This window comes from Flavimaricola marinus (assembly GCF_900184895.1).
Classification (GTDB): domain Bacteria; phylum Pseudomonadota; class Alphaproteobacteria; order Rhodobacterales; family Rhodobacteraceae; genus Flavimaricola; species Flavimaricola marinus.
Map to the genome: position 1 here is coordinate 1,020,712 of NZ_FXZK01000001.1, position 57,671 is coordinate 1,078,382.

Here is a 57,671-nt window from a genome sequence, read left to right on the forward strand (position 1 = left end):
GATGTCAAACAGGGTCTGAGCGACGATATCGCCCTCGTCCACGCCACCTTCGATCAGATGCCACGTGACACCATGCTGACGTTCACCCGCGAGGATCGCCCAAACCGGGGCGTTGAGACCGGCATAGGCGGGCAATGGACCGTCGTGAAAGTTGATGGCGCCCTTCGCCGCGAGGGCAAGCACATCTTCGGGGATCAGGGTCAGGTTCGCCGCACTGATGATCCAGTCAAAGCGCAGCCCCGCCAACCGCTCTGCCAACCCCTTGCCCGGCGCGACGACCGAGAGGTCGGCCTCTTCGGCCCACCGGACCACATCGACATCGGCGCTCACGACGGCCGCCACGCTTTGGCCCGCCGCAATCAACATCTTGCCGCATTGGATCGTCAGCGCCTCATGGCCGATCAACAGGACGGAAAAGGACATCAGGACGCTCCTTCCAAAGCTCTGGCCTTTGAGGATTCCGGGTCCGGGCGCCGAAGACTGCGAAGCTCATGAGAAATCAGATCCCGCAGGAAATGCGGCGGGTCGGTCGGTGGCTTGCCACTCAGCTTGGCTCGAAGCCGATGCAAAGCGCCGCCCAGAACATGCGCAAACGTCGCGCAATGCGCATAGAACCGACCATGATTCTTGCGGAAATAGTACTGGCGGGATTCAAACCAATACGCGGGCACCCGGCCCCATGTCTTCATCCCGGTCGAGACCGATCCGATGTGTTCCACCCGGCTTTGCGGAACGAAATGCACCTCGAAGCCCGCCTTGGCGGCACGACGGCACAGGTCGGTTTCCTCGAAATACAAAAAGAACGTCTCGTCAAAGAGACCGATCTTGTCGAGCACATCCATGCGCATCATCATGCTGGCCCCGGCCAACCAATCGACGCGGCCCGCATGTTCCGGGGTGGGCAGCGGCACGGCCTTGGATTTAAGCAGGCGCGATATCGGGCCAAAGCGAACGGCCCCCTCGAATTCACTCGCGATCGACGGGAACCGGAAGGTGGTAAGATGAACGTCTTTCCGCGGGCCGTGGATCAGACTGCCCGCAAAGCCCGCCTGCGGGTGAGCGCGCAGATACATCTCCAGCACTTCGACGGCATCGGGTGCCGGGAAAGCGTCGGAATTCAGCACATAGACCAGATCGGGCCGGCTGCCGTCAGACAGCCCCGCCCGGATACCGACGTTATTGCCCGCGCCAAATCCGCCGTTGTGGCCGGATTGGATGACGCGAACATCGTCCCAGCCGGCCTTGGCCACATGGGCCGAGATCGCCTCGAAAGAACCGTCCTGACTGTCGTTGTCGACAACGATGATCTCGCCGTCCAGACGGCTCATCGCGGCGCGAACGGCCTCGACCGAGCGCAGGGTCATCTCGGCGGTGCGCCAGTTGAGAACGATGGTCAGAAGGCGAGGTTTCTTTGTCATTCGGCGGCCCTGTCACTGGCCCAATGATCGACCTGGGCGGAGCGTTCCGCGGCATCGATCACCCGCTTGATCCGCGCGGCCAGCACGCGGACGTTGGGCTCCAGCACCATTGAATCGTGATCGCCCGGCACCTCAAAGACCTCGATATTCGGCGCATGGCCTGTCCAGTCGTTGTCCGGCAAAACATAGGCCCGCTCGGATGACACCCAGCGGCCCGGCGCGACCTGCCATTTGCCGACCAAAGGCGGCCGGAACAAGGCTAGTGGACCGTCCCAGGGCTTGGTCTCATAACGGGCGATCGCCTCGTAAAAGGCGGCTTCGATGGCGGCATCATGGAACTGCGGCGCCTCATCCACAGGCTCGACGTCGCGCTTGCGGCGTTTCGAGATCTCCCACGAGGCGCGGTTCCACGCCCAGCGCAGCGGATAGGTCACGCCGCCGGCCGTCAGTTCCTGCCACTGCATCACCGCCCTGTCACGGCGGCTCAACGGCCGGCGTTGCGGCAAAGGCGTATCGAGCATCACAAGCGAGGCAACCTGCTCACCGGCAGCGGTCAGCTGCTGAGCGATCTCATAGGCGGTGATCCCGCCACCGGAAAACCCGCCAAGCATGTAGGGGCCGTGGGGTTGCACCTGCCGGATCTCGGCAATCATATCGCGGGCCGCCTCGACCAGATCGGTATGGGGTGCCGCATCGCCATAGAGGCCACGGGCCTGCAAGCCGTAGAACGGCCGATCCGTGCCCAACAGATGGGCCAGATGGCGCAGGTTCAGCACATTGCCGAACATCCCGGCCACCAAGAAGAACGGCGTCTTCGGCCCACCTTCGCCCGAATGCATCGGCACGAGGTGCGTAAATCGACGCTCCGTGGTCGCGGGCGCTGCTGCTGGTTCGGCGCCCTCCTCGGTGGGAATACCCCGCTCGGCCAGCAGGGCCGCACAGGTGCGGATCGTCGGAGCCTCGAACAGCACCGAGATCGGGAAATCGACGCCATATGCCTTCTTGATCATCGCAAACAGGCGCACCGCAATCAGGGAATGGCCGCCCAGATCAAAGAAGCTGTCCTCGACACCGACCTGACCGACGCCCAACAGATCCTGCCAGAACCCCGCCAACCGATGCTCGATATCGTTCGCAGGCGGGGCATAGTCGCTGTCGAGTTCGGGGCGATCAAAGCTCTGGCTCGCACCCTCGGCCCGGTCCGCCTCGCCCGCCTGCGCGGTGAGGCCCGCCAGATCCAGCGAGGAAACAACCACCTGCGACCGACCCAACGCCATCGCCCTCAAGAACGCCTCAGCGCCCTCTTCGGCGCGAATGCCCTGCGTCAGATTGTGGCGCAAACGCTCTTCGGCAGGCGAAAGCGGGCGTGGCACGTCCGCCCCGGCCACGGCCGGCGCGGGGGCGGCAAAGCTCAACGCGCCTTCCATCTTGCGAATGGTAAAGCCCGTGATCTCGACACATACGGTGCCGTCTGGTGCGGCGAGCGTCACATCAAAGGTGGCCGACTGGCCATCAGCGCGGTTGTCTGCGCCATTGCGGACCCAACTGACGATCTCGTCCGGCAGCGCGCCATAGACCTTCACAGACTGATACGACACCGGCACCCACAGGTGATCCGGCGCATATCCGGCGATCAGGTCCATCGCCCAACCAGTTGCCAGATCCATCAAGGCAGGATGCAGCACATAGCCATGATCGGCGCGGGCGGCATCGGACAGATGCAGCTTGGCAAGGCCCTCGCCGTCGCCAAACGCCGTCTCGGTCAACACCCGCCAGCGGGGGCCGAAATCCAGATGGGCCTCTTGCGGCAACACCAATGTGTCGCCAGCGTCCGCAACCACCGGGGCAGCGCACCGGGCGGCAATCGCCGCCACGTCCAGCGGGGGCGGCGCAGCAATCGGCAGCAGGCTCAGCGTCGCCTCCGCCGTCCGCTCCAGACCAAGGCCAGCCAGTCCCGCCTCGACCGCAAGATCATACCCCACATCAGTGCGGGGCAATGACAATCGCAAAGCGGTGGCGCCCTGATCATCCACCTTGAGAGGACGCAGGAAATACAGATTTCGGATCTCGAACGGTCCGTCTTCACCCTGCGCGGCCAGCGCCTGAGCGGTCAGTTCCAGATAGCCGGTGCCGGGCAGCAGCGCATCGCCCGCCTTGGTGCGGTGCTCGCCGACAAACCAATCATCCGTGGTGTATTCGGCCGTGAACAGACGGTTGCCCTCGGCGTCGAACGTCGCCTGATCCAACATCGGCACATCCGCTGGCAAGACCGGCGGCGGCGCTCCACCCGTGCGAGCGTCCATCGCGTCTGCGGCCATGCCGACGTCAGACCAGATGCCCCAGTTGATCGCCACGACCCGCGTCTTGCCACCCGACCGGGCTTTGGCAAAGGCGTTGAGATATTCGTTGGCCGCCACATAATCGACCTGCCCTGCCGGGGCCGTGACGGTCGAGGATGACGAGAACAGGGCCATCCACTCCAGACTGCCATCGGGGAAAAGAGCGTCCAGCACCTGCGTGCCGTGGATTTTCGGGGTGAAGACATCCTCCACACTCATTGGCAGCTTGGAAAGAATCGGCGCATCGTCGATCACGCCAGCCGCATGGATGACCGCGCAGATCGGGCCCAGAGCGGCCTCCGCCTCGGCCTTTGCCGTTCGCATGTCCTCGACGTTGCTTACATCGGCGGCCAGCGCGATCACCGTGCCACCGGCCGCCTCCAAACGCTCGATCGCCGCGATCCGGCGTGCGACGCGATCCGTTGGCGCAAGCCTGCGCTTGAGGCCGTCCCACTCGGCACGTGGCGGCAGCGGACTGCGGGCGAGCAAGGCGATCTTGGCATCAAAGCGGCGAATAAGCTCCTCGGCGATGGTCAGGCCAATGCCGCCAAAACCGCCGGTCAGCAACACAGCGCCACCCTTGGTCAGTGTCAGCGGCTGCTCAGACGAAAGCGGAACCGAGCGGAAATCGCGGAGCATCCGGCGATCGCCTCGAAGCGCGGCGACGCTATTGGCGGGATCGGCCAGCAATTCCTCCAGCACGGTCTGGCGCAGCGCATCGGCCAGCTCGACCTTGCCACGCTTTTGCACCGGCAACGCCAGATCCAGAACCGCACAGGTCACGCCTGGAAACTCGCGCGGGATGACGCGGGCCGGGCCCATCACCGTGGCCTTGTCAGGATAGCGTAGCGGCTCATCGCGGGTTTGCATCGCATCTGAAGTCAGCACTGTCAGATGCACGTGCTCATCGACACCCTCGCCCGCCAGAGCCTGCGCCAGGAACAGCAAGGACCAGAACCCCTGCTCCTGCGTCCGGTGAAAGAAGCTCGAACCGGGACGATGCCATTCGTCCGCCGTGACCAACCAGAAATGGCCAATCCGGGTCGGCGCCAGATCGCGGGCCACCAGATCGCGGATCAGCAGGTCATAGCTTTCACGACCACGCTCGGGCGCGATCAGATAGGCATCGTCCGACAGCCGGGCAAAGGCATCGCCCGCCTTCACCGTCAGCACTCGCTGGCCCGCCTCGCGCAATCTCGCGACTGCGGACGCGGCGACCCCGGCACTGTCGTCAAAGATCAGCCAGGTTTCGGCAGGCGCATCTGACAGATCGCCGGTCACGTCCACCGAACACGGCGCATAGGCAGGCGTCCAGACGGGGCGATAGCCCCAATCCTCCAACGCATCCGTGCGGGTCAGCCAAGTCTCGGCCGACTTCGCCTCTGGTGCGCGGGCCTCGATGAAATAGGGGCTGCGCTGGAACGGATAGGTCGGCAACGGCAGGCGGTGGCGCGTTGCCTCGCCCCAGATTTGATCCCAGTCAAAGCGGCCGCCCATCGCCCAGACCCGGCCAAGCATCGCCATGAAATAGGCGTCGTCGGCGACGGGATCCTTTGGGTGGCGCAGCGTGCTGATCACCTGGTTCGGGGTCAGCGCTCCGTGTTGCCCAGCCAAGGACGACAGCGCCTTGCCGGGGCCGACTTCGATGTAAATCCGAGCGGCTACCTCGGACAGCTTGGTCAGGCCACCCTCGAAATTCACCGTATTACGCAGATGGCCGACCCAGTAGTCCGGGTCCGTCGCCTCGGCATCGGTGATGAAATCGCCGGTGCGGTTCGACACGAAGGGGATTTGGGGTGGGCTCAATGAGATCGAGCGAAGGTAGGCGCCGAACGGCTCCAAGATCGGATCGAGCATCCGGCTATGCGCCGCAATATCAATTGGGATGCGCTGGCAATCAATCTCCTGAGCCTTGAGCGATGTCTCCAACCGGTCAAGCGCGGCCTGCGGGCCGGTGGCCACGCTCAGGCCCGGCGCGTTGATCCCGGCCAGGTCCAGCTCTTCGCCCAGATGCGGGCGCAGCGCCTCTGCCGACAGGGCGACAGACAGCATGCCACCCTTGGGTACCGTGTCGAACAGGCTGCCGCGCAAATGGACAAGGCCGATGCAATCCTCGAACGAGAAGACACCCGCCAGACAAGCGGCCGTATTTTCCCCCATCGAGTGACCGATCAGCGCGGCGGGCGTCACGCCCCAACTCATCCAGAGCTGGGCCAGCGCATATTCGGTGATCATGATCAGCGGAAGCTGCACGCTCGGCTGCTGCAATCGGGCGTCGGCCTGCTCGAGATCGGCAGCTTCGGGGAGCCACAGTGCGCGAATGTCGTAGTCGAGCTTCGGCTGCAAAATCTCCAAACCGCGATCCATCCAGTCGCGGAAAACCGGCTCGGTGTCGTACAGATCACGGGCCATGCCGGCATATTGCGCCCCGCCGCCCGGAAACATGAACACCACCTCTGGATCGTCGGCCACGACGGTGTGGGTAAAGACCCGGCGAGGATCATTCTCGTCCAAAAGATCGGCGGCCTCTGCCGGTGTCTCGGCGACAACGACGGTGCGACGCTCGAATGCGCGGCGGCCTGCCTGCAAGGTCCACGCCGCGTCCGCGAGGGGCTGATCCGGATGCGCGCGCAAGTGGGCGGCCAGATTGACCGCCTGCTCTTGCAAGGCGTGCTTCGACCGGCCCGACAGGGTGATCAACTGGAACGGCCAATCGCTCTCGTCCGAGGCACCGCGATCCGGCGCTTCCTCCAAAACCACATGGGCATTGGTGCCGCCCACGCCCAATGAATTCACCCCCGCGCGGCGCGGGTGATCGGCGCGGACCCAAGGCATCAAACGGTCATTCACCGCAAAGGGTGATCCATCAAAAGCAATGGCCGGGTTTGGCTTCTCATAGCCGAGCGACGGGGGCATCTCGCGGTGATGCAAGGCCAACGAGGTCTTGATCAGGCTCGCCACACCGGCAGCGGTATCGAGATGGCCGATGTTGGTCTTGACCGAGCCGATGCGGCAAAAGTCTGCCTTGTCCGTGGTGCGGCGGAACGCATCGGTCAGAGCGGCAACCTCGATCGGATCGCCCAGATAGGTGCCGGTGCCGTGGCACTCGACATAATCGATGGTATCGGCATTCACGCCCGCCACCGCCTGCGCTTCGGCAATCGCGGCGGCCTGACCGTCGACGCTGGGGGCCAGGTACCCGGCCTTGGCGGCACCGTCGTTGTTGATCGCGCTGCCCTTGATAACAGCCCAGATATGATCGCTATCGGCCACGGCATCCGCCATGCGGCGCAACACCACGACACCGACGCCAGAGCCAAACACCGTGCCCTCGGCGCGATGGTCAAAGGCATGGCAGGCACCGTCCGGCGACAGGATCTCGCCCTCCTTGAAGACATAGCCGCGAGCGTGGGGCAACTCGATCGTCACTCCGCCCGCCAGCGCCATGTTGCATTCGCCGTTGAGCAGGGATTGGGCGGCCATATGCGTGGCGACAAGCGACGTCGAACAGGCGGTCTGGACGTTGATCGACGGCCCCTTGAGGTCGAGGATATGGCTCAGGCGGGTGCTCAGGAAATCCTTGTCGTTGCCGGTATGACGCAGCAGAAACATCCCGGTCTGGTCCACCAGATCGGGATTGGAGCAGATGTTGAAATAGAAATAGCTGCCCATGCCACAGCCCGCATAGACGGCAATCGGTCCGTCAAAGGTCTCGGGAACATGGCCGGCGTTTTCCAGAGCCTCCCACGACGTCTCCAGAAACTGGCGATGCTGGGGATCCATGATCGCCGCCTCTTTGGGGGAAAACCCGAAGAACTCGGCGTCGAACTGCTCGAAATCGGTCAAGGTCGCGGCAAAGGGAACGTAATCCGGGCGGCTGGCCAGATGTGCAGGCTCACCGGCTGCGGTCAGCTCCTCCGGGGTCAGGCGCCGAATGGACGAAACGCCGTCACGCAGATTACGCCAATAGGCGTCAACCGATGGCGCCCCCGGCAAATGCGCCGCCATGCCCACGATGGCGATATCGCCCTCGTCGACTGGCTGAATCTGGCTCTCATCGGTCATGCCACCTACCCGAACACCCCATCTCAACGCCGAATACATGCCCAAAAAATGAGGTCTTTTTGAGGCGAATCGAGAGGTCTAAACTGAAATCATTGCCGTCAATGCCGCTATACTAGGCCAATTCACCCAAATAGCCACGCCCCCGACGACGACGGCAAGCGCCGCATAACTGGCGTCGTGGAGGGGATCCCAAGCCCCCTCGCGGCGGGCCAGCCAAACGACGACCGGGTAGGCGAGAACCAACGCCGCCCCCTGTCCGATGATCGCGCCGGGCAGTCCCCAAAGCATCAGACCGGCGATCATCCCCCCGACGATCAGCAAGGCGCGCGCGGCCGCGAGCACGAAGTAACGGCGGCTCGCGCCCGAGGCGAGGGCCGCTTGATCATATGTCAGGACGATGATCGCAGGCATCTGCATCACGGCCATCAGCACAACGACGCCGCCCGCCGCCTGATATCGAGGATCGTAAAGCACGCCGACAAGCCAGACCCCGACAAAGGCCAAGGCCATGCCAAACAGCATCAGCGCGGCCGTGGCGGCAAAACGCATCTTGCGAAGGTGACGGAAATTCTCGGGCGAGGCACTCGGCGGGCTCTCCCGATAAATCGGGATCAGGACGCGGCGCGTCACCATCCCGCCCAGCATCAGGGGAAACGCCGCGAGGAAATATCCGATGTTATAGATGCCGAAGCTATAGGTGCTCAGATAGCCGCCGATGATCACCTTGTCGGCCTGCCCGATGGCAAAACCACAAACCGTGCTCAGGAAGATCCACTTGCCGAAATGGATCAACTCGGACGCGGCCTCCTTTTCCCAGCGAAGGCGGTTGGTCTTGCCCGGCAAATAGACATTGAGCAGGACAAGCTGACCCAATGCCGACACAATCCCGCCAAGGACCAGGGCCCAGACCGACTGGTAGATCCACGCCAGAACGACGGCGACAAACAGGCTGATCAATTGGGTGGCCAGATCGATCAGCGTGATCCGACCGGCGCGCATATGGCGGTTCTGGGTCTCCAGCCGGGTCGGATAGAACCCATAGATAATCAGGGTCAGCGCCGTGGCAGGAAGCAGATAGATCAGGTCCGGCTCACCGAAATACAGCGACATCGGCCAGGTCAGGATACAGGCCACGATGAACAGCGCGAACCCTCGAATGATCTGGATCGTCCAAGCCGTATCGAGGAAATCATCCTCGTCACCCCGCTTGGATTGCATGATGGCCGGCCCGACGCCGACGTCCGAAAACATCACCAGCCCCATCATGAACACCGACACCATGGCCATCAGGCCGAAGGCTTCGGGGAACAGCAGGCGGGTCAGGATCAGGTTCGACGCAAGACGGATCACCTGTGCCATCACGAACCCGCCCGACGTGAAGGCCGAAGAGCGCAGCACACGCTGCGTCAAGCTGCCCCCGGTCATGAAGCTCCGGACAAAGCTGGTCATCGGCTTCGGCTCCAGTCGGCGCCCTGTCTGGCCATACGGACCCGTATTGCGACGGAGACATAGACCGCGAAACCCACTGGATCGCGCAACGCAAGGCGGATCGCCCCCGCCATCCCCATCCGGCCCTTGTCTTCGTGTGCTTGCAAATCAGGATACAGCCGGCTGATCTCGGCCACCCCGGCATCCTGCCTCCGGCGGACGGTCACAAGGCGGGCAAAGCCGTCGGCAATGGGCCAATCGTATCCGGCGCTGACCTGATGGCGCTCCTCCGGAGCGAACTGAAGACGCACGAAGATATCGTCCGAAATCACGTGTGGGAATTCCTCCCATCGCGCGCGACCGGCGGAATTGACCGCAAAGAAACCGCAACCCGGAACGCTGTTCTTCATGAAAGGGACCTGCGCCCATAGCCGGGCATAGGCCCGGCTGGCAAAGCCCGGCCCTCCCACGATCCTGACCTGGCCGCTCGCATAGGCCGGGCTGTCCGAGGCCAGGGCCTGCGCCACTTCGGCCAGCAACCCCTGCGACACCGTCACATCGGCATCCAGATAGGCACGCATCCCGCCCGGAGTGGCGATCAGATCGCCGGCGTTCAGCGCCTCGAGTTTGCCGCCCTCGGCCCTGTCGATCACTTCGAACCGCCAACCGCGCGTTTCGATCGCAGAGCGGGCCGCCTCGGCAACGGCAAAGGTATCGTCGACACAGCCATTGGCCACGACGATCACTTCCACCGGCAGTCCGGGTTCCTCCGACGCTGCAAGCGCCGCGAGACAGCCGCCAATCAGGGCCTCTTCGTTGCTGGCCGGGATGATGACGCTCAGCATCTCTGCCACAGTCGCTTGCCGGTCCTGATCGCGGCGGCCCGGTTTCGCTTTGACGGACCCGAACATTCCGCGCACCTTGGCGGCACCGGCCCGCAACGGGTGAAACGAGGAATTCGCAACTTGGCTGACAAGACGACACCGGAGACGATCAAACTCGGCTACCTCGTGCCGCAATTCCCCGGACAAACCCACATGTTTTTCTGGCGGGAGGTAAAGGAACTGGAACAGAGGGGCGCCACAGTCACGCTCTTCAGCACCCGACCGCCGCCCAAGGGGCTGATTTCGCATGACTGGTCGCAGGCCGCGATCGAGCGGACCGAATATCTCGGCCAGATAGCGCCGCTGGACGCGCTCGCCGCTCTGACCCGGCTGCCCTATGGCCGGATCCGGCACCATGCCCGGCAGGAACCGCGCGCGTTTCTGCGCGATCTGGCGCTCGCGGCGCCCGCGGCCCGGCGTTTGACCCGGTCCTGCAAGGCGCAAGGGATCGGACATGTCCATGTCCACTCCTGTGGCAGGGCCGCGCTGATTGCCGCCCTCGCCCGGCACATGGGCGGGCCAAGCTACTCCCTCACCCTGCACGGGCCACTGCACGACTACGGCCCCGGTCAGCGGTTCAAGTGGGAGGGAGCCGCCTTCGCCACCATCATCACCGACAAACTCATCGCCGAGATGCAGGCCGAGATGCCGGAGAGCCTGCCGGACCGGATCTTCCTGCAACCGATGGGGGTCGACGTTGACCGATTGCAGCGCGACACGCCCTACGTGGCCGCCCAGCCCGGAGAGCCGATCCGGCTGTTCTCCTGCGGCAGGCTGAACATCGTCAAGGGGCACCAGGATTTGATGGAGGCCGTGCGGCTGCTGCTCGACGCAGGCACCGCCGTCACGCTCGACATCGCCGGCGAGGACGACGCGGGCGGCAGCGGGTTCCGACAGGTGCTTGAACAGCGGATCCGCGACCTGGGGCTCACCGATCACGTCCGGCTGCTTGGCGCCATCGACGAGGCGGCGGTGCGCGATCAAATCCTGAATGCTCACGCCTTTGTCCTTGCCAGCTACGCCGAACCGCTCGGCGTCGCGCTGATGGAGGCGATGTCCTGCGAGACCCCCACCATCGGCACCAACGCCGGCGGGGTGGCCGAATTGATCACCGACGGGCAGGACGGCCTTCTTGTGCCGCCGCAGGATCCACCGGCGCTTGCCGCGGCGATTGGACGACTGGCCGGCGATCCCGGCCTCTGCACCCGGCTTGGAGCGGCCGGGCGCGCGCGGATCGTCGGCGGCTTTACTGCCGGACGAGGGGCTCAAACTCTGATTGATGCGATCACCGCTCATAACTGAGGCTCCGGAAGGTCGAGGGACAGGACGGTTGCAGGATCGGTCTCAAATTGCAGCTCTTCCACGGCGACCAGCCGAACATTGCCAAGCGGACCAAAGAGAACCAGCGCCGCCCCGTCCCACGCCAGTGAATAATCGGCATCCGCGCCGGGCAGCACGGCCCTGTCAACGCCTTCGCCGCCGTGAATACGGTCCGCCCCGCCGCGAGCAAGAAGCAGATCATCGCCAGGGCCACCGATCAGAATGTCGCTCTGCGGGGTGCCCTCGATCTGGTCAGCAGCCTCCGAGCCTTGGCGCAAGACGCCATGCAGGAACGCCGTCGGATCGCGATTTGCCTCAAGCGGCAACGAATTGAACGCCATCAACGTCTGCCATCGCGGGTTCATGTCGTCGAGATGGCGCAACGCCCCCCACGATCCCCAACGTGACGGCGCCGCCACATCGACAAAGGCGTTGAAGGCTTGTCCGCCCAGACTGCGCCACGCGGTCAGCAGGTCGGCGTAGATGGCGGCGATCTCGGGGCTATAGTTGAAAGCCGTATAGAACGCGGTGAGGTCAGGATCATCGACATGCGCGCCATGGCCCGTCACATGGGTGCCGCCCTCATACATGAGCAGTTCCAGCCCGTATCTTTCGGCCACCTCCGCATGATAGGGCCAAACCTCGTCGATCAACTGGCCCAGCGACCCGTCATAGAGCGCCTTAACGGTATTCTCGATCGCAGTGCCATTGGCCAGCCACGCCCGCAATCGGCCGGCGTTGGCCTCCTCGCCCATCTCAAACCCGAAATAGCCGGTCACCGCATAGGCATCGAAGGACTCCACCGGAGCGGGCAGACCCTCGGCCTGCGCGAGAGGGGCGGTCAGGAGCGCCTCCTCCAGCCCCGGCCATCCGGTGTGGGTGGAGACGACGCGGACCAATCGGTCCCGATCAGCGCCATATTCCTGCGCCCAAATCTGGGCGACCTCGGCGGCGCGCAGCCCGGCAAACTGCATCCAGCCATCCTGCTCTGCCGCATTGCCCCAACGGGCCTCGGCCTGCTCGCGGGCCCAGACACCCTGCGGAAAGATGAAGTTCCAGACCTCGTTCGACCACTCGGCATAGACATGCAGGCGCGGGTCCAGATGCGTATGCACATAGCCGGCAAAGGCCCGCACATAGGCGTCATCGGCCCTGTGCGGCAGGGTAAACCACGGATCGGCTCCGATCTGATTGGCAAGTTCGACCATCACTTCAACCGGCGCCCCGCGCCAGTGATAGGAGAAATCCCCCGGTTTCGGGCGGCCAGCCCAGGTCTCTTGGGTTGATCCATTGGTGAACATCCAGTCCATGAAGCGGACCATCCGGGCATCGCGAATGCGGGCGATCCAATCAGGATTGAACGTGGCGCCCACCTCATAGAGCGGGAGATGATCCTCCCGGATCACGACGATGTCGCGGATTGGGTCGCCGGGGTCCGTGGCGTTGATCCGCATCGACACAAGCCCGTCACCGGGAACATAGCTGAATGCCAGCTCATGCGATCCGATCCGCTCGATATCGCGGGCAATGCCGCCGACCTCGAAATCCCCCTCGCCGCGCCAACGGACGATGTATCGGCCGGCAATCGAGGTGAATTCCGCAGGCTGATCGGTCAGCACAAAGGCCTCCAACGCCTCGACACCATCCGGCAAGGCCAAGGGCCAGCCGTCGGGGCCGAGATAGCCGCCCGCCTCCAGCCGCGCGATATCCCACGCGCCCCACTGACCCGGCTCATGGCCGACCCACGGACGGGCGCTCTTCATCTGGTCGATGAAGGGCACTTGGGTCGACCAATCCGCGATCCCGCTCAGCCCCAGCGCCAGCGACGGATCGGCAAGACCAGTTTCGGGGACGATCAACTGCGCCTCGTCGGGGATCACCGCCCCGCCAAGCGCCGCCCAGATATCTGCCACGATCTGCGGATAACGCTCGCGGATCAGCGGCGACAGGGTGTCCGGCAGCGGCATGTCCAGCGGAGCAGGCTCGGCAAATAGCGCCGAATAGGTCACCAACCCGGCCAGAAAATACGTGTTGGCGGTGCCGTGCGGCGCGTCGTCGGAATAGACCTCCTCAGGGTCCAGATCGGCCAGAACGCCGGTCAGGATCTCGGCCAGAACCGAGGCGACCGGGATCAGGGTGACCGACAGATCCGGGCGCGCGGCCTGCAAATCGGCCACATAGCCCTCGTACCACACGTGATATTCGCCCGCATTATGCGCCTGATACCGGCGGTAGCCGCGATTGCTGGGGGGATAGCGGGTGATCGACCCCATGAAGGCCCAGCCCTCATAGATGTAGAATCGGGCGCCATCGGCTTGGTTCTCGGTCCAATCCAGCAGGCGCAGGGTGGCCGCCAAGGGGGTATCGTCGTTCGGATTGTCACCGTTATACGGCGCGTCCGGAGGATCCCCTTGAATGAAATTCGCCGGATTGATGATGATCGTGTCAAAGCCGACCCGGCGAAACCCGACGCGGTCGCTCAGACCGGTGCGCTCGACCTCGGCAAAGGACCAGTTCGGCTCCGGCGGGAGATCGCGGGCGAAGTTGCGCAGAAATCCCCAGCGGCCATCCAGTTGCAGGCCGTGGCCACCCGCGCGGGCCATCAGGGCCAGCCAATGGGGCATCGCGGTTTCATCGCTCTCGGTCAGGTGATGGATCAGGCTGTTGCCAAACACAAAGACACGCAGGTCTTTTTGGGCCGAGGCCATCCCCGGCAGCATCAACAGCACCACCAAGCACGCCCTAAACCACATCTCGCTCGGCTCCGTCTTGGGGGGCGGACACGATCGCGCTGAAATCGGGGCGCTGCGCGGCGCGGCCCAGCACCCAGTCGTAAACCTGCGCGACCTGTGCCGCCTTGGCCGACCATGTAAACCGCTCCATCACGCGGGCGTGGGCCGCATGCCCCATGCGCGACACTGAAGCAGGGTCGCGGGCCAAGCGGGACAAGGCCGCGCGAAATCCGGCGATGATCGCATCGCGGTCGCCCAGAGGAACGGTCACGCCCGTGTCGGCAGCGACCAATTCGCCCGGTCCAGCATAGTCCACGATCAACGGGACGAGGCCCATCGCCATGGCCTCCAGCACGACGCCGCCGCCGAATTCCCGCACCGACGGAAACGACAGCACGTCACATGCGCCCGCAACCGACTGCACCTGCGCATGATCGACCCAGCCATGCAGGGTCAGGCCCGGCACCCCTTCGGCCATCGACCGCAACGCGGGCATCATCGGCCCGTCACCGAGGATATCGAGCGTCATCGCGCCCGATTGCAGCAGCGGGCGGGCGGCCTCGATAAGCATGTCGGGGCCCTTGTAAGGCACCAGCCGGCCGATAAAGCAGGCACGCAACGGGCCATCCCCAGTGCGCGGTCGCATGGCGAACTTTGCGGGATCAATCGCGTTCTCGGGCAACCAGACAACGCGGTCCGCGCAGCTGGCCGGAAATTCCGAGGCGGTGTGGCGCGACCCGGCAAGGATCGCCGCCGTATTGGCCAGCATCGCCCCCCGCCCGGGGAGCAGCTTATAGGCACTCCGGATGTAGGACAGCCATTCCTTTTCCTGCCGACGGGCCGCTTCGAATTGCTTGGGCCAAGGGACGCCGCCATTCAGCGGGCCAAGCACGAAGGGCACCCCCGCCTTAGCGCATTTCTTGGCCAGCGAGCTCACGGTCGTCGGGCTGAGCGGGGTCACGCGGTGAACAATATCATAGGCCCCGGATTTGATATCCTTGCCAAATCGCTGCCAGACCAAGCGCTCGAAATAGGGGTAAGAGACCGCGTTGATCGCCTGCAACGTCGTCCAGCCCTTGCCATCGCCCATGCGCAACACCTTGCCCAGATGCCACAGCGGGCGGGCGATCGCCTCGCTGTCGATACAGGTGAAATCGCGACCCTCGGTCAGACCTGCCCGCAGAATGGCATCGCGATTGCGAACCTGCGTCACGAGGTGCACGTCGGCCACCTCGGTCAAGGCGCGCGCCAATGACCAGCCGACCAGCGGCACGCTCACCCACTCCGGATTGGCGGCCTCCGCAATGACCAGAACGCGTGGACGCGGCGCCGTCATAGCACTGCCCGCAAGGGTTCGGGGCGGGGCTTGCCCTGCGGCACGAACTGCTCGGCATAGCCCATCAGCGCCCCGGCCAAGAGCCACGTCAGCGGTGTGAGCGTCGCATTCGGAATGAGATCGATGCAGTTGATCGCCAGCAGCAGGGCCACCGGCCCGACAAAGGGCGACATCGCGGCCGGATCGCCCGCCATCGCCTTCTTCCACATCAGGAATATCGGTAGGGTAAGCAGGCCGAATTCGGCCAGAAAGCCAAGCCAGCCAAACACACCGATCACGATGATCCAGCGACCGTCGGTGATGGTCAGAATGCGGCCGCTGTTGCCGTCCAATATGTGATTGCGGCCCCAGATGCCCCAGCCGAAAACCGGTTTTCCATAGGCGCGTTCGACCAGAATATCCTCGTTGTCAAAGCGGACGCGAAGCGAGTTTGACCGCTCCGGATCAATCTGCGCGGCCAGATGCAGGATCTCCTCCGTGGGGACGACATCCACGCTCTTGAGCATCGGATAGGCCAAGGCGACAACGGCAAACAGCACCGCGACATGCATCAGCATCCGGCGCCCCGCGACCAGTAGCAGTGGCACGGCCCCGATCGCATAGAGCAATGACCCAAGCGATTTGCACAGGATCAGGACGGCCATCAAATAGAGGGCACAGATGGCATAGTAGGCCTTGTTGCGGCGCGGTTCCGCACGGGCAAGGGCCACGGCCGCGACGACGCTGGTCATCGCAAAGAACGCCACCCAAAGGCCGTGATACAGAAACACGATGGGGCGAAACCCGTCGCCACGGATCATCTGCTCAAAATTGTGCTGGAAATAGCCATAGATCCAGATGTTGAGCTGCGGGCTCAGACGAACCTCCAGCAGCATCGGCAACGAATAGATCATCCCGCCAAGGAAAAGCGCCAGCAGAATGTCGCGCTGATCCTGTTCAGATTTCAGAAACGCCCGCGCCAAAAGGAACGGCGCCACAAGCACGCTCTGCTGCACCATCAGGGCCACCGCTTCGCGCAGGCGCAGTCCGGGCAGACCGACCTGGCCATAGAAAACAGGCTCCGGATTGGTCAATACGGTGGCGAATGGGGAAAAAACGAACACCGCGAGCAATACCCTCAGAGCGGTCGATTCCGGGATGAACTGCACCTTGCCGCGATATAGCGCGAGGCTCAGGACAATGACCATCAGGCTGGGGATGGTCTCCTTGTTCAGCGGGGGCATCAGTGGAAAGTCGAATCCGGCCGGGGGCGGCGGCAGGAAAAGATACCCGATCAACAGGCACGCGATCAGGGCGCGGCCCGGCGGCAGCGCCCTGAACAGAAGGACAGAGGCAACCGGCCACAACACAAGGGCAAGAGAGGCAACGGCATTGGGCACGACGTGACTTTATGCGTCCTTTGGTGTCTATGGTTTGTCGATCTCGCTATAGAATGCGATCTTTCGCTAAACTTGGTAAATAGCCTAGCGATGCGGCAGAAAAATGGCCCCGCAAAGCGCAGGGCCATGAATTCGCAACAGCTTGAAGTGTGGCCTAGTGGCCGGTGCCCGAAAGCACGACCTTGACCGTCTGGGCAATCACCTTGAGATCGGTCCCCAAGGACATCGCCCGGTAATACCGCGAGTCATAGTCGGCCCGCTCGAAAAAGCTCGTCTCGTTGCGCTCGGAAACCTGCCAGAAGCCTGTGACGCCGGGCAGCATCTCGTAGTATTCATTTCCGGGATACATGCTTTTCTGGCAGATCATGATCGGGCGCGGACCAACGATCGACATCTCGCCTTTGAACACATTCCAAAGCTGCGGCAACTCGTCCAGAGAGGACTTCCGAAGGAAACGACCGATCGCTGTGGTGCGGGGATCGTTGACCAGCTTCTGATGGCAGTCCCACTCGATCCGGGCGACAGGGTTGGCTTCCAGATAGCTGTCCAGCGTCTCTTCGGCATTCACGACCATCGTGCGCAGCTTCCACATCCGGAAGGTGCGGCCGCCCTTGCCGAGACGGGGCTGAACGTAAAACGGGTTCCGGCCATCCAACGCCACGAGCAAAGCCAGCACCAGCACCGTCAGTGCAACAGGGACGGAAGCGACGACAACAATGAGCAAATCGAGGCCGCGCTTGAAAAAGCGGCGGTAAGCACCTCCAAGATGAACCGAGGCAGACACGGGCCGTGGCAGATGGGCACCGGTGTAAGAAGAACGATACTGATAACTCACTATTTTCCCTCCCCAGGGACTCCGCACAAACAACACACGGACTGAACACATCTACAGTTTCACTGTTCCAGCAACAGCGACGGTCAAATGACCTAACTCGTCAAGATGCCCACCCAACTCGCTCCCTTTCGGCAGATCGTCGGACCCCACGGACAAATCTCTTTGGTCCTGTCGCGACCGAAGCCGCTCTTCAAATCCTTCATCGTCGTCATCAAACAACTTATGCACCAACTAACCACTCAATTAGGATTTCAGTCAATTGCGACTCAAATCCCTACGGCTGGACAACACCGATTTTTGGGGCCTTTTCACAAGGTTAACAGTGCCTAAATAGGCCGACCCCCGAGACATTATAAGGGGGAAAACAGACCCGTTTTGCTCCTACTTCCCGGCACCTGAACAATCAAAACCACAGGTTGTAATTTCCGCCGGGATAACGACGATTGACCCCGAAATGGAAACAATGGGGGCACATTTTGGCGATTGGGGGCCTCGGGCGCCGAAATGCAGATCGACCTTCGCAGCAACCGAATTGACTAATTCTACCTTAGATTGTGCTATTCGGTCGGCAAACCGCTGCGCCGGCCACGCGAATATGGCAACAAGATGGCCCCCGAGTGTCGCGGTTGGGGGCGGCTCCGGGCGATTTCTTGTCGCAGTGATAAAAGTTTTAGGGATCGACCCCGATTCAGCGACAATCGTGGCGCGGAGCACAAATTGTCCGCAAAAGTGACCTCAAACCGGCGCAACCGATTCGGCCTGCAACAGGTCCGGGCGCGACCGATGCCGCAGGGTTCGCGCGTTCAGGCTCCGCCGTGCACGGCTCCGATATCGCCGGGGGCCACCGAGACGGTCTTGATCACCGTGTGCACCGGCACACCGGCGGCAAGGTTCAGCGCTCTGGCCGATCGGCGGGTGATCCGGGCCAGAAGCAGCTCTTCTCCGACCGCGATCTGCACCACCGCACCGGGGCCATCGCCTTGCCGTAGAGCGGTCACCACGCCGGACAGGATATTCAACGCCGAAATCCCCTCGGGGCGGTCCAGCGCGATCATCACGTCCTGCGCCTCGATACGCAGCCGCAGGCGCTGACCCACCGGTTCGGCCAGCGCCGGCACGAACAGGCGTCCGCCCGCGCAGGCCAGCTCGGTCAGGCCGTCGGGATCATGGGCAACCACGGTCGCGCTCAGCACCGCACCCGCTCCACGCACGCCCAGTTGCGGCACCAGTGCCGGGTCCGACAAAACCTCGGCAACCGGGCCACAGGCCCGAACCCCGCCCTCCTCGATCAGCACCAGCGTCGTTGCCAACTGCGCCACTTCGTCAAGAGCATGGCTGACGTAAAGGATCGGCACCTTCGTTTCATCACGCAGTCGGGCGAGATAGGGCAGAATCTCCGCCTTGCGCGGGCCGTCCAGCGCCGCCAAGGGCTCATCCATCAGCAGCATCGCGGGCCGCGCCATCAGCGCCCGGCCAATCGCCACTCGCTGCTTCTCGCCACCAGACAGGCGCGAGGGCCGGCGCTCCAGCAACGACGCAATACCCAACAGGTCTGCCACCTCGTCGACACTCGGGCCTGCACCCGCGTTGAACCGCAAGCCATATTCCAGATTGCCGCGCACCGTCAGATGCGGGAACAAGCGGCCTTCCTGAAATACATAGCCCACCCGTCGTTTGTGCGGCGGCAGCCAGATGCGGGCCGCCGCGTCCTGTAGGACACGGCCGTCGACCACAACGCGGCCTTCGTCCGGGCGCATCAGCCCGGCGACGGCATCGACCACTGTCGTCTTGCCCGCCCCGGATCGGCCAAACAGCGCCGTCACGCCTTGGGGCGCCTCAAAGGCAACGTCGAGGGAGAACTCGGCAAAGCGATGGCGCAGCGCGATCTCAAGCATCCGGTCGCCCCGCATTCTCGCCGCGCACCCGCGCCTGCACCCGGCGGGCCAGCACCTCGGAAGCTGCCAAAGCCCCCAGCGCGATGACCACCGACACGATCACCAGCCGCCACACCGACGCCTCGCCCCCCGGCACCTGCAAAAAGGCATAGATCGCCGAGGGCAGCGTCCGGGTCTCGCCGGGGATGTTCGAAACAAACGTGATCGTCGCCCCGAACTCCCCCATCGCCTTGGCAAAGGCGAGCACCGCCCCCGCCAAAACACCGGGCAGGATCAATGGCAAGGTGATGGTGACAAAGACCCACAGCTTCGACGCCCCCAAGGTCGCCGCCGCCTGCTCCAGCTTCGGGTCCACCGCCTCGATCGACAGACGGATCGCGCGCACCATCAGCGGAAAGGCCATCACCGCGGCCGCCAGCGCCGCACCGGTCCAGCGGAAGGCCAGAACGAGACCGAAAGTCTGCTCCAGAAACGCGCCCACCGGGCCGCGCCGCCCAAAGGTCAGCAGCAGCAGGTATCCGGTCACCACCGGCGGCAGGATCAGCGGCAGATGCACCAAGCCATTCAAAAGGGCGCGGCCGGGAAAGCGCCAGCGAGCCAGCGCATAGGCCGTCAGGATGCCGAACGGCAGGCTCAGCACCGTCGCCCAGAACGCCACCTTCAGCGAAAGCGCCACCGCCTGCCATTCCTCCGGGCCAAGCCAATCGGTCATTGCGGCAGCACCTCAAAGCCCTCGGCCTCGAAGATCTCCCGCGCAACGGGACCGTTCAGATACCGACGCAATACCGACGCGATATTCAAAGGGTTTTCGGCCAGTTCCGCGACCGGATACCGGATCGGCGGATGGCTTTCCGGCGGAAAGGTCCAGAGCACGGTCACGGCGTCCGACGCCACCGCATCGGTCGCATAAACGATACCAAGCGGAGCCTCGCCCAGCGCCACCAGCATCAGCGCCGCGCGGACGTTGTCCACCGGGGCCAGATGCGGCGCCAGCGCCTCCCACTGACCATAATATTGCAACGCCGCGCGGGCATACTGCCCCGCCGGGACGGCATCGGGAAGGCCAATGGACAATCGACCATCACCCCCGAGTAGTTCTTTTATATCAGGGGCTTGCGCTGGATCGATCGGAGCCAAACCGACACCGGCTCCGATCAATACCAACGTGTTGGAAAGCAGGTCTGCGCGGCTCCCCTCGCGGATCAGCCCTTCCTGCTCGAGCACATCCATCCATTCGGAATTGGCCGAAACAAACAGATGCGCCGGCGCGCCTTGCCGGATCTGCTGCGCCATCGTCGCGCTGCCGCCATAAGAGATGACAACGTCATGGCCGGTCTCCGCCTCGAATTCGGCCGCAACGGCATCGAGCGCGTTGGCGAGACTTGCAGCCGCAAAAACAACGACTTGCTCGGCCCTCAGAGGGGCGGCAAGCAGGCAGAGCAAGAGGGCAATCCGGATCATGGCTCCACCGTCCGCCCCCTTGCGTGCTTTGGCAAGCGCCTTAGACGATGGTCGCCTCTGTCGCGGCGCGCAATTCGTCCTCGGTGACGCCGTCGGCGCATTCGACGATCTTCAGACCGCCCTCGACAACATCGAGCACACCCAGATTGGTGATGATGCGATCCACCACTGCCTTGCCGGTCAGCGGCAGGGTGCAAGCCTTGAGAACCTTGCTGTCGCCGTGCTTGTTGGTGTGATCCATCACCACGATGACACGGCCGACACCGGCGACCAGATCCATGGCTCCGCCCATGCCCTTGACCAACTTGCCGGGGATCATCCAGTTGGCGAGATCGCCGTTCTCGGCGACTTCCATGGCACCCAGAATGGCCGCAGCGATCTTGCCGCCACGGATCATTCCGAATGATGTGGCGCTATCGAAATACGATGTGCGGGCCAGTTCGGTGATGGTCTGCTTGCCAGCGTTAATCAAATCAGGGTCTTCGTCGCCCTCATAGGGGAACGGGCCCATGCCCAACATGCCGTTCTCGGACTGCAGGGTGATGTCCTTGTCGCCCACATAGTTGGCGACCAGCGTCGGGATGCCGATGCCAAGGTTCACATACCAGCCGTCTTCCAGTTCTTCTGCTGCGCGGGCAGCCATCTGATTGCGATCCCAAGGCATTATGCAGACTCCTTCTTGCGGGTGGTGCGCTGTTCGATACGCTTTTCGTGGTCGCCCTGAATGATGCGGTGCACATAGATGCCGGGCAGGTGGATCGCGTCGGGGTCCAGCGATCCGCGCGGCACGATCTCTTCCACCTCGGCGATGCAAACCTTGCCACACATGGCGGCAGGCGGATTGAAATTGCGCGCGGTCTTGCGGAAGATCAGGTTGCCGGTGTCATCGGCCTTCCAAGCCTTTACAATGGCCAGATCGGCAAAGATGCCGTGCTCCATGATGTAGGTCTCGCCGTTGAAATCCTTGTGCTCCTTGCCCTCGGCGATGACGGTGCCGACGCCGGTCTTGGTATAGAAGCCGGGGATACCACAGCCACCGGCCCGCATCCGCTCGGCGAGCGTTCCCTGCGGATTGAACTCAAGCTCCAATTCGCCGGACAGATACTGGCGCATGAATTCGGCATTCTCGCCCACATAGGAAGAGATCATCTTCTTCACTTGCCGGGTCTGCAAAAGGATGCCGATGCCAAAGTCATCCACCCCCGCGTTGTTGCTGGCAAAGGTCAGATCCTTGGTGCCGGCCTCCTTGATCGCCTGCAACAGCAGTTCGGGAATGCCGCACAGGCCAAAGCCACCAGCGGCAATGAACATGCCGTCGAACAGCAGGCCATCAAGAGCCGTTGCCGCGTCGGGATAGATCTTCTTCATCGCTCATACCTTTCTCTACGGTGTCGCGCTAAACGCAACGCCCTCCCCTATGGAATGCCGCGACTCCAGCGAAAGGGCAAGCCTTTGCAATATCCTTTCGCGTCTCGGCGCTTCAGGCTTACTTTTGTGCGGACCGATCGCACGAACATGGCGAAACGGACGGCGGATCCGGCGTCCACGGGCACAAGCTGGAGCCAAGACGGTTCAACGCGCCCTACCGGGATTCCGTACGAGCTCACGCAGACGCCCCTGTACAACGTCTTGCGCTCGGTGCGGGGGCGCGCTTATCACAACCACATGTCATCCAGCCTCGCCTCAACGGAGCCAGTTCCCGCGATCATCCTCGCCGGCGGTCAGGCGTTGCGCATGGGGGGTGGCGACAAATGCCGGCTGACGCTGGGCGGTCAGACGATCCTCGGCAGGGTCATACATCGGCTCACTGCTCAGACCGCGTCTCTGAGCCTCAGTGCCAACGGCGATCCTGGCCGATTTGCGGACTACGGCCTTCCGGTCTTGCCCGACCCCCTTGGATACGACGCCGGGCCGCTGGCCGGGGTTCTTGCCGGGCTCGACTGGGCGGCCGACATGGGGTTCACCTCGATGGTCAGCGTTCCCGGAGACACGCCTTTTCTACCCCGTGATCTGGTCGCGAGGCTCCTCGACGGCGCACAAGAGACCGGCTACGCGCTCGCCGCCAGTCCGGATCCAAGCGGGCGTCTCCGACGGCACCCGACCTGCTCGGTCTGGGCGGTGAACCGGCGTGAGGCTCTGCGGGCGGCGCTGGACAACGGGCTCCGCAAAGTCGGGCTGTGGGCCGATCAGGAACAGGCCGTCACCGTCCGGTTTGAAAGCAGTCCGTTCGACCCGTTCTTCAACATCAATACGCCGGAGGATCTGGCCCGGGCCGACACCATGTGCCATGCGATTTGACCGAGTCGCGATCCTCGACTGGTCGGCAGCGGGCAGTCCGACGAAGGGCAAGGATTCCATCTGGATCGGTGTGACCGGACCGGACGGGACGACGGCGCAGAATCTTCCGACCCGCGGGCTGGCCGAAGAAGCACTCGCCGCGCTGATCGACGATTGTCTGACACGTGGGCAAAGGCTGCTGCTCGGGGCCGACTTCAACTTCGGCGCGCCAACCGGACTTGCCGCGCGCCTCACCGGACGGTCCGAGGCTCTCTCGTGGTGGCATTGGCTGGCCGAACGGATCACCGATACCGAACGGAACCAGACGAATTACCGACAGATCGCCGCCGAAATGAACCTACGGTTCGCGGGCGAAGGGCCATTCTGGGGCAACGGCGCAAAACAGCAGGTCGACGGGCTGCCAAGAACCAAGCCGGCGCTGCCCGACGGCCTCGCCGAACACCGGCAAACCGATCTCATCGGCCGAACGGGCGGATTGTTCCCGAAAACGATCTGGCAGCTGGCGGGGGCCGGGGCGGTCGGAGCGCAATCACTGACAGGGATTCCGGTCTTCTGGCGTCTGCGACAACGGTTCCGGCCGCACTGTGGCGTCTGGCCTTTCGACGACGCACAAACAGCCATTACTTTCGCCGAGATATACGCCTCGCATGTCACGCCACAGGTCAGCCAACTGGAATCACGCGGCATGGTGCGCGACGAAGCTCAGGTGCGGCTCCTGTCGTCGAGTTTTTACAAGTTGGACCAAAAGGGAAGGCTTCCCGCATTATTCGCAAAGCCAGACGATTGTGCGTGGCTGAATGACGAAGGCTGGACGCTCGGGAACGGATATGTGCAAAGCATCCAAATGGCCGCTGAAACACGCTAACCACCGGAATAAAAACGGTTATGACGCCGTTTCATCGAAATTCACCGATAGACGGTCACGAAAATGTGGTATCCCGCCAACAACAATCACGGCATTGTTGGAGGATACTTTGGCCATTTATTGAACCAATTGGGGCCTTCGTTTATTATCCATACGTCAATGCCAGTATTTTATGCTGGTTCTTTATAGTTACGTCCCAAGGGGGGGATGACCCATATGCTGACCCGTCGACATTTTATCGTGACCTCTGCGATGGCCCTGTCTGCTGCCCAGACCGGCCCGATCGCCGCCCAAACCGCACCCTTGCAGCTTGATGTCCTGCCCGAAGAGGTAGACCCCAACGCCATCAGCCTGCCGCCCACCATGGAGGGCAATTTCGCTATTCCAGAACGGTATCAGGCCAAGATCGTGCCTGTTCAGCCGGGGCTGACACCGAACGAAATTCACATCGTCTCGAACGCCTATCACCTGTATTTCATCCTGCCGGACGATCTGGCGATCCGCTACGGCGTTGCCGTCGGTCAGGAAGGGCTGGGCTGGGCCGGTCAGGCAACCATCCAACGCAAGGTCGAATGGCCAAGCTGGACGCCGACCCAAGAGATGATCGAACGCAATCCCGAGCAGTACGAGCAATACGCCGACGGCATGCCCGGCGGCCCGTCCAACCCGCTCGGCGCACGTGCGCTCTACTTCTACCAGGGCGAGCGGGACACCGCGATCCGGGTCCACGGCACCACATCGCCGCGCTCCATCGGGTCGTCCGCATCCAACGGCTGTTTCCGGATGTACAACAGCCACGTGATCAATCTCTACAATCGCGTGCCTCTCGGCGTCCGGGCCTTCGCCTACATCGCCTAAACAACCGACCAGAATCAAAAAACGCCGCGAAGTTTCCTTCGCGGCGTTTTGCATTTCGGCGGTCCGATGTCAGCTAGGCAGCTTGGCCATGCGTAGATACGGCAAAACGGTGTTGAATTCACCGAATTTGGCGGCGGCATCCTCGTTGTTGACCGCAGTCGGGATCACAACGTCCTGACCAACCTGCCAGTTGGCGGGGGTCGCCACGCCGTGCTTGGCGGCGGTTTGCAGGCCGTCCAGGGCGCGGAGCACTTCGGCAAAGTTGCGGCCGACGTTCATCGGATAGGTCATGCTGAGCTTCAGCTTCTTGTCCGGCCCGATGATAAAGACCACACGGACGGTGGCGGTGTCGTTGGGGGTCGCGCCATCGGGCAGATAGGCTTCGGCAGGGAGCATATCAAAGGCCTTGGACAGGGTCAGATCCTTGTCGGCAACGATCGGAAATCCGGGCTTGGCGCCGCCGGCCGTTTCGATATCGACCTTCCACTTGACGTGCTCTTCCACGCCATCGACGCTAATACCCATGACCTTGGTGCCGCGCTTGGCCCACTCGTCGGCCAGTTGCGCAACGGCACCGAATTCGGTGGTGCAAACAGGGGTGAAATCCTTGGGATGGCTGAACAAGATCGCCCAGCTGTCACCGATCCAGTCGTGCAGGCTCACGGTGCCCTCGTCGGTCTCGACCGTCAGATCGGGAATTGTGTCGTTGATGCGCAGGCCCATGTCGGTCCTCCTTTAGTGTTGCGATCACCGGCTCTATATAGGCGGGGACGGCCGCGCATACTAGCGCAGCATGGCAGCTATGATCGGAGGACAAACTATGATCGAGAAGCGCGATTTTTACATCAACGGTGCCTGGGTGCCCCCCGCCGCACCACGTGATTGCCCCGTGATCGACCCCTCCACCGAAGAGACCTGCGCCGTGATCAGCCTCGGCGATCTGGCCGACACCGACGCCGCAGTCGCCGCCGCCAAAGCCGCTTTTCCGGCATGGGCCGCCACCGCCCCGGCAGAGCGCAAGGCGCTGGTCGAGCGGATCCTCGAACAGTATCGCGCCCGCGAAGAAGAAATGGCGCAAGCGATCAGCCTCGAGATGGGTGCGCCCATCGACATGAGCCGTGGCGATCAAGCCCCCTGCTTGCCATGGCACCTCGAGAATTTTCTGACCGCCTTTGACGAGATCGAGTGGATCAGGCCGCTGCGCGCCGACACCCCGCACGACCGGATCGCCATGGAGCCCATCGGCGTGGTCGGCCTGATCACCCCGTGGAACTGGCCGATGAATCAGGTCACGCTCAAGGTCATCCCGGCGCTTCTTGCAGGCTGCACCGTGGTGCTCAAACCGTCGGAAGAGGCTCCGCTCTCGTCGCTGCTGTTCGCGGAATTCGTCCACGACGCCGGCTGCCCACCCGGCGTGTTCAACCTCGTCAACGGCGACGGCGCCGGAGTCGGCACACAGCTCTCCGCCCATCCCGATGTCGAGATGATCTCCTTCACCGGCTCCACCCGCGCAGGTCGGGCAATCTCCAAGACCGCCGCCGAAACGCTCAAACGAGTGACGCTCGAGTTGGGCGGCAAAGGGGCCAACGTGATCTTTGCCGACGCTGGCGAAAAGGCGGTAAAGCGGGGCGTGCGCAGCATGATGTACAACTCGGGCCAGTCCTGCAACGCGCCGTCGCGGATGCTGGTCGAGCGGGGCTTCTACGATGAGGCCGTCGAAATCGCGCGGGCCACCGCCGAAAGCACCAAGGTCGGCCCGGCCTCCGAACCCGGACGGCACATCGGCCCGGTGGTCAATCGGCGGCAATGGGATCAGATCCAGAGCTTCATTCAGAAGGGCATCGACGAAGGCGCCCGGCTCGTCGCCGGAGGACCGGGCCTGCCGGAAGGCATGAACAAGGGGTTCTACGTGCGTCCCACCGTCTTTGCGGACGTCAAACCGGGGATGACCATCGAGCGCGAGGAGATCTTCGGGCCAGTGCTGTCGATCATGCCGTTCGACAGCGAAGAAGAGGCGATCCGGATCGCCAACGACACACCCTACGGCCTGACGAACTACGTCCAGACCGAAGACGGACCGCGGCGGAACAGGCTGGCCCGCGCCCTGCGATCCGGCATGGTCGAGATGAACGGCCAATCCCGCGCTGCGGGGTCGCCCTTCGGCGGCGTCAAGGCATCTGGCCGGGCCCGTGAAGGCGGTGTCTGGGGGATCGAGGAATTCCTCGAAGCCAAGGCCATTTCCGGCTGGGCCGACGAATAGGCGCAACATCCCCGCCGGTCCGGCTCCAATGCCGGCCGGCGGGGACATGACGGGTCACGGCCTCCTGCCTTGGCATCCCGGCCAAAGCCGCCTGCCCTCGAGGGCGAACCGCTCTCCTTCATCTTGGCCAAAAAACTCCCGCCGGAGGCGCACATCGCCGTCTGCGGCAGCGACAGTTATGATTGAACGTCTCAAGTTCAAATCCGGGCGTCGCGATGCAGGATTACGAACGTCATGGTCGTCGCGCAATGGCGCACATCGGCTGCGGGTCCCCATAGGGTCGACTAGACCGCGCAATATTGACGTGCGAAATTGCACATAATTGGTTATTGAATCTATAATTTACTGCATTTCTGCAAGTGATACCTTGTGTCCAACACAAACAGAAAGGTTCAGCCATGCTCTCTCAGATCAAAGGGCTCCACCATGTCACCTCGCTGGCGTCTTCGGCCCGCGAAAACAACGCCTTCTTCACCAACGTCCTCGGTCTGCGGCGGGTGAAGAAGACGGTGAACTTCGACGCACCCGACGTCTATCACCTCTATTACGGCGACGAGACCGGCAGCCCCGGCACCGTGATGACCTATTTCCCGTTCCAGAATGCTGCACGCGGCAAGCGCGGGACAGGCGAGGTCGGGACGACGTCGTTTACCATCCCGAAAGGCAGCGCAAAAGCGTGGCTTGATCGGCTGGCAACGTTCGAGACAGCGAACATCGGACAGGACACCCGTTTTGGAGAAACCCGGGTGCTGTTCGACGGCCCCGACGGTGACCGGTTCGCGCTGATCGAAAAAGATGACGAGCGCAGCCCCTGGACCGGCAATGGCATCTCGGAAGACATGGCGATCCGCGGCTTTCACTCCGCAGACATGCGGCTGCGTGACGGCGGCGCTTCGGCGGAACTGCTGAGCTTCATGGGCTATGAAAAGCTCGACACCGAAGGCGACGTGACCCGGTTCATCGTGCCCGGCGGCAACGAGGCCAATGTCATCGACATCGAAACCCTGCCCGGCGTGCAGCACGCAGGTCAGGGGGCCGGATCGGTCCACCACATCGCCTTTGCCGTGGAAAACCGGGCGCGGCAACTCGAGGTGCGCGAGGCGCTACTCGACACCGGCTGGCAGGTCACGCCAGTGATCGACCGGGACTATTTCTGGGCGATCTACTTCCGCACACCGGGCGGCGTGCTGTTCGAAGTGGCCACCAACGAGCCCGGTTTCGACCGCGACGAAGACACGGCGCATCTGGGCGAGGCGCTCAAGCTGCCAAGTCAGCACGAGCACCTGCGGGCCAAGCTGATGCGGCATCTGGAGCCGCTGGAGGGCTGAACATGCACCATGTCCAACGGACCGAAGGGGCGCCCGGCGCGCCCCTTTTCCTGACATTCCACGGCACAGGCGGCGACGAACACCAGTTTCACCGCTTTGCCACTGAACTCATGCCGCAGGCGCACGTGACGTCGCCACGGGGCGAGGTGAACGAAAACGGGTCCAACAGATACTTCCGGCGAACTGGCGAAGGCGTCTACGACATGGCTGATCTGGCGCAACGGACAGACGCCATGGCGACGTTCATCGCCGCCGAGGCGGAACGCACCGGGGCCACCGAAGTGATCGGGCTTGGCTATTCCAACGGCGCCAACATCCTGGCCAGCGTGGCACTCAGCCATCCCGACAAGGTGGACTCGTTGGTGCTCATGCATCCGTTGATCCCATGGCAGCCTGCCGCGCAGCCCGGATTGAACGGACGGCGCATCCTGATAACGGCCGGAGAGCGAGACCCGATCTGCCCCAAGCCGCAGACCGAGGCATTGGTGGATTACCTGAAGGCACAAGGGGCCGACGTCACGATCTTTTGGCACTCCGGTGGCCATGAAATCCGCGCAGATGAGATCGAGGCGGTTCGGGAGTTCTTGAAGGCTCACTGAGACCACACCGGGCATCAGTCCCCGTGGAGACGTCGGACGCTCCGCGGGGAGTTTTTTGGCCAAGATGAAGGGGGTGTCCGGCCCTAGTCGGACGACGTGTCTGCACCGAGCGAATGCAGGATCGGGCAGTCCGGTCGGGCATCGCCGTGGCAATGTGTGACCAGATCGGACAGGGTTCCGCGCATCGCTTCGAGATCGGCGATCTTTGCCTCGATCTCGGCCAAATGCTCCATTGCGATGCGGCGCACATCGCCGCTGGCGCGGTCCTTGTCTTGCCAAAGGGCCAACAGAGCCCTGCAATCCTCGATCGAGAACCCGAGCGCGCGACCCCGCGCGAGGAACGTCAGGCTATGGGCGTCGGCCTCGTTGAAGACGCGGTAACCATTGCTGTCTCGGGCCGGTTTGATCAGGCCGATGTCTTCGTAGTAGCGGATGGTTTTGGCCGGCAGGCCGGACCGCGCGGCGACGTCCTTGATGTTCATGCCGTCACCCACCGCAGCCTGAGCGCGTTCGACAAGACGAATACGCTCGACAGCGCCATCGCCCCGGCCGCCAGCATCGGCGACAACAAAGTGCCATTCAACGGATAGAGCGCCCCTGCCGCCACAGGGATCAGGGCGACGTTGTAGCCGAAAGCCCAGATCAGGTTCTGCCTGATATTGCGCATCGTCGCCCGGCTGATCGCGAAGGCGTTGATCACGCCGCCCATCTCGCCCGACATCAGCACCACGTCTGCGGTCTCAATGGCCACATCGGTGCCCGTCCCGATGGCGATCCCGACGTCGGCGCGGGCCAAGGCGGGCGCATCGTTGATCCCGTCACCGACAAAGGCAACACGCCCCCCCGACTGGAGCCGCTCGATGGCCGCGACTTTGCCGTCGGGCAGCACCCCTGCGATCACCTCGTCGATACCCAGTTCTGCCGCGACAGCCTGAGCCGTCGTCTCGCCATCGCCGGTGATCATCGCGACCTTTAGGCCGAGGTCCTGCAAGGCCTTGACCGCAGCGGCGCTTCCCGGCTTGATCTGGTCGCTAACAGTGAAGGTCGCGACAAGCCGTCCATCGAGCGCCAGAAACATCGGGCTTCGGCCCATGGCCGCGAGATCACTGACATCGGGCAACGCGATCCGCTCACGCTGCATCAGCCTCTCAGCGCCGACGAGGACCGTCTGCCCGTCGATCATCGCCTGCACACCAAAGCCCGGGATCGCCTCGAAGGATGTGGCCTTCGGTTTCGTCACACCTTTGGCCGCAGCGGCTCTCTGGATCGCACCGGCAACCGGATGCTCGGACCCCGCCTCGGCGCTCGCCAAAATTGCCAGCGCCTGCGCCTCGTCAAATTCGGGCTCGACGCGCAGGTCCGCCAGATCGGGGCGACCGACAGTCAAAGTGCCGGTCTTGTCCATCGCCACAGTACTTACCCCAGTGAGGGCCTGCAAAGCCTCTCCCTTGCGGAACAAGACCCCAAGTTCGGCCGCACGCCCGGTGCCGACCATGATCGACGTCGGTGTGGCCAAGCCCATCGCACAGGGGCAGGCGATGATCAGCACAGAGACCCCCGCCACCAAGGCAAACCCCAGTGCAGGCGACGGGCCGATCACGACCCAGACAAGAACTGTCAACGCGGCGAGGGCCATCACCGCCGGCACGAACCACAGCGTGATCTTGTCCACCAACGCCTGGATCGGCAGGCGCGCACCCTGCGCGTCCTCGACCATGCGCACGATCTGAGCGAGAACTGTGTCAGCCCCCACGTGAGTGGCCGCATAGGTCAGAGCCCCGTTGCCGTTGATGGTGCCGCCAATGACGGTATCGCCTTCGGCCTTTTCGACCGGAATCGGCTCGCCCGACAACATGCTCTCGTCGATGAACGATGCTCCGGAACGGACCTGCCCGTCGACGGCGACCCGGTCGCCGGGGCGCAGGGCCAGCACGTCTCCGACCACCACATCGGCAACCGGGATATCGGCCTCGACACCGTCGCGGATCACCCGCGCGGTCTTGGGTCGCAACCCCGCCAGCTTGCGGATGGCAGCACCGGTCCGGCCCTTGGCGCGCGCCTCGAGGGTGCGGCCCAAAAGGATGAGCACGACGATCACCGCTGCCGCCTCGAAATAGACCGCGCGGGTGCCTTCGGACAGCAGTCCCGGCGCAAAGGTCGCCACCACCGAAAACAGATAGGCCGCCGATGTGCCCAGCGCGACGAGGCTGTTCATATCGGGGGCGAGGCGGAACAGGGACGGATAGCCCTTGGCATAGAACTGGCGGCCCGGGCCGGCCAGAACGATGCTGACCAGCACGAACTGGATGACCCACGAGGTCTGTGTCCCAATCGTCTGCGCGATCAGGTGGTGAAACGGCGGGAACAGGTGTCCGCCCATCTCCACCACAAAGACCGGCAATGTCAGCGCGGCAGCGATCCATGTCTGGCGGGCCAGGGCCTGAGCCTCGTCGGCTTTGCGGTCCACCTCCGGCTCCGAGCGTTCGAGGCGCAGCGGGTATCCGGCCGCCTTCGCTGCTGCGACCAGATCGGAAACATCCACCTGCCCTTCGACATAGCGGATACGGGCGCGCTCGGTGGCGAGGTTGACGTCCGCCTCGATCACTCCGGGAACGGCGCTCAAGCCCTTCTTGGCGCGGCCAGCACACCCGGCACAGGTCATGCCCTCGACGGACACGTCCAATTGCTTGATCCGGGCGGGATAGCCGGCAGTCTCCAGCGCGTCGACCAGCGGGCCGATCTCGCCATCGGTCGTCACTCGTGCGGTCTCGGTCGCGAGGTTGACGTTCACCTCCGACACACCGGGCACGGCATGAAGGGCACGGTCCACGCGGGCGACACAAGAGGCGCAACTCATCCCGTCGAGCGAGAGGTTGAAATGCTGGGTCATGATTGTCCTATCTCCGGGGCGGTTCAGCGCCCAGACCCGTTAGATAGGGGTTCCAGTTAGTGGAAGGTCAAGCCCCCGGCGCAGAATAATCCCGGATCGGGATGCCGTCGGCCAGACAGGTTTCCAGAACCGGGCTGATCCGCCAAGCAATTGGGTCTTCCTCCGCCAGTTTGCGCAGGCCGTCCACGATGGCAGGCACGCCCAAGCTATCGGCATAGTGCAGCAGGCCACCACGCCAGCGCGGAAAGCCATAGCCAAAAACCGTCACCAGATCGACATCCGCCGCACTGGCCGCGATCCCCTCGGCAAGGATATCGCAGGCCTCGTTGATCATCGCCAACAGCAACCGTTCGCGGATTTCGTCGTCGGTGTAATCGCGACGTGTTATCTTGGCAAAATGCGCCTCCTCCAGCGCAAGATCGGCGACGATCGGATCTTCGACTTTGCCGTTGCCTCCGGGATAGCGATACCAGCCCGCTCCGGTCTTTTTGCCCAACTTGCCAAGCTCGATCATCCGGTCGGCGATGGGGATATAGCGGCGGTTGGGGTCGCGGGTCGCGTCCTGCCGGCGGCGATTGGCATGGGCAATATCGAGGCCGGACAGATCCTGCGCCTCGTAGGGGCCCATCGCATAGCCGAATGCCACCATGGCCTCGTCGATCTCCCACGGGGTGGAGCCGTCCATCAGCACCGTGTCGGCGGCCTCGCGATAGCGGGCAAGGATGCGATTGCCGATAAATCCGTCGCACACGCCCGCCAGCACTGGCACCTTGCGCAAACGCTTGGCCACGGCAAAGCCCGTCGCCAAGCCCCGCTCGCCAGTCTGATCCCCCCGCACGATCTCCAGCAGCTTCATGATATGGGCCGGGGCAAAGAAGTGCAGGCCGACGACCCGGCTCGGGTCGGGCAAGCTGGCGGCGATTTCATTGATATCGAGGTAAGAAGTGTTGGTGGCGAGCACGGCGTCCTCCGCCATATGGGCGGCCAGCTTTGCAAAGACGGTCTTCTTGACCTCCATGCTCTCGAAGGCCGCCTCGATGGCAAGGCCCGCCTGCGCCGCCTCGGCATAATCGGAAGAGGCGGTGAACCGGGCGCGGCGCTCTTCGGCGCCCTCCCCGGTGATCAGACCCCGCTTCAGACTGGCATCGACAATCTTGGCGACGTTCTGCTTGGCGCGGGCGACCCCCTCGGCATCGGTCTCCAGCAAGGTGACGGTCAGCCCTGCGTTCAGCAACGCGTAGGCGATGCCGGCCCCCATGGTGCCACCGCCGACGACGGCGACATGGTCTATCGGGGCAGGTTCGGCTTTGATCCACTCGGGCTGGCGGGCAGCACGCTCGGCAAAGAACATGTGGCGCAGGGCGCGCGCCTGATCGCCGGTCCGCAGGGTCAAAAACGCGGCGCGTTCCGTCGCCATGCCCTCGGCAAATTCCATATCGGCCGTGGAGGCGACCAGATCAATCGCCCGAAGCGGTGCGATCTGGTTCGGGGTCTTCTTGGCGGCCAGCGCCCGCGCCGCCTCGACCGCATCGGCATCCAACACCGGCTTGGGCAGGTCCGAGACCGGGACAGACAGCTCCATCGTGCCGATATCCAGATGACTGGCGACGAACAGCGGATTGTCGGCAATACCATCGATCAGGCTCATAGCCTCAGCGGCTTCGGCAGTCACGGCCCGACCCGTCGCGATCATGTCCAGCGCCTTGGCCATGCCGATCAAGCGCGGCAACCGCTGCGTGCCGCCAGCGCCGGGGACGACGCCCAAGGTCACCTCTGGCATCCCGATCTGCACGCCGGGGGCGGCAATGCGATAGCGACAGGCCAGAAGCAACTCACAGCCACCGCCCAAGGCCACTCCGCTGACGGCGGCGATCCACGGCACCGCCGAGGCTTCGATCCGCGCCACGACATCCGGCAAATGCGGCGGCACGGGATCGGCATCGAACTCGCGGGCATCCGCTCCGGCGGCAAAGGCGCGGCCCGCCCCTGACAGCACCACGCGCGACAAGCCCTCTTGGGCGTCGACCCAATCCAATGCGGCCATCAGCCCTTCGCGCATCGCAAGACCAATCGCGTTCACAGGCGGGTTGTTCAACTCGACGAATGCGATCGGGCCCTCGCGGCGGGTGGTCACGGACATGAGGTGTCTCCGGTCAGGTCAGGGCTTGGATAGGAAAGCGCTCTCTTCGATCAGGTCCAGCAGATCATTCAGCGACTGGTCGACGGTCTTGCTTGACGTATCAAGCTGGGCCTCGGCTTGGGCGTATAGGCTCTCGCGGCTGGCCAGAAGGCTGCGCAGCTGGCTCATCGCCTCGGGCACACCCGCCATCGGGCGCTCGTCCCCTTGGGCGCGGACGCGGTTCATGTGCTCCATCGGCGTCGCCCTGAGCCAGACGGTGTGACAGGTGTCGAGCAAGGTGCTGAACGTCCGCGGTTCGGCCACGATCCCGCCCGCAACGGCAAGGACCATACGGTCGTGCTCTGCGGTCACGGCCTCCAAAGCATCAGCCTCCAGCTTGCGGTATCCGTCAGCACCGTAAAGGCCCATGATCTCGGCAATGGGCATCCCGCCAATCGCCTCGATCTCCTTGTTCAATTCCACGAACGGCATATCGAGCACCCCGGCCGCAGCGCGACCAAGGGTCGACTTGCCCGCACCGCGCAACCCGATCAGGCAGACACGCTGTGCGCGGGAATGCGTCGGCGGGATCGGACTCAACTGGCGCAGCACACGGGCCTGTGTCGCCTCGTCGGCCGAGCGGAAAAGCTCGGCCACCTTGATGACGTCGGACGTGCGGGGATCGTCCTCAGCCACCAACCATTCGATGCGCATCCTAAGAGCACCGGCGATGCGGTGGAGCAAGGCAATCGAAATATTGCCGTCGCCGCCCTCCAACTGCGCCAGATAGCGGGGCGAAACGCCGGAAAGCTCCGACAATTGACGGCGAGGCATACCCATCTGGGTCCGGGCGATGCGCACACGCTCACCAACCTGCTGGATCAAGGGGTCGATCGCTGTATCAGGGGCTTTGGTCATAGCGGCATTATATTGCACAGAGGACTTGGAGCGAACAGCACTTTCCGGTGGCATATCAGGCACCTGCCTGCGCAATCAGCGGCTCGATCAGGGCGCGGATATCCTCTGGCGGGCGCTGTTTCCTGAACTGATCGGCAACCGTGAAAACGTTGGTGAATTTCCCGGTGAAGCCAAGCTTGCCATCCTGATAGGCATCGACCTGAAAGGTGATCGACGTCTCGCCCAGCCGGATGGGCCAGACATAGCACCGCAGCACATGGCGCGGGGTGACGGGGCGCTTGAAATCCATCTCGATGCGGACAAACGGCGTGCCCATGTTGCGGTCCAGTTCCATCTGAAACCAGCCATCGCCGCCAAGATGACGCTCCCACCATGCGTTGATCGCATCGAGGGCAAACCACGGAAGACGACCGGTATAGGCGATCTTGGCCGGGTCACAGTCACCCCATGTGACGCGAATATCGTGGGCAAAGGCAGAATCGGGCGGCGATCCCATCTCAGTAGGTTTCCACGTGATAGCGGCCGTCCTCGCGCATCACGTCACGCATGGCGATCCACTGCTCGCCGATGCTCTCGGCGATGGTGGTAAAGGCGCGCTCCACGCCTTCCTCCATGCCGCGCAGACCACAGATGTAGATATGGGTCTTGGGATCGGCCAGCAGTTCGGCGACCTTCTCTTCCTCGGCAATAAGACGGTCCTGCACGTATTCCTTCTCGCCCTCGCGCGAATAGACCAAATGCTGTTCCAGCAGGCTCTTGGGCACCTTCGACAGGGGGCCGAAATAGGGCAGGCTCTTCTTGGTGCGGGCGCCAAAGAACATCGTCATGCCGCCCGAGGGGCCGTTCAGGGTGCGCTGGCGGCGCATGGTAAAGGCGCGCATCGGGGCAGAGCCGGTGCCGGTGCAGATCATCAGCAGCTTGGCCTCCGCATCGGCCGGCAGCAGGAAGGTCGCGCCAAACGGGCCGGTCACTTGCACTTCGGCACCCGTCGGCAGATCGCAAAGGTAGTTCGAGCATAGACCACCGGCCTCACGTTTGACGGTCAGCGACAGGTTGTTGAAGCCGGGGCGCTCGCCGTCACGCGGGCTGGAGACAGAGTAGAGGCGGGGCAAATGCGGCTTGCCCTCTGCATCTGTGCCGGGCGGTATGATGCCCACCGATTGGCCCTCGAGCACCGGAAACGGCAGGTTGCCCAGATCAAGGATGATGTGGCGAACGTCGTGTTCCGGGTCATCGGTCAGGGGGTAGTTGCCCGTGATCTTGGCGGTCGCGGGCTTGCCCAGATTATACATGTTGATCGAGGGCTTGGCCGCAGTGGCCGGAGCCTTGGCCTTGCCGCCGGCACCCTTGTGAGCCTCGGCGAGCAACGCGGCCATCGCATCGTCCAGAGCCTCCAGCCCCGTGGCCGCTTCGTCCTGACCAAGCTCCTCCTGTTCGGGCAATTCCTCCCAGCTGTATTGGGCCTCCAGCGAATAGGGCTCCACGACGACCCGCCATTCGTCAATCGAGCCCGTCGGACAGACCGGAATGCAATCCATGCAGAAGTTGCAGCTATCGGCATTCACCACCACGTTGTTGTCGTCGTGCTCGATGGCACCGACAGGGCAGGTCATCTCGCAGGTGTAGCAGCGGATACAGATCTCGGGATCAATGAGGTGCTGTTTGACGGGCTTGTTCATGTCAGGCCTTCTTGGACAGGATGATGTCGGGCAGGGTCAGTGCTTCGATCAGGGCGGCGCACAATCCGCGACAGTCCGAACAGCCTACGCAGGGGCCCTGCAATTGGGCAATGTCTTTGGCGGCTGCGGTGGTGCGCGGGGCAAATCCGATTTTGCGGTCGATCATCATCTGCGCTCTCCTGAAATGCTGAAACGGAGTGCGCATCCCACGGGGGTCCGCAGGATGCGCGTCAGGGCTCATGCCATGTGAAGCTTGACGTATTCGAAGTCGCCCGGCTTGTTGTCGATGCCCACCTTGGGTGGCGCAATCCAGCTGGCGTATTTGCCGGGCTCGAAGCACGGCACCATCAACGATTGGATAAAGGCACCGTCTTCCTTGGTGGGAAGCCAGTCCTTGACGCCTTTGTCCCATGCGTCCTGGGTGATGATCACCCCCTCGGGATTGGCACGAATGGCCGAGAACACACCGATCTGACGGTGAAACGCCTCGTCGGGCAGCTTCATCTCGAATTCGACACCGGCCTTGGCGATCTGCTTGTTCCAGCGGCCAAGGCCACCGGCAGCATCACGAACATAGTCGTCGCGCAGGCGCATGTTGATGGCGGTCAGCGCGGGCACTTCCTGCGCCACGATCTTGCCGTCCACAATCGTGCGAACGACATAGGTGTCGTCCTTGAGCTTGTGGTCATCGTCGATCCGCATCTCCATGTAGCGGCCCTTGATGCCCGAGTTGAAGGCGTTGGCGGCGTTAGTCGAAACCTCCTGACCAAACAGATCCAGCGACAGCGAATAGTGCAGGTTCAGCTTCTTCTGGATGGTCGGCAGGTCGATGACGCCCAGATCGCGGATCTTGTCGATATCATAGGGGTCGGTGATGCCCGCCTTGTTCATCGCCTCGCAGGTCGCCTGAATCACCCGGCCCACACCAGTCTCGCCCACAAACATGTGGTGGGCCTCCTCGGTGAGCATAAAGCGGCAAGTGCGGCTGAGCGGATCAAAGCCCGACTGGGCGAGGCTCTCAAGCTGCATCTTGCCGTCACGGTCGGTAAAGTAGGTGAACATGAAGAACGACAGCCAATCCGGCGTTTCCTCATTGAACGCCCCCAGCATCCGAGGCGCTTCTTCGGACCCGGACGAGCGGATCAGCAGATCGTCGGCTTCTTCGCGGCCATCCTTGCCGAAGTATTTCTGAAGCAGATAGACCATCGCCCACAGGTGGCGGCCCTCCTCGACATTCACCTGAAACAGGTTTCGCATGTCATAGAGGCTCGGCGCGGTCAGGCCGAGGAAGCGTTGCTGCTCGACCGACCCCGGCTCGGTGTCGCCCTGAATGACGATCAACCGCTTGAGCATGTTTCGATATTCGCCCGGCACTTCCTGCCACGCCAATTCACCGGCATGTTCACCCATCGGGATGCGGCGATCCTCGACCTGCGGGGCGAGCAAGACGCCCCAGCGGTATTCCGGCATCTTCACATAGTCGAACTTGGCCCAACCCTTGGGGTCCACCGAAACGGCGGTCCGCAGATACACCATGCTCTCCTGAAAGTTCTGCGGAATCAGATCGTTCCACCAGTTGATATAGCCGGGGTGCCACTTCTCCAGCGCCTTGAGCACCTTCTTGTCCTGCGCGAGGCCCACATTGTTGGGGATCTGGGTGTCATAGCTGACGTTGATGAGGTCTAGCATTCTCGTGTCTCCCTTTGGGCGTCCTCAGACGCGCTCCATGTTGTAATCGCCGCGCACGCCCGTGCCGTAGCGCTGCAAAGCACCCGTCTCGCCCACAGCGTTGGGGCGGTTGAAAATCCAGTTCTGCCAGGCGGTCAGACGGCCAAAGATGCGGGTCTCCATCGTTTCCGGGCCAGCAAAGCGCAGGTTGGCTTCCATCCCGGTCATCGCGTCGGGGCTGAACGAGGCACGCTCTTCGGCAAAGATGCGTATCTCGTCCTCCCAGTCGATGTCGTCGAGGATCATGGTCACAAGACCCAACTCGTCGGCCTCCTCGGCCTCCAGCGCCTCTCCGATCTTGGCCTTGGCGGCCTCCACCGCTTCGGGCTCGCCCAGAAACCGGGTCTCCAGACGGGTGATGCCATTGCCCATCGGATAGGGGCCGAAATTCGCGTCCGTCAGAGTGACCGCAGCCATATGGCGATTGTCGCCGTCAAACTCGTCTTCCATCATATAGCTGCGGTCCACGGCAAACAGCAGCTCGGCCAGCACGCCTACAAAGCAAGAGCCATGTTCCACCAGCGCCATCATCGAGCGCGATGTCACATCCACGCGCTTGAGAATACGCTTCCAATACTGGCGCACCTCATTGGCCAGCCAGTGATCGGCATTGTCGGCGAGCAGCGCCTCGTGGGCGGCGAACAACTCCGGGTCACCCTGCGTGCGGAACGACCACAGACCTGCCTCCATCTCGTTGAGTCGCAGGTGCAGAATGGCATCGTCCAACTCACGGGCGAGGCGGAGCATATAGGCCTGATCGCCCTGCGCTTCGAACGCTGCCATATCGGCAGGCGCATCGGCATCCGGGCCGCTCAGCGTGATGGTGGCGGTGCGCTTGGCGCGATCCACGACCACTTCGACGAGCGAGTAGGACAGCGATCCATCCTCCGCCACCGTCTTGGCGAGCGGTCCGAGGGTGATACCCTTGGACACATCAACCTTGGGCGAGGCTGCGGCAAACTCGCGGGCACGTTTCTGCACCACATCGTCAAACTTGGAATTCGGGATCACCTCATCGACCAGACGCCACTCCTTGGCGCGCTTGCCCTTCACGCCCTCCTCGATCGAGCAGAAAATATCGGCACGGTCGCGGCGCACCTTGCGCTTGTCGGTCACGCGGGTCAGTCCGCCGGTGCCGGGCAGCACAGCAAGCAGCGGCACCTCCGGCAGCGCCACCGACGACGTGCTGTCATCCGTCAGCATGATATGGTTGCAGGCCAGCGCCAGCTCATAGCCACCCCCGGCACATGCGCCCTTCACGGCCGCGATATACTTCTGCCCACTGTCCGCTTCGGCAGCCTCAAAGGTATTGCGGGTCTCGTTGGTAAACTTGCAGAAGTTGACCTTGTGACTATGGGCAGCGCCGCCCAACATGCGAATGTTCGCCCCGGCGCAGAACACCCGGTCCTTGCCCGACTGCATGACCACGACCTTCACTTCGGGATGCTCAAAGCGCATCCGCTGGACCACGTCGGCCAATTCGATATCGACACCCAGATCATAGGAATTGAGCTTCAGCTGATAGCCATCGAACAGGCCACCGTCTTCGTCGACATCCATGAACAGGTTGGCGACCGGGCCATCGTACTCCACGCGCCAGTGGCGATACTGATCGGGGCTGGTTTGAAAATCGATGACCTTTGCCATGTGACACGTCCCTTATTGACTGTTCCCCAAGCCTACCGGGGCAAGGAGGATTCGTAAACAAATGTGAGCATGATAATGCACACTTATTTTATTATTAAAATCCGAGTATTGCATGTTTTTACGCATTATATTGCAACTCACTTGACGTGCTCAACGCCAGAACCTCGACCCTCAACGCCGCCACATCGCAGCCCAGAACAACCTCTCCGCGCACCTCGTCCAAATGTGCCAAGGCAATCTGGCAAAGGCGCGTGGCGGCGCGCGGCTTGCCCATCCGCAGCTTCAACTGGGCGTTCGCCAACTGGATGATCGCCTGCACAAAGGCACGCGGCTCCGAATTTGGCGGGCAGGCCATCCAGACCGGCTCCAACACCTCGTGGGCCTCCCAGAAATGACCAGACGCGCGAAACGCCAAACCCGCCCGGAACGCCTCCGTCCGGGCAAGCTCCTTTGAGGACATACCCTCCCGGACCGAGGCGCGGATCGGATCAAAGGCGCCCTCAGTATGGCGGGCCGTATGACCGGGCACATAGGCATGTGACGGAAGGACCGGCGCATCGGTCATGCGACCGCGATCTCCGGCGCATCAATGCGGATCAAACGGGTGGTGAACTCGGAAATCGCGGCCAAGACCTGATCGGGTTTCTCGGCGAACGGCGCATGGCCACAGCCCTCCAACTCCAGCCGATCCACCGGCGCATAGGACCGGTCTTCGACCTCGTCGATCTGCGCCATGGTGCCATAAGGATCATCCCGGCCCTGAATGACCAGCGTCGGGATGCGCAGGTAGTCGATGACATCCGCCACATTCCACCCGGCAAAGTCTGGGTGCAGCCAGGCATCGTTCCAGCCGCGAAAGGTGGCCTCGGGATCGCGATGATACTTGGCCATCTTCCGCTTGAGATCGCCCGTCTCGAAATCCAAACGCGCCCGCTCGATTTCGGCAAGGCCCATCGGCTCGGTAAAGAAATGCGGCGCCATGAGAACAAGACCGCGAATGCGGGTATCCGACACGCTGCCCGCATAGATCGCCGCAATGGTGCCACCGTCGCTATGGCCCACCAGAACCGCCTTCTGCACGTCAAATGCGGCAAGGACCTGTGGCAGCACATCCACCGCCTCGCGGGTCATGTAATCGAGCGGACGTGGCAGCTCCGCCGGGCCGGATTGACCATAGCCCGCGCGGGAATAGACCAACACGCCAAGCCCGGTCGCCTCGGCCAACCGTTGTGGAAAATCGCGCCACAGGGCCACGCAGCCCAAACCTTCGTGCAGCAGCACCAGCGTCAGCGCCTCGCTCGGATCAGGCCCATAACAGGCGTATTCCAAGGGAACACCGCCCGCCTCGACCACACCGCTGTCTGTCCAGAGTGTCATGCCGTCACCTCGCGCAATTTGAACCGTTGGATCTTGCCCGTCGCGGTCTTTGGCAAATCATCGACCACCTCGATCCAACGAGGGTATTTCCATTTGCCGATCGCGGTCTTCACATGCTCCTTGATGCCATCAAGGGCATCGGCCCCCGCGCCGGACTTCAGCACAACAAAAGCCATCGGCTTTTCCAGCCCGTCGTCGTCGCGGCGGGCGACCACGGCGGCCTCCAGAACTGCCGGATGCGCGGCCAATGCCTGTTCCACCTCGAACGGGCTCAGCCAGATGCCGGAAACCTTGAACATATCGTCGGTGCGACCGCAGTAAATCAGGCGACCACCCTCGCCGACTTCGTATTTGTCGCCCGTCCGGGTCCAGATGCCCTCGAACGTGGCGCGAGATTTGTCGCGTTGGTTCCAATAATCCGCCGCCGCCGATCCACCACGGACCAGCAGTTCACCGACGCCACCGGGCGCGACCTCGGCTCCGTCCTCGTCGACGACACGGATGTCATAGCCGGGCACGGCCACCCCGGAAGTGCCGTATTGCACGTCGCCCGCACGGTTCGACAAGAAGATATGGAGCATCTCAGTCGAGCCGACGCCGTCCAGAATATCGACGCCCCAGATGTCCTTCCACTTCCGGCCAATCTCGGCAGGCAGCGCCTCGCCTGCGGAAATGCAGGTGCGCAAGGGGGCATCGGGATGAGCGCCCTCGCTCTCCCACTTGTGAATCATCGCAGCATAGAGGGTCGGCACGCCGCAATAGATCGTGGGCTTTTCGGCCGCCAAGACGTCCGACACGCTGTCCGGCGTCGGACGGCCGTCAAACAGAACCGCCGTCGCGCCGACAGACATCGGAAACGACATACCGTTGCCAAGGCCATAGGCAAAGAACAGCTTCGCCGCAGAGAACACCGTATCGCCCTCTGTCACGCCCAGCACCTGCGCGCCGTAGGTGTCGCAAGTCACCTGCAACGCCCCGTGGACATGGCGAACGCCCTTGGGCTGTCCTGTCGAGCCTGACGAATAGAGCCAGAACGCCACCTCGTCGGCGCAACAGGGCACCGTCCTGATCGGGTCGGCACCGGCGACAAAAGCTTCGATCTCGGTCGCGCCCTCGGCCTCTGCCCCGATCACCACGACCTGACGGACAAGAGGGCAGTCGGCCAGCGCGGGCATCACCACCGGGATCATCTCTTTGCTGACAAAGGCGATGGAGGCGCGGCTGTCCTGCAATATTGTCCGATACACGTCGGTCGACAGCAGCGTATTGAGCGGAATTGGCACCACACCGGCCTTGATCGCCCCCCAGAAAATCAGCGGAAATTCGATCTGATCCAGCACGAACATCGCCGCACGCTCCTCGCGCTGGATGCCCGCCCGGTAGAACGCACCCGCCAATTGCGCGGCCCCCTCGGCCAATGCGCCATAGGTCAGGCTACGACGCTGTCCCGCGGCCTCGCGGAATGCGATCTTGTCGGCGCGCCCCTCCTCGACATGGCGGTCCACAAACCACAATGCAGCGTTTCCTGTCATCTCACTTTCTCCTCCCAGAGCCAGCCTATCGGTTGGTGAATTCGATTGCCCCCTCCGGCAAAAGATACAGGACGTAAGCGTCGCCGCCCGCCACTGTCGGGTGATGGTGCGAACCAGGCGGATAGACATACCAGCCCGGCCCCCGGCCATCGAAAGTAGGGTCGCCCTCAATCGGCATCACCGCACCGATCTCGCCGTTGGGATGGATGTGGTGCGGCCCGATGAGGTTGTTCATCCGCACGACGTCGACGCTGAAACGGCCCGCGCCAGAGCCCGGCTTCAGGGCGCGGCCAAACTTGATCCCGCCCTGTTCTCGGCCCATCAGCCAGCCTTCGCGCTCGCCCTTGGCGCAAAGCGCCGTCATCTCCTCGAAAAGCGGGCCGTCCTTTGGAAAGGTCGCGTTCAGATGATCGGCCATCTCTTGGCCGACCGGCAGATCCACAAGGCTCTCGGCCACTTGGTGCATCAATTCGGTGAAGCGTTCCTTTGACATCCCGTCCTCCCGTGATGGGGGAGAGTTTGCCGATCTGACGTTGCTGAGTCACGAAGAATAAGCATCATAATGCTTTTCTTCGTGACTTTATGCGCTATATCGCATTAAATTTCGCGAGCGCCACCAAGGAGCGGCGCGATGCACGCGCAGCCAGCCGCTGCATCCGAGCCGTGTCCGGGTGCTGCGACGCGGCAGCATCAATCCGGTGCCAGACCAGTTGGTTCACCAGCTCGGCCGTTACTTGCATAAAGCCGTCAGCCAGCTTCGCCGGAGCGTCGGCAGCCTCCACCACGTCACGTGCGCGGCGCCATCCATACAACATCGGCGTCCCGTCCAGTGGTCCGGCACAGGCCGCGTCCAGCGCATCGAGCGGCGCCTTCTGCCGCAAGAGGCGGGTCGCCAGCGCCAAGGCATGAATCCCGTTCGCGCCCTCGTAGATGCGGCAAATCCGGGCATCACGCCAAATCTGCGCCAGCCCGTACTCCTCCAGATAGCCATAGCCGCCAAGCACCTGAATCCCCAGATCAGCCGCCTCCGTCGCAGCCTCGGTGCAGAAATACTTGGCCACCGGCGTCAGGGCCTCCAGCAGATCAGGCGCATCACCGCGCTCCAGCACGGCCATCGCGAAATGGGCAATGCCGCGCGCGCCGACGGCCAACATATCCATCTGGTCCAGCATCCGGGCGACATCGGGGTGTTGGTCCAAGGTCAACCCCCTGCCCTGCACCCGCTCGGCGGCATAGGTCCGGGCGATATCGGTGGCGCGGGCGGCATGAGCCACACCCTGCAAGGCGACGTCCAAACGGGCATGGTTCATCATGGTGAACATTGCAGCCAGCCCAGCGCCCTCGGCGCCGATCAACTCGGCCTCAGCCCCGTCAAAGCTCAACTGACAGGTCGGCGAGGCATGGATGCCCAGCTTTTCCTCGATCCGGGTCACGGTCACCGCATTGCGGGTCCGATCGGCACGCTCCGACCGGCACAGGAACAGCGACAAGCCACCCAAACCGTCGTCGCCGCTGCGGGCCAGAACCAGATGCAGGATGCCGCGCGACATGTTCTGATCGCCGCCGCTGATGAAAATCTTCTCACCGGTGATCGACCACGTGTCACCGGTTCGCTCTGCCTTGCAGCGAATGCGGGACAGGTCCGACCCGGCTCCGGCCTCGGTCAGCGCCATCGTCGAAAGCCACTCACCACTGACCAGCGGCGGAATATTCTGCGCCTGCTGCTCGGGCGTGCCATAGCGCATCAGCACGCCGATTGCGCCGGGAACAAGCCCGGTGACCATCTGCATGGCGTGGTTGGCACCGCTATAGATCTCGGACACGGCAGCCTGCGTCAAGCTGTCCATCTCCTGACCACCATGGGCCTCTGGGGCGGTCAGGCCGGGCCATCCCTGTTCGGCAAACTGCGCATACGCCGCCTTGAAGCCATCGGGCATCCGAACCCGGCCATTCTCCAACCGCGCGCCTTGCGCATCTCCCACCGCGTTCAACGGGGCGAGCTCGGCTTCGGCAAAGCTGGCAAAATGAGCGGCGATCTCACCGCTCAACTCGGCATCCCAATCCGGCACATCAGCGACATGGCGCAACGAAAAGGCGATATCGTCAAGCGGTGCGCGGAATGGGATCATGGGTCAGGCCAGACCAAGCAACCGGGCGGCGTTGCCCTTGATGATGTCCGGGCGCAACTCGTCCTTGATGGCGATCTTCTCGAAATCCGACAGCCAGCGTTCCGGCGTGATCATCGGCCAGTCAGAGCCGAACAGCACCTTCTTGCGCAGGATGGAGTTGCAGTAGCGAACAAGGATCTCCGGGAAATACTTCGGGCTCCAGCCACTCAGGTCGATATAGACATTGGGTTTGTGCTGCGCCACGGCCAACGCCTCTTCCTGCCACGGGAAAGAAGGGTGGGCGAGGATGATCTTCATCTCAGGAAAATCGACGGCCACATCGTCCATATACATCGGATTGGAATACTTCAGACGCATGCCATTGCCGCCCGGCATGCCTGATCCCACGCCGGTCTGGCCGGTGTGAAACAGGGCGATCCCGCCCTCATCGGCAATCGCCTCATAGAGGCCGTATGCCATGCGGTCGTTGGGGTAGAATCCCTGCATCGTCGGGTGAAACTTGAACCCCTTGATGCCGAAATCCTTGATCAGACGGCGGGCTTCGCGTTGACCCATCTTGCCCTTATGCGGGTCGATGCTGGCAAACGGGATCAGCACATCGCTGTTCTCCGCGGCGATCTCGGCGACCTCCTCATTGGCATAGCGGCGATAGCCGGTCTCACGCTCTGCATCGACGGGAAAGATCACGGCGGCGATGTTCTGGGCGCGGTAATGGGCGGCGGTTTCAGGGACGGTCGGTGGATGCTTCCACGGGGCGCGGAAATAGCTGGCCATCGTGGACTGCAAATCGTCGTAGCCATCGTCGGCATGGCATCCGCAGGGTTCCTCGGCATGGGTATGAATGTCGATGGCGCGAATTTTGTCGAGGTCAATCATGGTCAGCCTTTCGGAATCAGGATCGTGGCCGCATCGTCATCGGAGTAGAGCCGCTCCAGCAGATCGGCGCGGCGGGTCTGGATCTTGCGGAGGTTGAGGTTGCCCTTGGCGGTGATCTCGCCATCGGTCAGTTGCGGCGGCTCTGCCATGACGAGGGCGCGGGCGATGCGGGTCGATGAACCTGCGGTCGCATTGGACAGCGCCTTGACCAGCACGTCGGCCAGCCCCGGCACGATCAGCGCACCGTTGTCCTCGGTCACGCCCTCGGCATCGCGCAGAGACTGCGACGGCACGATCAGCACCCCGATCTCGCTCCGGTCGGCACCGGTGATCACCAGATCGGCGGCGTGCGGGCCAAGAGCGGCCAAAACCTCCAGCCGCAGGTTCGCCGCACGAACCCAAGTGCCGGTCATCAGCTTGAAATCCTCAGAGATGCGCCCGTCAAACAGCAGGCCCAGATTGGGCGTGTCGAAATCCACGAATTTCATCGCGTCACCGGTGAGGAAGAAGCCATCTTCATCAAAGCTGTCGGCAGTCTTGACCGGATCGGCAAAGTAGCCGTCAAAGATGTTCGGGCCACGAACGCGCACTTCGCAGCGTTTGTCCTCGTCCGGGATCAGCTTGACCTCGATCCCGGGCAGCGGCACCCCGATCACGCCGGAACGATGGGTCGGCTCATGCTGCAACAAGGTCGCCGGAGCGGTCTCGGTCAGGCCCCAGCTAGAGGTGAACAGCGGCATGTCCCCACGCACCTCGCGGGCCATGTCCTCAAGGTCGGTCCACACATCCTGCGGCAGCGAAGCGCCGGCATAGAACAGCATGTCGAGGTCTTGGAAATAAGCGCGGCGCAACTCCTTGTCGTCGCGCATCACATCGCGCAGCTTGGCAAAACCGACGGGAACGTTGAACGTCACCGTCCCGGTTTGCAGACGCAGGTTCTCGATCGTCTTGCCGACCAGCGCGGGCACAGGCTTGCCGCCATCCACATACAACGATCCGCCATTGGCGAGGATCATGTTGAAATTGTGAGAGCCGCCGAAGACGTGGTTCCACGGCAGCCAATCGACGATCACCGGCGGCTTGGCCGTCAGAAACGGCAGCGCCTGCGCGATCTGGGTCTGGTTGGTGCACATCATCCGGTGAGTGGTCAACACGCCCTTGGGCGAGGATGTGGAGCCGGACGTCATCAGGATCTTGGCCACGGATTCAGGGCCAACGGCGCGGGCAGCCTCCGTGATGTCACCGCCCTTTGCGGTCAACTCGGCCAAGGTGACCGACCCGGACGGGCCACCCTGGCTGGTCAGCTTGCGCATCCCCGCAAAGCAGTCACGCTCGAGCACTTCGGCCAGCGCATCACCGTCCTCGGCAAACACGGCGCCCGGCTTGACGAGGCCCGCGACGTAATCGAGCTGCACGCGGGCGGGCGGGATCAGAGCGTATTGCTCGGCCACCGGAACCGTCGGAATACCGACATACTGGGCCGCCAGCGTCAACAAGGCGTGGTCGACACTGTTGCCCGAGATAATCAGTATCGGAGTTTCGGAGGTCAGTCCGAGGCCGAGCAATCCACCGGCCATGGCGCGGGTCTGCTCTTGCGTTTCGGCATAGCTCATCTCGCGCCAGCCGGGGCCAGAGCGTTCCGCGATGAACAAGGCGTCGGGGGTCTCGGCGGCCCATTTATCGAGCCAGTCGGTCGTCTTGTCGACCACCGTGCCCAACGGCGTGTTGCTGGTCAGGAGATAGGTTCCGTCCGCACGCTCGGTGCGGGTGATGTCATGGCTTAGGTATGGTGACTGGGACATCGTCTTCTCCCTTGTGGCCGTTGGCCTCTATCCTTTGCAGCAGGCCGATCAGCGCCTCGCGCTCGGCCAGGCTGAAACCTGTCGTCAACCGGGCATCATGGTCCTGAACCGCAGCCGTGGCTGTGCGATACTTCTCGCGACCGGCCAGCGTGCAGGTCAGCACCCATGCACGGCGATCGCTCGGATCGCGGTTGCGGCTGATCCAGCCGGCAACCTCCAACTCGTCGATCAGTTGCACCACATTCGGGCGCTCGATCGACAGGGCATCGGCCAGTTGCGACTGACGCACCCCGGCATGGGACGCGATCACCGACAGCACCGAATAGGACGTCATCCGAAGGCCAAGAGGCTTCAGCGTCGCATTCAGATCCGCCTGTATCACGTTGAAGGCCCGCTTCATGTGATAGCCGGAAAACTGGCGCAGCGCGGTATCGATACGATCGGGCATCAGCGGAATTTCGGGGCGCGTTTTTCGAGAAACGCGTTCAGCCCCTCCTTGGCATCTGCTGTGGTGACCGCCAGCGAGGCGGCAAGGCTCTCGGTAAACAGACCATCCTGGGTGGACATGTTGTTGATGCGCGGGATCGCCTGCAACATCATGTAATTGGACAGCGGAGCATTTCGGGCGATCTTGCCCGCCAACTCTCTGGCCAAGCCCATCGCCTCGCCCTCGCCCACGGAATAATGCGCAAGCCCAAGGGCAAGGCCCTCGTCGGCGGTATACTTGCGGCCGGTCAGCATCATCTCGGTCATGCGGTCCGCGCCGATGATCTTGCCGACGCGAACAGTGGCACCACCGCCGACAAAGATGCCCCTGCGGCCCTCGGGCAGTTGAAAGATCGTCGACGGCTCGGCAATGCGGACATGGGTCGACGTGGCGATCTCGAGGCCGCCACCGATCACCGCACCGAACATCGCCGACACGACAGGCAGGCCACCCATCTGGATCTGATCCAGAATGCGGTGCCACCCGCGGGAATGGTAAATGCTCTCCTCGGCGTCGCGGGCGACATGCTCGGCCAGATCAAGGCCCGAGCAATAGTGGCCAGCGGTGCCTGTGAGGATCGCCACGCGGACCCCCTTCGGCGGGTTGAAAAAGAACGCGCCCAGCTCGTCGAGCAACTCGTCCGACATCGCATTGCGCTTTTCCGGGCGGTTCATTGTCAGGGTGGCAATCGGGCCATCAACGTCGATCAGAACTTGGGTCATTCAGGCTACCTCGGCGGCAAACGCACAGCGCCATCGAGGCGGATGATCGTGCCATTCAAATAGGGGTTTTCAATAATGTCGCCGGCCAGCTTGGCGAACTCGGAGGCATGGCCCAGACGGGCCGGGAACGGGATGTTTGCGGTGATCTGCTGGGCGACCTCTTCGGGAAGGGTCTCCATCATCGGGGTCATGAACAGGCCCGGCGCAATGGTCATAACGCGAATGCCGGGCTTGGCGAATTCGCGAGCGGCCGGCAGGCACATCGACGCGATGGCGCCTTTGGAGGCAGCATAGGCGGCTTGGCCCAACTGGCCGTCCTCATAAGCGGCGGACGAGGTGTTGATGATCACGCCGCGCTCGGTCGTATCGAGCGGCGGCATGTCCATCATGGCCTGGGCGGCATAGGTCATGATGTTGTAGGTGCCAAACAGGTTGACGTTGATCACCCGGCGGAACTCGTCGATCGAAGTCTTGCCCTCGCGGCCGACGATACGGGCGGCGGTGCCGATGCCTGCGCAATTGACGACGATCCGGGGGGCCTGACCAAAACGGGCCATGGTCGAGGAAATCGCGATGGCGGCATGCTCGCTGTCACTCACGTCGCATTGCTGGGAATACCCGCCGATCTCGGCGGCCACCTGCGCGGCGCGATCACCGTCGAAATCGAGGATGGCAACATCCGCGCCCTTGTCGGCCAGATAGCGGGCCGTCGCCTCGCCCAGACCACTGGCTCCGCCGGTGACGACCGCCACTTGCCCTTCAATACGCATGCCACCAGCCTCCCACTGATTATGCCTGATAATAGATATGCACTATACCTATATGCGAGTCAACGATCTACCAGGGAATAAGGACCAGAGTGATGATCGGGAATGCCACCAGAACCGCCACACGAAACAGGTCGGACGCGACAAAGAACAGCACGGCCTTGTAGGTCTCGGTCATCTTTGTATCGCGGTCCATGGCGTTGATGATGAACAGGTTCATCCCCACCGGCGGCGTGATCAGCCCGACCTCGACGACGATCAGCACAAGGATGCCGAACCAGATCGCGACCTGCTCGGCGTTCAAACGGTTCAGCGCCCCGGTCGAGACGCCGCGCATGCCCAATTCGCGCACCTGCTCACGGGTCAGCTCCACGCCTTGAGCGAGTGCAGCCTGCGCCTCGGCCAAAAGCGCGGGCGCGATCTCGGCACCATCCTTGATCAGTTCGGACAGGCGATGGGCCTGCAAATCGACCATCGAGACAAAGCCGAAATCGAGCTCCTGCATCACAGGCCAGAAGATCGGGATCGTCAAAAGGATCATCGACAGACTGTCCATCAGACAGCCGAGAAGCAGATAGAAGATCAGGATCAGGATGAGGACGACCATCGGGCTGAACCCCTGCTCGACAACCCATGCCGCGATCTCTTGCGGCACTTGGGTCAGCGCGAGAAATCCGTTGTAGAACGCCGCGCCCAGCACGATGAAGAAGATCATCGCGGTGGAGCGCGCGGTCACAAAAATGCTCTCGGCAAGGCTTTCGCGGTTCAGCCCCCCGTTGACCCACGCGATCAAGCCTGTGCCAAACGCACCGACAGCCGCACCCTCGGTCGGGGTGAACCAGCCAAGGTAGATACCGCCGACGACGAGGCCAAAGACCAGCAGGACAGGCCAGACATCGACCATGGCGCGAAAGCGCTCGGCATAGGGAATCCGCTCCCGGACACCGGCCGATTTCGGAAATAGCCGGACATAGATCGAGATCACGACGATATAGCCAAGGGCTGCCAGAATGCCGGGGATAAAGGCTGCGAGAAACAGCTTGGCGATGTTCTGCTCTGTCAGAATGGCATAGATCACCAGCACCACAGAGGGCGGGATCAGAATGCCCAAGGTGCCACCGGCGGCGAGGGTCGCGGTCGAGAAACCACCGGCATAGCCATAGCGACGCATCTCAGGCAGGGCGACACGGCTCATCGTGGCAGCGGTCGCCAGGGACGACCCGCAAATCGCGCCGAATCCGGCACAAGCGCCCACGGCGGCCATGGCCACACCGCCCTTGCGGTGGCCGAGCCAGCTTTCGGCGGCCTTGAACAGCGCCTGAGACATACCGCCCAAGGTTGCGAAATGGCCCATCAGCAGGAACATCGGAATGATCGACAGCGAATAGCTGGAAAAGGTGGTGAAGGTCTCCGACTTCAACCGGCCGAACGGCACGGTGGTGTCTCCGGTCACAAGGACTAGGCCCACCAGACCGGCCAGAAACATGGCGAGGCCGATCGGGACTCGCAGGAAAATCAGGAGCAAGACTGCCGGAAACGACAGTATGCCGATGATCAGGTCACTCAATGGTCCGCTCCCAGGTCAGCAGGAAGGATGGCCTGGCCGGTCGCGGCCTCGGCCAGACGCACCACGGCGATATAGATTGAAATGATCGCGGCGACGGCCGCGCCGACGACCGACGGGGCATAGGCCCACCACACCGGAAACTGGATCAACAGGGTGGTCTGCCCGGATCGCATCTTGCTTTGCATGCCGCCAAGCAATTGCACCGCGATCAGAACGATCACTGCGGCGAACAGGATGTCGATGATCACCCGCAATATGCGGTTCGCCCGATCCGACATCTGCGAGGTAAAGATATCCACCGTCGCATGGCCGCCGGATATCTGGCAGAGCGGCAGGAATGAAAAAATCGAGAAGGCGATACCCGCTTCGATCAGCTCAAAGTCTCCGTTGATCGGACCGATGCCCAAAGCCAGCGCCCAATCGGCAAAGCCCTTGAGGCCCCCCTGAAAGAAATCCGAATGCAGCACGCCGTTCAGGGAACGGCCGACAATCGACACACAGGCCATCAGGATCAAGGCAATCAGCATCAGCCCACCCAGATATGCCATCAGGCGGGATAACTTGAGCATGAATGGATACACCGCTCATCTCCAAATTCTGGTGTGAGAGTGGCCGCGCCCGATGCGGAGCGCGGCCAGAGGCGCCTTAGTTGGCGGCTTCGTATTCGGCCATCAGGGCACGGGCCTGATCGATCCGGGCCTGACCGTCGACGCCGAGCTCGGCCATGTCGGCGATCCAGGAGTCGTAGATCGGCTGAACGAGCGGCAGCCAATCGGACTCGGCGGTTGCCGCATCGATGGTGATAATGTTGTTGCCAAGCTCGACAGCGACCTCACGGGCCGGGCCATCGGCATCCGCCTGCGTGCCACCGGCAAAGATCGAGAATTCCAGACCGGAATTGTCGTCGATCACCTGCTGCAGGTCAGCGGGCAGATTGTTGTAGGCGTCGTTGTTCATCGCCAGAACAAAAGTCAGGTTATACAGCGCCGGACCTTCGAACTCGGTGTGGTTCTCGACTAGCTCTGCCACGCGGAGCGAGGTGGTCACTTCCCACGGAATGGTGGTGCCGTCGATCACACCCTTGGACAGACCCTCGGACACCGCAGGCACAGGCATACCGACCGGGGTCGCACCGGCGAGCTCCAGAAGCTGGTTCACCAGACGCGAACCGCCACGGATCTTCATGCCTTCGAGATCGGCAGGCACTTCGACAGGATCCGACGTGTGGAACATGCCGGGGCCATGCACCCATGTGCCCAGAATATGCACGTCAGAGAATTCGTCCTGCATATGCTCTTCGTACATCTTCCAATAGGCGTAGGACGCAGCGCGGGCATCGCCCACCATGAACGGCAGCTCGAATACCTCGGTAGAGGGGAAGCGGCCCGGCGTATAGCCGACGACCGTCCAGACGATGTCGGCCACGCCGTCGATCGCCTGGTCCATCAGCTCCGGCGGGGCACCACCCAACTGCATGGCGGGAAAGCGGTCGATCTTGATGCGGCCATCCGAATCGGCTTCGACAGCGTCGGCCCAGACGTCCAGAACCTGCACGGGCACATTGGCCTGCGCCGGCAGGAACTGGTGCAGCTTGAGCGTATATTCCTGAGCAAGAGCGCCCGTGGCCGCCATCGCTCCGACTGCGGCACCAGCCATGGCGCACAGAATAGTTCTCCGATTGGTCATATGTTTTCCTCCCTAAGACCGTTCTCCAAAGGCCTTGCGACCTGTGTCTCCTCACGCCGCGCACGGGCAATCAGACCCGACTCGACGACGTGACCCCTCAGTGGGTATGATGCATAACCATTATAGTTTGTCATCATATTTCTCGGGAGAGGGGCGTGATCGCGTTCGGGGCGACGCAAGACTTGCGGTGCGTGGCCCGGCAATGCCAGTTGGACCGACACTCTGCGCGAAGAATTGGAAGCCGCCAAGCCCGTTTCTGAAACAGCTGCATGCACACGCTCCCTCGGCGATGACAACGCCGCCCGGACATCGGCCGATGCGACGCCAAATTCCAGCCATGTCAAGGCGTTGCGCTGATCCGGCTCGATCAGCTTTGGACGACAAGCACCCCCGCCCCGGCCCGAAGGCCGGCCCAGGGCCTCGGCCCCCGCGCAATCTCCCGACCTACTCAAGCGACAAACTCTTCTGCATCAGACGCACCAACTGCGCGGCCTCTTCCTCGGTCAGACTGCCAAGAATCTGTGGCTGCAACTCCGTGACCAAGGGCGTCAATCGGTTCAAGAGAGCGGCACCCTCTTCCGTCAATCGAAGTTTCCGGGCGCGGCGATCGTCGGCATCGGTCCACCGGACGACCAATCCACGATCCACCAGACGGGCCACGACACCACCGATCGTGGCGCGGTCATAGGCCACCATCCCGGCCAACGTCGCCTGATCTATGCCTGGCCATTGCGCCAAGGCCGACAGCGCGGCGAACTGCACCGAGGTGATCTCGATCCCCGCCGCCCTGACCCGCTCCTGAAACACCGCCGTCGACTGCTGATGCAGTCTGCGGATCAAATGACCCGGCATTTTGACGATGGGGAAATCAGCGTTCATCGGCGCTCCACAATTAGTATGCATGCTTACCATATTGACTCGCGGCGCTGAAGTCCACTAGAAAGTAAGCATACTTATTATTTTGGGAGGCGCGCCATGCAATATCACCTCAACGGATTTCACTCAGGCGATCCGGCGCGGGCCATAGCCGCTCACAACGATGCCGCGGGCGACACCGTCGATGTGTTGATCGTCGGCTGCGGCCCCGCCGGGCTGACGCTCGCCGCGCAACTGGCGCAGTTCCCCGACATCACGACGCGGATCACCGAACGCAAAGCCGGCCCGCTCGAAATGGGTCAGGCCGACGGGATCGCCTGCCGCTCGATCGAGATGTTCGAGGCCTTCGGCTTTGCCGACAAGGTGATGAAAGAGGGCTACTGGGTGAACGAAGTCGCCTTCTGGCGGCCCAAGACCGACGGCAAAGGGCTGCAGCGCGCCGACAGGATACAGGACGTCGAGGACGCCCTGTCCGAGATGCCGCATTTGATCCTCAGCCAAGCCCGCGTCCACGATTTCTATCTGGAGGTCATGGAAAACAGCGCCCATCGGCTCCAGCCCTCCTATAACCGCGACCTGATCACCGTCACGCGGACCGACGGCGCCGAGCACCCGATCACTGCAACCTTTGCCCTGCCGGATGGCAGCACCGAGACGGTCAACGCGCGCTATATCGTCGGCTGCGACGGCGCCCGCAGCGTCGTGCGCACTGCGATGGGGCATCAGCTCAAGGGCGAGGCCGCACGCCAGCTTTGGGGGGTGATGGACATCCTCTGCGTCACCGACTTCCCCGATATCCGGCTCAAGGCGGCGATCCAGTCTGCCGATCAGGGCAGCATCCTGATCATCCCCCGCGAAGGTGGCTATCTGGTGCGGATGTATATCGAACTCGACGCGCTGCACGGCGACGAACGCGCCACCGACAGGAACGTCAGCGCCGAGATGCTGATCGAAAAAGCGCGGACGATCCTCGCGCCCTACACGCTCGACGTGGCGCAGGTGGCATGGTGGTCGGCCTACGAAATCGGACAGCGGGTCTGCGACGGCTTTGACGATATCGGCGCCGACGAACGGGGCAGCCGCAGCCCCCGGATGTTCATCGCGGGCGATGCCTGCCACACCCACAGCCCCAAGGCGGGGCAAGGGATGAACGTCTCCATGGCCGACACCTTCAACCTCGGCTGGAAACTGGCCGCCGTGCTGCGCGAACAGGCCGGGCCGGAATTGCTCGACACCTACTCCGAGGAACGGCGTGCCAAGGCCAAGGAACTGATCGACTTCGACCGCGACATGGCCCGGCTGTTCTCGGCCAAGCCAAAGGACGCCACCGAAGCTGCGCAATTCCAGACCTACTTCAAAAAGCACGGTCGCTATACTGCTGGCGTCGAGACCCGGTATGACGCCTCGATGATCACCGGCAGCGGTGCGCACCAACAACTGGCCAACGGGCTTCGGGTCGGGATGCGGTTCCACTCGGCGCCTGCGATCCGGTTGGGCGATGGGCGGCGGCTCCAGCTTGGGCACGTGCTCAAAGCCGACGGACGCTGGCGGATCATGGCCTTTGCCGGGGCGGGCGATACGGGGCAACCGGACGGCGGGATAGGAAAGCTCTGCGACTTTCTAGGCAGCGACGACCACAGCCCGCTGCGGCTGTTCACCCCGATCGGCGCGGATATCGACAGCGTCATCGACCTGCGGGCGGTGTTCCAATCCGATCACCGAAGCATTGATTTGGGTCAGCTACCCGCGCTGCTGCTGCCGCGCAAAGGCAACTTCGGGCTGATCGACTATGAAAAGGCGTTCTGCCCCGATCTGAAAACCGGGCCGGATCTCTTTGACCTGCGCGGGATCAACCGGACGAAAGGGGCCATCGCCATCGTGCGACCCGATCAATTCGTGGCGGATATCCTGCCGCTCGACGATTTCGCCGGGTTGAGCAGCTTCTTTGGCCACATCATGCGTGTGCCAAAGCGCGGATAACGCCGCGCAACTCGGCCAGCCCGCGCATCCGTCCGATCAATGGGTAGCCGGGCACGTTGTCGCGGCCCAGATCGGAGAGCATCTCGTGGCCGTGATCCGGGCGGAACGGGATCAGCGCGTCATCGCGGCCCACCTCCGTCCGGCGGGCTTGCTCGGCCAACAGCACCTTGATCAGGGCCACCATATCGGTGTCGCCGTCCAGATGGGCAGCCTCCTCGAACGACCCGTCCGGGTCTTTGCGGACATTGCGCAGATGAGCAAAATGGATGCGGTCGGCCACTTGGGCGGCAATCGCGGGCACATCGTTGACCGGGTTCGCACCCAGCGATCCCGAACACAGGGTCACACCGTTGGCCGGGCTGTCCACAGCCGCCATGATCCACGCCAGATCCTCGCCCGACGACACGATGCGGGGCAGGCCCAGAATGTCGCGGGGCGGATCGTCGGGGTGGACACACATCCGCATCCCCAAGTCCTCGGCAGTCGGTATGATCTCTTCCAGAAACCGTTTGTAGTTGGCACGCAGCGCCGCCCGGTCGATCCCGGCATAGGCGCGAAGCGCCCGCTTCAGGCCCTCGATGTCATAGCGGTCAAAAGCGCCGGGCAGACCGGACATGATCGAATGCAGCAAGCCCTCGCGCTCGGCCTCGCTGGCCCGCTGAAACCATGCGGCGGCCTTGGCGCAGACCTCGGGGGAATAGTCGGCCTCGGCCTCCTTGCGGCCGAGCATGTGGATCTCGAATCCGGCCATGCGGACCGCGTCAAAGCGCAGACAGGTGCCGCCGCCCGGCACCGGATGGGCAAGGTCGGTCCGGGTCCAATCCAGCAGCGGCATGAAGTTGTAGCAGATGGTCTTCACCCCCTGCCCCGCCAGATTCGCCATCGACTGGCGGTAGTTGGCAAACAACCCGCTCAGATCACCGTCGCCGCGCTTGATGCGCTCGTGGATCGGCAGGCTCTCGACGACGACCCAGTCAAAGCCGACAGCCTCAAGCTGAGACTTGCGATCGGCCACAGCGGAGACGGGCCATACCTCGCCGTATGGGATGTCGTGCAGCGCGGTCACGATGCCGGTCGCGCCGGTCTGGGCCACCTCGGCCAAGGTGATGGGATCGAACTCGCCGTACCAACGCCAACTCTCGATCATCGCTCACCTGTGCCTTCGGCCCGTCCGGTCATCGGGCGAGCCAGCCGCCATCAACGGCCAGGACCGTGCCGTGCACATACTTGGCAGCAGGGGTGCAAAGGTAAACCGCCGCACCCGCAATATCCTCGGGCTGGCCCCAGCGGCCCGCCGGGATTCGCTCCAGAATCGCCTTGTTGCGCTCGGGATCGTTGCGCAACGCCTCGGTGTTGTTGGTGTCGATATAGCCGGGCGCCACCGCATTCACATTGATACCGCGGGCAGCCCATTCGTTGGCGAGCAGCTTGGTCAAACCGGCCACACCATGCTTCGACGCGGTATAAGACGGCACGCGAATGCCGCCCTGAAACGCCAGAAGAGACGAGATATTGACCACGGCCCCCTGCGCCTCGCGGGCAAAGACCGCCTTGCCAAAGGCCTGCGTGGTGAAGAACAGCGCCTTGAG

The 57,671-nt window shown here is 63.0% G+C and carries 48 protein-coding genes (2 of these 48 only partly in view); 8 read left to right on the plus strand and 40 right to left on the minus strand.

The genetic code is table 11. From position 1 onward, the window contains the following. The 5 genes from LOM8899_RS05000 to LOM8899_RS05020 all read right to left on the minus strand — a co-directional run. Positions 1 to 423: the start of a MupA/Atu3671 family FMN-dependent luciferase-like monooxygenase gene (locus LOM8899_RS05000; protein ID WP_093991005.1), read on the minus strand. It extends 4,152 nt beyond the left edge of the window; only the first 423 of its 4,575 coding nucleotides appear in the window; the start codon lies at positions 421 to 423; the stop codon falls past the left edge of the window. Further along, a complete protein-coding gene (locus tag LOM8899_RS05005) occupies positions 423 to 1,418 on the minus strand; it encodes a glycosyltransferase family 2 protein (RefSeq protein WP_093991006.1) in 996 nt (331 codons plus the stop codon). Before LOM8899_RS05005 ends, LOM8899_RS05000 begins: the two co-directional genes overlap by 1 nt. Continuing rightward, complete coding sequence (locus LOM8899_RS05010) at positions 1,415 to 7,822, minus strand: type I polyketide synthase (RefSeq protein WP_093991007.1); 6,408 nt, start codon at positions 7,820 to 7,822, stop codon at positions 1,415 to 1,417. Before LOM8899_RS05010 ends, LOM8899_RS05005 begins: the two co-directional genes overlap by 4 nt. Before the next feature lie 78 nt (positions 7,823 to 7,900). Further along, positions 7,901 to 9,271: an oligosaccharide flippase family protein gene (locus LOM8899_RS05015; protein WP_093991008.1), complete on the minus strand. Its 1,371-nt coding sequence runs from the start codon at positions 9,269 to 9,271 to the stop codon at positions 7,901 to 7,903. After that, the gene (locus tag LOM8899_RS05020; protein WP_306456465.1) at positions 9,268 to 10,161 is read right to left on the minus strand and encodes a glycosyltransferase; all 894 of its coding nucleotides are present in this window, start codon (positions 10,159 to 10,161) and stop codon (positions 9,268 to 9,270) included. Before LOM8899_RS05020 ends, LOM8899_RS05015 begins: the two co-directional genes overlap by 4 nt. An 81-nt stretch (positions 10,162 to 10,242) precedes the next feature. Here LOM8899_RS05020 and epsE point away from each other — a divergent pair, with 81 nt between their 5' ends. After that, positions 10,243 to 11,436, plus strand: coding sequence for an exopolysaccharide biosynthesis GT4 family glycosyltransferase EpsE (gene epsE, locus LOM8899_RS05025; RefSeq protein ID WP_093991431.1), 1,194 nt, complete (start codon positions 10,243 to 10,245; stop codon positions 11,434 to 11,436). Here the strand turns inward: epsE and LOM8899_RS05030 are convergent. The 9 genes from LOM8899_RS05030 to LOM8899_RS05075 all read right to left on the minus strand — a co-directional run bounded on the left by LOM8899_RS05030 (position 11,427) and on the right by LOM8899_RS05075 (position 22,460). Beyond that, on the minus strand, positions 11,427 to 14,207 hold the full coding sequence (locus LOM8899_RS05030; protein ID WP_168770470.1) for a calcium-binding protein: 2,781 nt from the start codon (positions 14,205 to 14,207) through the stop codon (positions 11,427 to 11,429). The two genes, epsE and LOM8899_RS05030, sit on opposite strands and share 10 nt — an antisense overlap. After that, entirely contained in the window at positions 14,197 to 15,522 is a 1,326-nt protein-coding gene (locus LOM8899_RS05035) for a glycosyltransferase family 4 protein (RefSeq protein ID WP_093991009.1), read from the minus strand. The genes LOM8899_RS05030 and LOM8899_RS05035 overlap by 11 nt, the downstream gene beginning before the upstream one ends. Beyond that, on the minus strand, positions 15,519 to 16,901 hold the full coding sequence (locus LOM8899_RS05040; RefSeq protein WP_093991010.1) for a hypothetical protein: 1,383 nt from the start codon (positions 16,899 to 16,901) through the stop codon (positions 15,519 to 15,521). The genes LOM8899_RS05035 and LOM8899_RS05040 overlap by 4 nt, the downstream gene beginning before the upstream one ends. A gap of 154 nt (positions 16,902 to 17,055) precedes the next feature. After that, positions 17,056 to 17,736 carry a sugar transferase gene (locus LOM8899_RS05045; protein WP_245820432.1) on the minus strand — a complete coding sequence of 227 codons (681 nt, stop codon included), beginning with the start codon at positions 17,734 to 17,736 and terminating at the stop codon, positions 17,056 to 17,058. Positions 17,737 to 18,539: 803 nt separating this feature from the next. Next, positions 18,540 to 19,631: a molybdenum ABC transporter ATP-binding protein gene (modC, locus tag LOM8899_RS05055; RefSeq protein ID WP_093991013.1), complete on the minus strand. Its 1,092-nt coding sequence runs from the start codon at positions 19,629 to 19,631 to the stop codon at positions 18,540 to 18,542. Beyond that, positions 19,624 to 20,343: a molybdate ABC transporter permease subunit gene (modB, locus tag LOM8899_RS05060; protein ID WP_093991014.1), complete on the minus strand. Its 720-nt coding sequence runs from the start codon at positions 20,341 to 20,343 to the stop codon at positions 19,624 to 19,626. The genes modC and modB overlap by 8 nt, the downstream gene beginning before the upstream one ends. Further along, positions 20,340 to 21,092, minus strand: coding sequence for a molybdate ABC transporter substrate-binding protein (modA, locus tag LOM8899_RS05065; RefSeq protein WP_093991015.1), 753 nt, complete (start codon positions 21,090 to 21,092; stop codon positions 20,340 to 20,342). The genes modB and modA overlap by 4 nt, the downstream gene beginning before the upstream one ends. A gap of 40 nt (positions 21,093 to 21,132) precedes the next feature. After that, positions 21,133 to 21,756: a 3-oxoacid CoA-transferase subunit B gene (locus LOM8899_RS05070; protein ID WP_093991016.1), complete on the minus strand. Its 624-nt coding sequence runs from the start codon at positions 21,754 to 21,756 to the stop codon at positions 21,133 to 21,135. Then, positions 21,756 to 22,460: a CoA transferase subunit A gene (locus LOM8899_RS05075; protein WP_093991017.1), complete on the minus strand. Its 705-nt coding sequence runs from the start codon at positions 22,458 to 22,460 to the stop codon at positions 21,756 to 21,758. The genes LOM8899_RS05070 and LOM8899_RS05075 overlap by 1 nt, the downstream gene beginning before the upstream one ends. Before the next feature lie 297 nt (positions 22,461 to 22,757). Here LOM8899_RS05075 and mobA point away from each other — a divergent pair, with 297 nt between their 5' ends. From mobA to LOM8899_RS05090, 3 genes are all read left to right on the plus strand, one after another. Next, complete coding sequence (gene mobA / locus LOM8899_RS05080) at positions 22,758 to 23,390, plus strand: molybdenum cofactor guanylyltransferase MobA (protein WP_093991018.1); 633 nt, start codon at positions 22,758 to 22,760, stop codon at positions 23,388 to 23,390. Further along, positions 23,380 to 24,255, plus strand: a complete 876-nt coding sequence (locus tag LOM8899_RS05085) for a hypothetical protein (protein WP_093991019.1) — start codon at positions 23,380 to 23,382, stop codon at positions 24,253 to 24,255. The genes mobA and LOM8899_RS05085 overlap by 11 nt, the downstream gene beginning before the upstream one ends. A 216-nt stretch (positions 24,256 to 24,471) precedes the next feature. Next, positions 24,472 to 25,113 carry a L,D-transpeptidase gene (locus tag LOM8899_RS05090; protein WP_093991433.1) on the plus strand — a complete coding sequence of 214 codons (642 nt, stop codon included), beginning with the start codon at positions 24,472 to 24,474 and terminating at the stop codon, positions 25,111 to 25,113. A gap of 69 nt (positions 25,114 to 25,182) precedes the next feature. Here the strand turns inward: LOM8899_RS05090 and LOM8899_RS05095 are convergent, their stop codons facing one another. Beyond that, on the minus strand, positions 25,183 to 25,836 hold the full coding sequence (locus LOM8899_RS05095) for a peroxiredoxin (RefSeq protein WP_093991020.1): 654 nt from the start codon (positions 25,834 to 25,836) through the stop codon (positions 25,183 to 25,185). Between the two features lie 97 nt (positions 25,837 to 25,933). On the opposite strand from LOM8899_RS05095, the gene LOM8899_RS05100 reads away from it, so the two are divergent. The 3 genes from LOM8899_RS05100 (at position 25,934) to LOM8899_RS05110 (ending at position 29,300) form a co-directional block, all read left to right on the plus strand. Beyond that, entirely contained in the window at positions 25,934 to 27,373 is a 1,440-nt protein-coding gene (locus tag LOM8899_RS05100; RefSeq protein ID WP_093991021.1) for an aldehyde dehydrogenase family protein, read from the plus strand. Between the two features lie 398 nt (positions 27,374 to 27,771). Then, on the plus strand, positions 27,772 to 28,701 hold the full coding sequence (locus LOM8899_RS05105; RefSeq protein WP_093991022.1) for a VOC family protein: 930 nt from the start codon (positions 27,772 to 27,774) through the stop codon (positions 28,699 to 28,701). A gap of 2 nt (positions 28,702 to 28,703) precedes the next feature. Beyond that, a complete protein-coding gene (locus tag LOM8899_RS05110; RefSeq protein ID WP_093991023.1) occupies positions 28,704 to 29,300 on the plus strand; it encodes an alpha/beta hydrolase in 597 nt (198 codons plus the stop codon). Positions 29,301 to 29,383: 83 nt separating this feature from the next. Here LOM8899_RS05110 and cueR read toward each other — a convergent pair whose 3' ends face one another. The 23 genes from cueR to LOM8899_RS05220 all read right to left on the minus strand — a co-directional run bounded on the left by cueR (position 29,384) and on the right by LOM8899_RS05220 (position 54,105). Next, entirely contained in the window at positions 29,384 to 29,782 is a 399-nt protein-coding gene (gene cueR, locus LOM8899_RS05115; RefSeq protein WP_093991024.1) for a Cu(I)-responsive transcriptional regulator, read from the minus strand. After that, positions 29,779 to 32,190, minus strand: a complete 2,412-nt coding sequence (locus tag LOM8899_RS05120) for a heavy metal translocating P-type ATPase (RefSeq protein WP_093991025.1) — start codon at positions 32,188 to 32,190, stop codon at positions 29,779 to 29,781. Before LOM8899_RS05120 ends, cueR begins: the two co-directional genes overlap by 4 nt. Before the next feature lie 67 nt (positions 32,191 to 32,257). Next, a complete protein-coding gene (locus tag LOM8899_RS05125) occupies positions 32,258 to 34,330 on the minus strand; it encodes an FAD-dependent oxidoreductase (RefSeq protein WP_093991026.1) in 2,073 nt (690 codons plus the stop codon). A gap of 18 nt (positions 34,331 to 34,348) precedes the next feature. Further along, complete coding sequence (locus tag LOM8899_RS05130; RefSeq protein WP_093991027.1) at positions 34,349 to 35,281, minus strand: helix-turn-helix transcriptional regulator; 933 nt, start codon at positions 35,279 to 35,281, stop codon at positions 34,349 to 34,351. Between the two features lies 1 nt (position 35,282). Then, complete coding sequence (locus LOM8899_RS05135; protein ID WP_093991028.1) at positions 35,283 to 35,723, minus strand: acyl-CoA thioesterase; 441 nt, start codon at positions 35,721 to 35,723, stop codon at positions 35,283 to 35,285. A 1-nt stretch (position 35,724) separates the two neighbouring features. Further along, the gene (boxA, locus tag LOM8899_RS05140; protein WP_093991029.1) at positions 35,725 to 36,906 is read right to left on the minus strand and encodes a benzoyl-CoA 2,3-epoxidase subunit BoxA; all 1,182 of its coding nucleotides are present in this window, start codon (positions 36,904 to 36,906) and stop codon (positions 35,725 to 35,727) included. 1 nt (position 36,907) lies between these two features. Then, on the minus strand, positions 36,908 to 37,075 hold the full coding sequence (locus tag LOM8899_RS23355; RefSeq protein ID WP_168770471.1) for a hypothetical protein: 168 nt from the start codon (positions 37,073 to 37,075) through the stop codon (positions 36,908 to 36,910). A gap of 68 nt (positions 37,076 to 37,143) precedes the next feature. Further along, complete coding sequence (boxB, locus tag LOM8899_RS05145) at positions 37,144 to 38,595, minus strand: benzoyl-CoA 2,3-epoxidase subunit BoxB (RefSeq protein ID WP_093991030.1); 1,452 nt, start codon at positions 38,593 to 38,595, stop codon at positions 37,144 to 37,146. Between the two features lie 24 nt (positions 38,596 to 38,619). Further along, positions 38,620 to 40,281, minus strand: a complete 1,662-nt coding sequence (gene boxC, locus LOM8899_RS05150) for a 2,3-epoxybenzoyl-CoA dihydrolase (protein WP_093991031.1) — start codon at positions 40,279 to 40,281, stop codon at positions 38,620 to 38,622. A 118-nt stretch (positions 40,282 to 40,399) separates the two neighbouring features. Continuing rightward, entirely contained in the window at positions 40,400 to 40,846 is a 447-nt protein-coding gene (locus LOM8899_RS05155) for a DUF309 domain-containing protein (protein ID WP_093991032.1), read from the minus strand. Then, positions 40,843 to 41,658, minus strand: a complete 816-nt coding sequence (locus LOM8899_RS05160) for an alpha/beta fold hydrolase (RefSeq protein ID WP_093991033.1) — start codon at positions 41,656 to 41,658, stop codon at positions 40,843 to 40,845. Before LOM8899_RS05160 ends, LOM8899_RS05155 begins: the two co-directional genes overlap by 4 nt. Continuing rightward, a complete protein-coding gene (locus LOM8899_RS05165; protein WP_093991034.1) occupies positions 41,655 to 43,190 on the minus strand; it encodes a benzoate-CoA ligase family protein in 1,536 nt (511 codons plus the stop codon). Before LOM8899_RS05165 ends, LOM8899_RS05160 begins: the two co-directional genes overlap by 4 nt. A gap of 25 nt (positions 43,191 to 43,215) precedes the next feature. Beyond that, positions 43,216 to 43,683: a 4-hydroxylaminobenzoate lyase gene (locus LOM8899_RS05170; protein ID WP_093991035.1), complete on the minus strand. Its 468-nt coding sequence runs from the start codon at positions 43,681 to 43,683 to the stop codon at positions 43,216 to 43,218. Positions 43,684 to 43,777: 94 nt separating this feature from the next. Next, positions 43,778 to 45,319, minus strand: a complete 1,542-nt coding sequence (locus LOM8899_RS05175) for an acyl-CoA dehydrogenase family protein (RefSeq protein ID WP_093991036.1) — start codon at positions 45,317 to 45,319, stop codon at positions 43,778 to 43,780. Between the two features lie 3 nt (positions 45,320 to 45,322). After that, positions 45,323 to 46,195 (minus strand): amidohydrolase family protein, encoded by an 873-nt coding sequence (locus LOM8899_RS05180; RefSeq protein ID WP_093991037.1) that lies wholly within the window; start codon positions 46,193 to 46,195, stop codon positions 45,323 to 45,325. A 2-nt stretch (positions 46,196 to 46,197) separates the two neighbouring features. Then, positions 46,198 to 47,997, minus strand: coding sequence for a feruloyl-CoA synthase (locus LOM8899_RS05185; RefSeq protein ID WP_093991038.1), 1,800 nt, complete (start codon positions 47,995 to 47,997; stop codon positions 46,198 to 46,200). Continuing rightward, positions 47,969 to 48,445, minus strand: coding sequence for a MarR family winged helix-turn-helix transcriptional regulator (locus LOM8899_RS05190; protein WP_093991039.1), 477 nt, complete (start codon positions 48,443 to 48,445; stop codon positions 47,969 to 47,971). The genes LOM8899_RS05185 and LOM8899_RS05190 overlap by 29 nt, the downstream gene beginning before the upstream one ends. Further along, positions 48,445 to 49,206: a crotonase/enoyl-CoA hydratase family protein gene (locus LOM8899_RS05195; RefSeq protein ID WP_093991040.1), complete on the minus strand. Its 762-nt coding sequence runs from the start codon at positions 49,204 to 49,206 to the stop codon at positions 48,445 to 48,447. The genes LOM8899_RS05190 and LOM8899_RS05195 overlap by 1 nt, the downstream gene beginning before the upstream one ends. Positions 49,207 to 49,211: 5 nt before the next feature. After that, the gene (locus tag LOM8899_RS05200; protein WP_093991041.1) at positions 49,212 to 49,976 is read right to left on the minus strand and encodes an SDR family NAD(P)-dependent oxidoreductase; all 765 of its coding nucleotides are present in this window, start codon (positions 49,974 to 49,976) and stop codon (positions 49,212 to 49,214) included. Positions 49,977 to 50,043: 67 nt separating this feature from the next. Beyond that, a complete protein-coding gene (locus LOM8899_RS05205) occupies positions 50,044 to 51,540 on the minus strand; it encodes a TRAP transporter large permease (protein WP_093991042.1) in 1,497 nt (498 codons plus the stop codon). Continuing rightward, the gene (locus LOM8899_RS05210) at positions 51,537 to 52,109 is read right to left on the minus strand and encodes a TRAP transporter small permease (RefSeq protein ID WP_211096160.1); all 573 of its coding nucleotides are present in this window, start codon (positions 52,107 to 52,109) and stop codon (positions 51,537 to 51,539) included. The genes LOM8899_RS05205 and LOM8899_RS05210 overlap by 4 nt, the downstream gene beginning before the upstream one ends. 76 nt (positions 52,110 to 52,185) lie before the next feature. Then, a complete protein-coding gene (locus LOM8899_RS05215) occupies positions 52,186 to 53,226 on the minus strand; it encodes a TRAP transporter substrate-binding protein (RefSeq protein ID WP_093991044.1) in 1,041 nt (346 codons plus the stop codon). Between the two features lie 444 nt (positions 53,227 to 53,670). Further along, positions 53,671 to 54,105 (minus strand): MarR family winged helix-turn-helix transcriptional regulator, encoded by a 435-nt coding sequence (locus LOM8899_RS05220; RefSeq protein ID WP_245820434.1) that lies wholly within the window; start codon positions 54,103 to 54,105, stop codon positions 53,671 to 53,673. Between the two features lie 96 nt (positions 54,106 to 54,201). Between LOM8899_RS05220 and LOM8899_RS05225 the strand changes: the two genes are divergently transcribed. After that, positions 54,202 to 56,082, plus strand: a complete 1,881-nt coding sequence (locus LOM8899_RS05225; RefSeq protein ID WP_093991045.1) for an FAD-dependent monooxygenase — start codon at positions 54,202 to 54,204, stop codon at positions 56,080 to 56,082. Here LOM8899_RS05225 and uxuA read toward each other — a convergent pair. Both uxuA and kduD read right to left on the minus strand, forming a co-directional pair. Beyond that, positions 56,057 to 57,229 carry a mannonate dehydratase gene (gene uxuA / locus LOM8899_RS05230; RefSeq protein ID WP_093991046.1) on the minus strand — a complete coding sequence of 391 codons (1,173 nt, stop codon included), beginning with the start codon at positions 57,227 to 57,229 and terminating at the stop codon, positions 56,057 to 56,059. The genes LOM8899_RS05225 and uxuA overlap by 26 nt on opposite strands. Before the next feature lie 28 nt (positions 57,230 to 57,257). After that, positions 57,258 to 57,671 carry the 3' portion of a 2-dehydro-3-deoxy-D-gluconate 5-dehydrogenase KduD gene (gene kduD, locus LOM8899_RS05235; protein WP_093991047.1) on the minus strand. Its footprint extends 330 nt past the window's final position, so the window shows 414 of its 744 coding nt (coding positions 331–744); its start codon lies beyond the right edge, outside the window; its stop codon occupies positions 57,258 to 57,260.

Coding starts and splice junctions, on each gene's coding strand:
- LOM8899_RS05015 (WP_093991008.1), bottom strand. CDS start 9,271: ATGACCAGCTTTGTCCGGAGCTTCATGACCGGGGGCAGCTTGACGCAG.
- LOM8899_RS05010 (WP_093991007.1), bottom strand. CDS start 7,822: ATGACCGATGAGAGCCAGATTCAGCCAGTCGACGAGGGCGATATCGCC.
- LOM8899_RS05125 (WP_093991026.1), bottom strand. CDS start 34,330: ATGTCCGTGACCACCCGCCGCGAGGGCCCGATCGCATTCGTCGAGTTG.
- LOM8899_RS05155 (WP_093991032.1), bottom strand. CDS start 40,846: ATGACCGATGCGCCGGTCCTTCCGTCACATGCCTATGTGCCCGGTCAT.
- LOM8899_RS05160 (WP_093991033.1), bottom strand. CDS start 41,658: ATGACACTCTGGACAGACAGCGGTGTGGTCGAGGCGGGCGGTGTTCCC.
- LOM8899_RS05180 (WP_093991037.1), bottom strand. CDS start 46,195: ATGATTGACCTCGACAAAATTCGCGCCATCGACATTCATACCCATGCC.
- LOM8899_RS05195 (WP_093991040.1), bottom strand. CDS start 49,206: ATGACCCAAGTTCTGATCGACGTTGATGGCCCGATTGCCACCCTGACA.
- LOM8899_RS05070 (WP_093991016.1), bottom strand. CDS start 21,756: ATGCCTTGGGATCGCAATCAGATGGCTGCCCGCGCAGCAGAAGAACTG.
- LOM8899_RS05135 (WP_093991028.1), bottom strand. CDS start 35,723: ATGGGATCGCCGCCCGATTCTGCCTTTGCCCACGATATTCGCGTCACA.
- LOM8899_RS05210 (WP_211096160.1), bottom strand. CDS start 52,109: ATGCTCAAGTTATCCCGCCTGATGGCATATCTGGGTGGGCTGATGCTG.
- LOM8899_RS05085 (WP_093991019.1), top strand. CDS start 23,380: ATGCGATTTGACCGAGTCGCGATCCTCGACTGGTCGGCAGCGGGCAGT.
- LOM8899_RS05220 (WP_245820434.1), bottom strand. CDS start 54,105: ATGAACGCTGATTTCCCCATCGTCAAAATGCCGGGTCATTTGATCCGC.
- LOM8899_RS05175 (WP_093991036.1), bottom strand. CDS start 45,319: ATGATCCCATTCCGCGCACCGCTTGACGATATCGCCTTTTCGTTGCGC.
- LOM8899_RS05170 (WP_093991035.1), bottom strand. CDS start 43,683: ATGTCAAAGGAACGCTTCACCGAATTGATGCACCAAGTGGCCGAGAGC.
- modA (WP_093991015.1), bottom strand. CDS start 21,092: ATGATCCGGATTGCCCTCTTGCTCTGCCTGCTTGCCGCCCCTCTGAGG.
- LOM8899_RS05090 (WP_093991433.1), top strand. CDS start 24,472: ATGCTGACCCGTCGACATTTTATCGTGACCTCTGCGATGGCCCTGTCT.
- LOM8899_RS05035 (WP_093991009.1), bottom strand. CDS start 15,522: ATGACGGCGCCGCGTCCACGCGTTCTGGTCATTGCGGAGGCCGCCAAT.
- modC (WP_093991013.1), bottom strand. CDS start 19,631: ATGCTTGAGATCGCGCTGCGCCATCGCTTTGCCGAGTTCTCCCTCGAC.
- LOM8899_RS05215 (WP_093991044.1), bottom strand. CDS start 53,226: ATGACCAATCGGAGAACTATTCTGTGCGCCATGGCTGGTGCCGCAGTC.
- LOM8899_RS05095 (WP_093991020.1), bottom strand. CDS start 25,836: ATGGGCCTGCGCATCAACGACACAATTCCCGATCTGACGGTCGAGACC.
- LOM8899_RS05190 (WP_093991039.1), bottom strand. CDS start 48,445: ATGCCCGATCGTATCGATACCGCGCTGCGCCAGTTTTCCGGCTATCAC.
- LOM8899_RS05120 (WP_093991025.1), bottom strand. CDS start 32,190: ATGACCCAGCATTTCAACCTCTCGCTCGACGGGATGAGTTGCGCCTCT.
- LOM8899_RS05165 (WP_093991034.1), bottom strand. CDS start 43,190: ATGACAGGAAACGCTGCATTGTGGTTTGTGGACCGCCATGTCGAGGAG.
- LOM8899_RS23355 (WP_168770471.1), bottom strand. CDS start 37,075: ATGATGATCGACCGCAAAATCGGATTTGCCCCGCGCACCACCGCAGCC.
- LOM8899_RS05110 (WP_093991023.1), top strand. CDS start 28,704: ATGCACCATGTCCAACGGACCGAAGGGGCGCCCGGCGCGCCCCTTTTC.
- LOM8899_RS05100 (WP_093991021.1), top strand. CDS start 25,934: ATGATCGAGAAGCGCGATTTTTACATCAACGGTGCCTGGGTGCCCCCC.
- boxC (WP_093991031.1), bottom strand. CDS start 40,281: ATGGCAAAGGTCATCGATTTTCAAACCAGCCCCGATCAGTATCGCCAC.
- LOM8899_RS05105 (WP_093991022.1), top strand. CDS start 27,772: ATGCTCTCTCAGATCAAAGGGCTCCACCATGTCACCTCGCTGGCGTCT.
- mobA (WP_093991018.1), top strand. CDS start 22,758: ATGTCATCCAGCCTCGCCTCAACGGAGCCAGTTCCCGCGATCATCCTC.
- LOM8899_RS05075 (WP_093991017.1), bottom strand. CDS start 22,460: ATGAAGAAGATCTATCCCGACGCGGCAACGGCTCTTGATGGCCTGCTG.
- boxB (WP_093991030.1), bottom strand. CDS start 38,595: ATGCTAGACCTCATCAACGTCAGCTATGACACCCAGATCCCCAACAAT.
- LOM8899_RS05005 (WP_093991006.1), bottom strand. CDS start 1,418: ATGACAAAGAAACCTCGCCTTCTGACCATCGTTCTCAACTGGCGCACC.
- uxuA (WP_093991046.1), bottom strand. CDS start 57,229: ATGATCGAGAGTTGGCGTTGGTACGGCGAGTTCGATCCCATCACCTTG.
- LOM8899_RS05030 (WP_168770470.1), bottom strand. CDS start 14,207: ATGTGGTTTAGGGCGTGCTTGGTGGTGCTGTTGATGCTGCCGGGGATG.
- LOM8899_RS05020 (WP_306456465.1), bottom strand. CDS start 10,161: ATGTTCGGGTCCGTCAAAGCGAAACCGGGCCGCCGCGATCAGGACCGG.
- cueR (WP_093991024.1), bottom strand. CDS start 29,782: ATGAACATCAAGGACGTCGCCGCGCGGTCCGGCCTGCCGGCCAAAACC.
- LOM8899_RS05185 (WP_093991038.1), bottom strand. CDS start 47,997: ATGTCCCAGTCACCATACCTAAGCCATGACATCACCCGCACCGAGCGT.
- boxA (WP_093991029.1), bottom strand. CDS start 36,906: ATGAACAAGCCCGTCAAACAGCACCTCATTGATCCCGAGATCTGTATC.
- LOM8899_RS05225 (WP_093991045.1), top strand. CDS start 54,202: ATGCAATATCACCTCAACGGATTTCACTCAGGCGATCCGGCGCGGGCC.
- LOM8899_RS05200 (WP_093991041.1), bottom strand. CDS start 49,976: ATGCGTATTGAAGGGCAAGTGGCGGTCGTCACCGGCGGAGCCAGTGGT.
- LOM8899_RS05130 (WP_093991027.1), bottom strand. CDS start 35,281: ATGCCACCGGAAAGTGCTGTTCGCTCCAAGTCCTCTGTGCAATATAAT.
- modB (WP_093991014.1), bottom strand. CDS start 20,343: ATGACCGATTGGCTTGGCCCGGAGGAATGGCAGGCGGTGGCGCTTTCG.